Origin of the sequence: Centipeda flueggei ATCC 43531, from assembly GCF_000160695.1 — a bacterium.
Lineage (GTDB): Bacteria > Bacillota > Negativicutes > Selenomonadales > Selenomonadaceae > Centipeda > Centipeda flueggei.
Genome location: NZ_GG694006.1, coordinates 666,603 through 724,048 on the forward strand (window position 1 = coordinate 666,603; position 57,446 = coordinate 724,048).

58 protein-coding genes (2 of these 58 cut by a window edge) are annotated in these 57,446 nt (G+C 54.8%); 7 read left to right on the plus strand and 51 right to left on the minus strand.

The window, feature by feature from the left end; translation table 11 throughout:
* The 6 genes from lacZ to serA form a co-directional block, all read right to left on the minus strand.
* A protein-coding gene (gene lacZ / locus HMPREF0908_RS03120; protein WP_006689983.1) for a beta-galactosidase, LacZ type crosses the window boundary here: on the minus strand, positions 1-114 show its 5' end (the start). The gene continues 3,018 nt to the left of window position 1, outside the view; only the first 114 of its 3,132 coding nucleotides appear in the window; its start codon is at positions 112-114; its stop codon lies off the left edge, out of view.
* Between the two features lie 54 nt (positions 115-168).
* Positions 169-1,590: a glycoside-pentoside-hexuronide (GPH):cation symporter gene (locus HMPREF0908_RS03125; RefSeq protein WP_006689984.1), complete on the minus strand. Its 1,422-nt coding sequence runs from the start codon at positions 1,588-1,590 to the stop codon at positions 169-171.
* A gap of 12 nt (positions 1,591-1,602) precedes the next feature.
* Positions 1,603-2,208, minus strand: a complete 606-nt coding sequence (locus HMPREF0908_RS03130; protein WP_006689985.1) for a cytidylate kinase-like family protein — start codon at positions 2,206-2,208, stop codon at positions 1,603-1,605.
* A 227-nt stretch (positions 2,209-2,435) separates the two neighbouring features.
* Positions 2,436-3,143: a purine-nucleoside phosphorylase gene (gene deoD / locus HMPREF0908_RS03135; RefSeq protein ID WP_006689986.1), complete on the minus strand. Its 708-nt coding sequence runs from the start codon at positions 3,141-3,143 to the stop codon at positions 2,436-2,438.
* A gap of 386 nt (positions 3,144-3,529) precedes the next feature.
* Complete coding sequence (gene htpX / locus HMPREF0908_RS03140; protein WP_006689987.1) at positions 3,530-4,399, minus strand: zinc metalloprotease HtpX; 870 nt, start codon at positions 4,397-4,399, stop codon at positions 3,530-3,532.
* A 147-nt stretch (positions 4,400-4,546) separates the two neighbouring features.
* The gene (gene serA, locus HMPREF0908_RS03145) at positions 4,547-6,127 is read right to left on the minus strand and encodes a phosphoglycerate dehydrogenase (RefSeq protein WP_040572373.1); all 1,581 of its coding nucleotides are present in this window, start codon (positions 6,125-6,127) and stop codon (positions 4,547-4,549) included.
* Between the two features lie 261 nt (positions 6,128-6,388).
* Here serA and HMPREF0908_RS03150 point away from each other — a divergent pair, with 261 nt between their 5' ends.
* The 4 genes from HMPREF0908_RS03150 to HMPREF0908_RS03165 are packed head-to-tail and all read left to right on the plus strand — an operon-like array spanning position 6,389 to position 11,314.
* Complete coding sequence (locus HMPREF0908_RS03150) at positions 6,389-7,321, plus strand: ABC transporter permease (RefSeq protein ID WP_006689989.1); 933 nt, start codon at positions 6,389-6,391, stop codon at positions 7,319-7,321.
* Positions 7,315-8,154 (plus strand): ABC transporter permease, encoded by an 840-nt coding sequence (locus tag HMPREF0908_RS03155; RefSeq protein ID WP_006689990.1) that lies wholly within the window; start codon positions 7,315-7,317, stop codon positions 8,152-8,154. The genes HMPREF0908_RS03150 and HMPREF0908_RS03155 overlap by 7 nt, the downstream gene beginning before the upstream one ends.
* 22 nt (positions 8,155-8,176) lie before the next feature.
* Positions 8,177-9,694: an ABC transporter substrate-binding protein gene (locus HMPREF0908_RS03160; RefSeq protein ID WP_006689991.1), complete on the plus strand. Its 1,518-nt coding sequence runs from the start codon at positions 8,177-8,179 to the stop codon at positions 9,692-9,694.
* Positions 9,695-11,314: an ABC transporter ATP-binding protein gene (locus HMPREF0908_RS03165; protein ID WP_006689992.1), complete on the plus strand. Its 1,620-nt coding sequence runs from the start codon at positions 9,695-9,697 to the stop codon at positions 11,312-11,314.
* 66 nt (positions 11,315-11,380) lie between these two features.
* On the opposite strand, the gene HMPREF0908_RS03170 is transcribed toward HMPREF0908_RS03165, so the two are convergent.
* From HMPREF0908_RS03170 to HMPREF0908_RS03335, 34 genes are all read right to left on the minus strand, one after another.
* Entirely contained in the window at positions 11,381-12,142 is a 762-nt protein-coding gene (locus HMPREF0908_RS03170; protein WP_006689993.1) for a hypothetical protein, read from the minus strand.
* 168 nt (positions 12,143-12,310) lie between these two features.
* Positions 12,311-13,957, minus strand: a complete 1,647-nt coding sequence (gene hcp, locus HMPREF0908_RS03175; protein WP_006689994.1) for a hydroxylamine reductase — start codon at positions 13,955-13,957, stop codon at positions 12,311-12,313.
* A 106-nt stretch (positions 13,958-14,063) separates the two neighbouring features.
* Entirely contained in the window at positions 14,064-14,864 is an 801-nt protein-coding gene (locus HMPREF0908_RS03180; protein ID WP_050755861.1) for an NTP transferase domain-containing protein, read from the minus strand.
* A 15-nt stretch (positions 14,865-14,879) separates the two neighbouring features.
* Positions 14,880-15,815, minus strand: coding sequence for a DMT family transporter (locus HMPREF0908_RS03185; protein WP_040572374.1), 936 nt, complete (start codon positions 15,813-15,815; stop codon positions 14,880-14,882).
* Positions 15,815-16,711, minus strand: a complete 897-nt coding sequence (locus HMPREF0908_RS03190; protein ID WP_245522898.1) for a phosphotransferase — start codon at positions 16,709-16,711, stop codon at positions 15,815-15,817. Before HMPREF0908_RS03190 ends, HMPREF0908_RS03185 begins: the two co-directional genes overlap by 1 nt.
* A 188-nt stretch (positions 16,712-16,899) precedes the next feature.
* Positions 16,900-18,582, minus strand: a complete 1,683-nt coding sequence (locus tag HMPREF0908_RS03195; RefSeq protein ID WP_006689998.1) for a CDP-glycerol glycerophosphotransferase family protein — start codon at positions 18,580-18,582, stop codon at positions 16,900-16,902.
* Between the two features lie 16 nt (positions 18,583-18,598).
* A complete protein-coding gene (locus HMPREF0908_RS03200; RefSeq protein ID WP_006689999.1) occupies positions 18,599-19,555 on the minus strand; it encodes a radical SAM/SPASM domain-containing protein in 957 nt (318 codons plus the stop codon).
* Between the two features lie 24 nt (positions 19,556-19,579).
* Positions 19,580-20,599 (minus strand): pseudaminic acid synthase, encoded by a 1,020-nt coding sequence (gene pseI, locus HMPREF0908_RS03205; RefSeq protein WP_006690000.1) that lies wholly within the window; start codon positions 20,597-20,599, stop codon positions 19,580-19,582.
* 3 nt (positions 20,600-20,602) lie between these two features.
* Positions 20,603-21,088: a GNAT family N-acetyltransferase gene (locus tag HMPREF0908_RS03210; RefSeq protein ID WP_006690001.1), complete on the minus strand. Its 486-nt coding sequence runs from the start codon at positions 21,086-21,088 to the stop codon at positions 20,603-20,605.
* Positions 21,051-22,127 carry a UDP-2,4-diacetamido-2,4,6-trideoxy-beta-L-altropyranose hydrolase gene (pseG, locus tag HMPREF0908_RS03215; protein ID WP_006690002.1) on the minus strand — a complete coding sequence of 359 codons (1,077 nt, stop codon included), beginning with the start codon at positions 22,125-22,127 and terminating at the stop codon, positions 21,051-21,053. Before pseG ends, HMPREF0908_RS03210 begins: the two co-directional genes overlap by 38 nt.
* Positions 22,128-22,150: 23 nt before the next feature.
* On the minus strand, positions 22,151-23,443 hold the full coding sequence (locus HMPREF0908_RS03220; RefSeq protein WP_006690003.1) for an aspartate aminotransferase family protein: 1,293 nt from the start codon (positions 23,441-23,443) through the stop codon (positions 22,151-22,153).
* 50 nt (positions 23,444-23,493) lie between these two features.
* Positions 23,494-24,237 carry a cytidylyltransferase domain-containing protein gene (locus HMPREF0908_RS03225; protein WP_245522899.1) on the minus strand — a complete coding sequence of 248 codons (744 nt, stop codon included), beginning with the start codon at positions 24,235-24,237 and terminating at the stop codon, positions 23,494-23,496.
* A gap of 37 nt (positions 24,238-24,274) precedes the next feature.
* Positions 24,275-24,931 carry a class I SAM-dependent methyltransferase gene (locus tag HMPREF0908_RS03230; protein ID WP_006690005.1) on the minus strand — a complete coding sequence of 219 codons (657 nt, stop codon included), beginning with the start codon at positions 24,929-24,931 and terminating at the stop codon, positions 24,275-24,277.
* A 12-nt stretch (positions 24,932-24,943) separates the two neighbouring features.
* Positions 24,944-25,825 carry an aldo/keto reductase gene (locus tag HMPREF0908_RS03235; protein WP_006690006.1) on the minus strand — a complete coding sequence of 294 codons (882 nt, stop codon included), beginning with the start codon at positions 25,823-25,825 and terminating at the stop codon, positions 24,944-24,946.
* 18 nt (positions 25,826-25,843) lie between these two features.
* Positions 25,844-27,004: a UDP-4-amino-4,6-dideoxy-N-acetyl-beta-L-altrosamine transaminase gene (pseC, locus tag HMPREF0908_RS03240; RefSeq protein ID WP_006690007.1), complete on the minus strand. Its 1,161-nt coding sequence runs from the start codon at positions 27,002-27,004 to the stop codon at positions 25,844-25,846.
* The gene (gene pseB / locus HMPREF0908_RS03245) at positions 27,001-27,984 is read right to left on the minus strand and encodes a UDP-N-acetylglucosamine 4,6-dehydratase (inverting) (RefSeq protein WP_040572377.1); all 984 of its coding nucleotides are present in this window, start codon (positions 27,982-27,984) and stop codon (positions 27,001-27,003) included. The genes pseC and pseB overlap by 4 nt, the downstream gene beginning before the upstream one ends.
* A 50-nt stretch (positions 27,985-28,034) precedes the next feature.
* The gene (locus tag HMPREF0908_RS03250) at positions 28,035-28,610 is read right to left on the minus strand and encodes a GNAT family N-acetyltransferase (protein ID WP_040572378.1); all 576 of its coding nucleotides are present in this window, start codon (positions 28,608-28,610) and stop codon (positions 28,035-28,037) included.
* 1 nt (position 28,611) lies between these two features.
* Complete coding sequence (locus HMPREF0908_RS03255; RefSeq protein WP_245522900.1) at positions 28,612-29,583, minus strand: glycosyltransferase; 972 nt, start codon at positions 29,581-29,583, stop codon at positions 28,612-28,614.
* Positions 29,584-29,605: 22 nt separating this feature from the next.
* Complete coding sequence (locus HMPREF0908_RS03260) at positions 29,606-30,721, minus strand: DegT/DnrJ/EryC1/StrS family aminotransferase (protein WP_006690011.1); 1,116 nt, start codon at positions 30,719-30,721, stop codon at positions 29,606-29,608.
* On the minus strand, positions 30,718-31,122 hold the full coding sequence (locus HMPREF0908_RS03265; protein ID WP_006690012.1) for a sugar 3,4-ketoisomerase: 405 nt from the start codon (positions 31,120-31,122) through the stop codon (positions 30,718-30,720). The genes HMPREF0908_RS03260 and HMPREF0908_RS03265 overlap by 4 nt, the downstream gene beginning before the upstream one ends.
* Positions 31,123-31,193: 71 nt before the next feature.
* Entirely contained in the window at positions 31,194-33,152 is a 1,959-nt protein-coding gene (locus tag HMPREF0908_RS11375) for a glycosyltransferase (RefSeq protein WP_006690013.1), read from the minus strand.
* 39 nt (positions 33,153-33,191) lie between these two features.
* Positions 33,192-33,725, minus strand: a complete 534-nt coding sequence (locus HMPREF0908_RS03275; protein ID WP_006690014.1) for an ECF transporter S component — start codon at positions 33,723-33,725, stop codon at positions 33,192-33,194.
* Positions 33,726-33,846: 121 nt separating this feature from the next.
* Complete coding sequence (locus HMPREF0908_RS03280; protein WP_006690015.1) at positions 33,847-34,530, minus strand: cytochrome c biogenesis CcdA family protein; 684 nt, start codon at positions 34,528-34,530, stop codon at positions 33,847-33,849.
* Positions 34,531-34,557: 27 nt separating this feature from the next.
* On the minus strand, positions 34,558-35,097 hold the full coding sequence (locus HMPREF0908_RS03285; RefSeq protein ID WP_006690016.1) for a TlpA family protein disulfide reductase: 540 nt from the start codon (positions 35,095-35,097) through the stop codon (positions 34,558-34,560).
* Between the two features lie 13 nt (positions 35,098-35,110).
* Positions 35,111-35,854: an RsmE family RNA methyltransferase gene (locus HMPREF0908_RS03290; protein ID WP_006690017.1), complete on the minus strand. Its 744-nt coding sequence runs from the start codon at positions 35,852-35,854 to the stop codon at positions 35,111-35,113.
* Positions 35,851-36,804 carry a 50S ribosomal protein L11 methyltransferase gene (gene prmA, locus HMPREF0908_RS03295; protein WP_040572380.1) on the minus strand — a complete coding sequence of 318 codons (954 nt, stop codon included), beginning with the start codon at positions 36,802-36,804 and terminating at the stop codon, positions 35,851-35,853. The genes HMPREF0908_RS03290 and prmA overlap by 4 nt, the downstream gene beginning before the upstream one ends.
* A 165-nt stretch (positions 36,805-36,969) precedes the next feature.
* Positions 36,970-37,350: a desulfoferrodoxin family protein gene (locus HMPREF0908_RS03300; protein WP_006690019.1), complete on the minus strand. Its 381-nt coding sequence runs from the start codon at positions 37,348-37,350 to the stop codon at positions 36,970-36,972.
* Between the two features lie 149 nt (positions 37,351-37,499).
* Positions 37,500-39,086 (minus strand): ArnT family glycosyltransferase, encoded by a 1,587-nt coding sequence (locus HMPREF0908_RS03305; RefSeq protein WP_006690020.1) that lies wholly within the window; start codon positions 39,084-39,086, stop codon positions 37,500-37,502.
* Between the two features lie 62 nt (positions 39,087-39,148).
* Positions 39,149-40,108 (minus strand): sugar-binding transcriptional regulator, encoded by a 960-nt coding sequence (locus HMPREF0908_RS03310; RefSeq protein ID WP_040572508.1) that lies wholly within the window; start codon positions 40,106-40,108, stop codon positions 39,149-39,151.
* 144 nt (positions 40,109-40,252) lie between these two features.
* Complete coding sequence (locus HMPREF0908_RS03315; RefSeq protein WP_006690023.1) at positions 40,253-40,624, minus strand: PTS glucitol/sorbitol transporter subunit IIA; 372 nt, start codon at positions 40,622-40,624, stop codon at positions 40,253-40,255.
* Positions 40,625-40,674: 50 nt separating this feature from the next.
* On the minus strand, positions 40,675-41,202 hold the full coding sequence (srlA, locus tag HMPREF0908_RS03320) for a PTS glucitol/sorbitol transporter subunit IIC (RefSeq protein ID WP_006690024.1): 528 nt from the start codon (positions 41,200-41,202) through the stop codon (positions 40,675-40,677).
* A 19-nt stretch (positions 41,203-41,221) separates the two neighbouring features.
* Positions 41,222-42,211, minus strand: coding sequence for a PTS glucitol/sorbitol transporter subunit IIB (srlE, locus tag HMPREF0908_RS03325; protein WP_006690025.1), 990 nt, complete (start codon positions 42,209-42,211; stop codon positions 41,222-41,224).
* Entirely contained in the window at positions 42,196-42,612 is a 417-nt protein-coding gene (locus HMPREF0908_RS03330) for a transcriptional regulator GutM (RefSeq protein WP_006690026.1), read from the minus strand. Before HMPREF0908_RS03330 ends, srlE begins: the two co-directional genes overlap by 16 nt.
* 268 nt (positions 42,613-42,880) lie before the next feature.
* Positions 42,881-43,711, minus strand: a complete 831-nt coding sequence (locus tag HMPREF0908_RS03335) for a class II fructose-bisphosphate aldolase (RefSeq protein WP_040572381.1) — start codon at positions 43,709-43,711, stop codon at positions 42,881-42,883.
* Positions 43,712-44,002: 291 nt separating this feature from the next.
* Here HMPREF0908_RS03335 and HMPREF0908_RS03340 point away from each other — a divergent pair, with 291 nt between their 5' ends.
* The 3 genes from HMPREF0908_RS03340 to HMPREF0908_RS11410 all read left to right on the plus strand — a co-directional run bounded on the left by HMPREF0908_RS03340 (position 44,003) and on the right by HMPREF0908_RS11410 (position 45,616).
* Entirely contained in the window at positions 44,003-44,710 is a 708-nt protein-coding gene (locus HMPREF0908_RS03340; protein ID WP_006690028.1) for a triose-phosphate isomerase, read from the plus strand.
* The gene (locus HMPREF0908_RS03345) at positions 44,707-45,228 is read left to right on the plus strand and encodes a YjbQ family protein (RefSeq protein ID WP_006690029.1); all 522 of its coding nucleotides are present in this window, start codon (positions 44,707-44,709) and stop codon (positions 45,226-45,228) included. The genes HMPREF0908_RS03340 and HMPREF0908_RS03345 overlap by 4 nt, the downstream gene beginning before the upstream one ends.
* A 298-nt stretch (positions 45,229-45,526) precedes the next feature.
* A complete protein-coding gene (locus tag HMPREF0908_RS11410) occupies positions 45,527-45,616 on the plus strand; it encodes a hypothetical protein (RefSeq protein ID WP_071585458.1) in 90 nt (29 codons plus the stop codon).
* Between the two features lie 142 nt (positions 45,617-45,758).
* Here HMPREF0908_RS11410 and HMPREF0908_RS03350 read toward each other — a convergent pair whose 3' ends face one another.
* The 11 genes from HMPREF0908_RS03350 to HMPREF0908_RS03405 form a co-directional block, all read right to left on the minus strand.
* Positions 45,759-47,081 (minus strand): NAD(P)H-dependent oxidoreductase, encoded by a 1,323-nt coding sequence (locus HMPREF0908_RS03350; RefSeq protein WP_006690030.1) that lies wholly within the window; start codon positions 47,079-47,081, stop codon positions 45,759-45,761.
* 171 nt (positions 47,082-47,252) lie between these two features.
* Positions 47,253-47,720, minus strand: a complete 468-nt coding sequence (locus tag HMPREF0908_RS03355) for a cupin domain-containing protein (RefSeq protein WP_006690031.1) — start codon at positions 47,718-47,720, stop codon at positions 47,253-47,255.
* A 112-nt stretch (positions 47,721-47,832) separates the two neighbouring features.
* Positions 47,833-49,461 (minus strand): chaperonin GroEL, encoded by a 1,629-nt coding sequence (gene groL / locus HMPREF0908_RS03360; protein WP_006690032.1) that lies wholly within the window; start codon positions 49,459-49,461, stop codon positions 47,833-47,835.
* A 25-nt stretch (positions 49,462-49,486) separates the two neighbouring features.
* Positions 49,487-49,768 carry a co-chaperone GroES gene (groES, locus tag HMPREF0908_RS03365; RefSeq protein WP_006690033.1) on the minus strand — a complete coding sequence of 94 codons (282 nt, stop codon included), beginning with the start codon at positions 49,766-49,768 and terminating at the stop codon, positions 49,487-49,489.
* A 390-nt stretch (positions 49,769-50,158) separates the two neighbouring features.
* A complete protein-coding gene (gene ilvN, locus HMPREF0908_RS03375; RefSeq protein ID WP_006690035.1) occupies positions 50,159-50,692 on the minus strand; it encodes an acetolactate synthase small subunit in 534 nt (177 codons plus the stop codon).
* Position 50,693: 1 nt separating this feature from the next.
* Entirely contained in the window at positions 50,694-52,376 is a 1,683-nt protein-coding gene (gene ilvB, locus HMPREF0908_RS03380; protein WP_006690036.1) for a biosynthetic-type acetolactate synthase large subunit, read from the minus strand.
* Positions 52,377-52,446: 70 nt separating this feature from the next.
* Positions 52,447-53,094 (minus strand): ComF family protein, encoded by a 648-nt coding sequence (locus HMPREF0908_RS03385; protein ID WP_040572382.1) that lies wholly within the window; start codon positions 53,092-53,094, stop codon positions 52,447-52,449.
* Positions 53,095-53,685: 591 nt separating this feature from the next.
* Positions 53,686-54,738 (minus strand): L-threonylcarbamoyladenylate synthase, encoded by a 1,053-nt coding sequence (locus HMPREF0908_RS03390; RefSeq protein ID WP_006690038.1) that lies wholly within the window; start codon positions 54,736-54,738, stop codon positions 53,686-53,688.
* 14 nt (positions 54,739-54,752) lie between these two features.
* Positions 54,753-55,631 carry a peptide chain release factor N(5)-glutamine methyltransferase gene (gene prmC / locus HMPREF0908_RS03395; RefSeq protein WP_006690039.1) on the minus strand — a complete coding sequence of 293 codons (879 nt, stop codon included), beginning with the start codon at positions 55,629-55,631 and terminating at the stop codon, positions 54,753-54,755.
* The gene (gene prfA, locus HMPREF0908_RS03400; RefSeq protein ID WP_006690040.1) at positions 55,631-56,695 is read right to left on the minus strand and encodes a peptide chain release factor 1; all 1,065 of its coding nucleotides are present in this window, start codon (positions 56,693-56,695) and stop codon (positions 55,631-55,633) included. Before prfA ends, prmC begins: the two co-directional genes overlap by 1 nt.
* Positions 56,689-57,446, minus strand: partial view of a DUF1385 domain-containing protein gene (locus tag HMPREF0908_RS03405; RefSeq protein ID WP_006690041.1) — the 3' portion only. Its footprint extends 166 nt past the window's final position; only the last 758 of its 924 coding nucleotides appear in the window; its start codon lies beyond the right edge, outside the window; the stop codon is at positions 56,689-56,691. Before HMPREF0908_RS03405 ends, prfA begins: the two co-directional genes overlap by 7 nt.

A 57,446-nucleotide genomic window follows, 5' to 3' on the forward strand; every position in this document is an offset into this window, starting at 1 on the left:
TATGCCGCGCGCGAGCTCTGTCTCATCGCGGTAAAAACGATGATCGCTGTGGGCGGGCAGACGATTCTCCGCGAAATAACGCGGGTCACTCAGTTTGCTGAAATCAAAGCTCATCAGAAACCTCCATTTGGCAAAGAAAGCGGTCGCAAACGACCGCTTCCTATCCTGTCACTGATTCATCTCATGCCACTTGTCTTCGAGCTCCTCGACAATGCGTGCGTGCTCCGCCTCCGTCAGCGTCACCTTTGCGCGGTAGATGACCGCACCGATCAGGATGAGTGCAAAGGGCGCCGCAAACATCACGAGTTTGAAGTTGAAAAGGTTCTCCGGCGTAATCGTCGCCGCCGTCGCGCCGCTCGTCATGCCGACCCAGATCGCCGTGATGCCGATGAGACCGCCCGTGACGGCACCCGCGAGTTTATCCACCAACGGACGCACGCAGAGGACAAGTGCTTCGTCACGATGTCCGAGTTTCAGCTGGCCGTATTCCACCGTATCTGTGATTGTCATGAGCACGACGAGGAAGATCAGCGGCTGCGGGAGGGCGAAGAGGCCGGCCGCAAAGAGCGTCATGATGACGCTCGTCCCCGCAAGCGCATAGAGGATGATGCCGACCAGCATCACCGAAACCGAGCCGAAGAAAAGCCGCCGACGGCTGAACTTCATCGTGAGCGTCGGGAAGAGTGCCACGGCGAGCAGCCCGATGATGACATTGATCACGCCGAGGAACGAGAACTGCTTCGCGTCGCCGAGCACATAGATGAAATAGTAGAGGTTGAAATTGTTGACGAGGTTCTGCCCAAGGCCAAACACGAGGTAGGCTATCGCCACCCAAAGAAGCTGATCGTTCTTCAGCAGGATGGAGAACACATCCTTGAACGACGTCTCCGTCTTGTTCTCACGCAGGGCGGAGGTCTCCTCCTTTGTCCCGAGGCCGAGGATCACCGCGCCGAGCGTTGCAATGCCGCCGCCGATCACGGCAAAGGCGAACCAGCCCGTCCCATCGCCTGCACCGCCGTTTTCATTCAGCGAGAAGTAGAGGACGACGGGCATGACAATCGCCGTAATCATCTGCGCGCCGAAGACCGAGCCGATACGTGCATACGTCGCCGTGATCTCGCGCTCATGCGAGTCGAACGAGAGCGCGGGGATCATCGACCAGATCGCAACATCCTTTGCCGAGTAGAACACGTCCATAATGAGATAGATGAGAGCAAAGAGCACGAGGTAGAGCATCGGGTTCGACACCGTCAGGCCGCCCATATCCGTGAAGAGAATCGCGAGCGAGATCGCCGCAACGAATGCACCGACGAGCACCCACGGCTTGAACTTGCCCCAGCGCGTCTTGGTCTTATCAATCGTATTGCCGATAAAGGGATCAATGAACAGCTCGACGATACGCAGAACGAGGATGATCGTCGTCACAATACCGATCATATAGGCATCGTGCTCATGGTTGTCGGAGTGGAACAGATTGCTCGTGACGAAAATCATGAAGTACGTCGCCAGCATCATGTAGAACACATCGTGCCCGAACGTACCGCAGGCATAGGCGATGCGTGACCAGAACTTGCTCTTCGGAGATGCCATAAGAGTTCCTCCTTACCCCTTTACCGCATGCATATAGGCGATGATGCCGTCCGCGATCTGCGCAAGCGGTGCACGCCCCGTCTTGACCACGAGATCGTAGTTCGCGCCGTCGCCCCACTTGCGCCCCGTGTAGTAGTCGTAGTAGCGCGCGCGCTTCTCGTTCTCGCGGTTCAGCTCCTTCAGCGACTTCCCCTCGTAGACCGTCCGTCCGCGCTCCTCACGGAACTCATCATCTGCGCAGACGAAGATCGAAAAAACATCGTCGCGCTTGCGCAGTGCATAGTCCGCACAGCGGCCGAGGAAAATGCACGGGCCGTCATCTGCGAGCTTGCGCACGACATTCGACTCTGCCATGAACATCCCCTGACTCGACTCCCCCATCGCCATGCCAAAGGAATGAAACGGAATGAAGCGTGACGAGAGCGGTTTCACCGTATTCTCGAGCTCCAAGAGATCCCTCTCGTTCAGATCGTTGATCCCGAGCTTTGCCGCCGCCATGTGCACGATCTGACGATCGTAGAGATGCACGCCGAGTTTCTCCGCAAGAATCTCAGCGAGCTCACGGCCGCCGCAGCCATACTGACGGCCGACCGTGATGATGAACTTCTTCTCCTCCATGCAGTTCCCTCCTTTAAATGGATGCAGCATCGTTATGCGCGCGATGTCGCTCCTTCCAAAACCGCTATAGTAAACGTTTACATTTACGGTTTTTATTATACGATATGTTTTTCAAAAATGCAAACGTTTTCTTTTTGAAATCGCGAAAAAATGATTACGTTTCCACACAAAAATAACGCACGAGAATCGCGTTCCCGTGCGCTGTTTGTGTGTGCTGTCTTTGTCTATTACCCGACTGCTGTCTCAAGGGCAATCTTGATCATATCGTTGAACGTCGTCTGCCGTTCCCCCGCCGTGCACTTCTCGCCCGTCAGCAGATGATCGCTCACGGTAAAGAGTGCGAGTGCCTGCCGCCCGTACTTTGCCGCAAGGGTGTAAAGTGCCGCCGCCTCCATCTCCACAGCGAGCACACCATAGGCGCGGAGTTTGTTGTTGTCGATCTCCTCATCGTAGAAGCGGTCAACGGAGATCACATTGCCGACGCGCACGGGGAGATTCATGCGCTTTGCATTCTCCACGGCGGCAGAGAGAAGTTCGTAGTCCGCGAGCGGCGCATAGTTGATCGAACTGCCGAAGATGCTGCGGATCATGCCCGAGTCCGTCGTCGCGCCCTGTGCGATGAACACGTCGCGCAGCTTGACCTTCTCATGCATTCCGCCGCATGTGCCGACGCGGATGAGCTTCTGCACGCCGTAGCAGTCCATCAGCTCATTCACATAGATCGAGATCGACGGCATCCCCATTCCTGTCCCCTGCACGGAGACGGGTACGCCATGATATGTCCCCGTATACCCGAGGATATTACGGATGGACGTGTACTCCTTCGCCCCATCGAGAAAATGTTCCGCGATGTACTTCGCACGCAGCGGATCACCCGGCAGCAGGATGCGCTCCGCGACCTCTCCCTTTTCGGCAGCAATATGCAGTGAACTCATTATCGTTCTCCTTCCTTAGTCCTCATCATCTGCGGCAAGCTCTGCCTTCTCCTTGATCCTTGGATCAACACGCGCATGCAGATTCGCCGATTTTGCGAGCATATACCATCCTCCTCCTGCTAGGCTTTCATTATATGATGATGTCAGGGCAAACGCAATAAAGGAAGCACTGATAAATTCAGCACCGTCATCTTAGCGCATCTTTTTTGCCCGCTTTTTGTCGGCAAATCCTCCACATAGCTTTGGCTATGCGTCCGGTTTGCCTCCTCAATCGGACGAAAAAATCTACGCCAATCTGACGGACTTCATTTTATCAGCGATTCCTAAATGGAATGTAAAAAGTCTCGAACACCACAGGAATCGGTGTCCGAGACTCTTACATACACTCAGCGAATGTGCATCCGCTGTGCCTGCTCGCGCAGACGCGCGATGCGTTCCGCCGTCGCAGGATGCGTCGAGAACAGGCTCTTGAACGAGAAGTCATGTCCCGAGAACGGATTGATGATGCACATGTGTGCCGTCTCCGGCGTTGCCTCCGGGAGAGGCGCGCCGTGCACGGCATAGTACTCGATCTTTTCGAGTGCCGATGCGAGGTAGTTCGGGTTGCCGCAGATCTCTGCGCCGCCCTCATCCGCGCTGTACTCACGCGAGCGCGAGATCGCCATCTGGATGAGAGCTGCTGCGATCGGCGCAATAATCGCCGTTGCGATCATTCCGATGATGCCGCCGCGGTCGTCGTCGCTCGAGCGTCCGCCGCCGAAGATCGCCGCAAACTGGGCGATGTTCGCCGCGTATGAGATCACGGTCGCCATCGTCGCGGCGATGGTCGAGATGAGGATGTCGCGATGCTTGACGTGTGCCAGCTCATGCCCGAGCACGCCCGAGATCTCGTTGTAGTCGAGGACGCGCATCAACCCCGTCGTAACGGCGACAGCCGCATGGGACGGATTGCGCCCCGTCGCAAATGCGTTCGGCGCGTCCTCATTGATGATGCAGACGCGCGGCATCGGAAGCCCCGCGTTCCCCGCGAGCTTCTCGACCAGACCGTAGAGCTCCGGCGCATCCGTACGGTCGATCTCCCGTGCATTGTACATGCGCAGCACCATGCTGTCGGAGAACCAGTACGAGAAGAAGTTCATCCCTAACGCAATGATGAGCATGATGGTCATGCCTGTATGTCCGCCGAATACGCCGCCAAGAGCGACCATCAGCGCCATCAGGAGCGCCATGAGCATTGTTGTTTTCAGTGTGTTCATAGCTTCATTTCTCCTTTATCTGTCAAATCTTTGTCCTTTTGACTATATCATACAGTGCATTTATGGAAAAAGGCTGAAATCCTTGCAGGGAATCGCTGATAAAAGGATACGTCAACGCCGATCGTGCTGAATTTATCCGTGCTTCCCTTAAATTGCCTCGAAATTGACCAGCTTCGCATCAAAGATGCCCTCGACAGCGAGCACGCGCGCGAGCACATCATCGGAGATGTCGTGATCGATGGTGAGTACCATGATGTTCATGCCCTTGCGATCGGACTTTCCCACCTGCATAGAGGAGATGTTGATGCCTGCCGCGCCCATGATCGAGCCAATCGTGCCGATGACACCGGGGCGGTTGATGTGCGGGCAGATGAGAATGCGTGCGTGCGGGTCAACGTCGACACGGAAGCGGTTGATGCGAACGATGCGCCCCTCCTCGCCGAAGAGCGCGCCCTGCACCTCGGAAGTGCCGCCCGATGCCGTCACGCGCACGGTGATGAGCGTCGAGTAGTGCGACGTCTCCTTCTCGCGAATCTCAGATACCTTGATGCCGCGCGACTTCGCCACACTCGGTGCGTTGACGTAGTTGATCTCGCTCTCGAGGATGGGGTTGAGCATCCCCTTGAGAATGGCCGTCGTGAGGAAGCTCGTATTGACCTCAGTGATCTCGCCGTTGTAGACGACCTCGACCTGCGAGATGGGTCCCTCGGCGAGAGAGCACGCTGTACACCCGAGCTGTTCGGCGAGCGCGATGTAGGGGCGGATCACACGCATGACTTCCTTTGAGACAGGCGCCATGTTGACCGCCGCGAGCACCGGCTCACCGCGCAGTGCGGCACAGATGCCCTTTGCCACGTCCACTGAGACGCCGATCTGTGCCTCCACCGTGGACGCGCCGAGGTGCGGCGTGAGGACGATGCCGGGCACGCTGCGCAGAGGGCTGTCCTCCGCGAGCGGCTCACTCTCAAACACGTCGATCGCCGCCCCCGCGACAATTCCCTCGCGCACGGCCTCGGCGAGATCGTGCTCGTTGATGATGCCGCCGCGCGCGCAGTTCACGAGGCGGACGCCCTGCTTCATCCGCCGCATCTGCGCCATGGAGATCATGCCGCGCGTCTCCTTCGTGAGCGGCATGTGCACCGTGATGAAGTCCGCCTGCTCGATGATGTCATCGAGCGTCCCGACGGTCACGCCGAGTGCCTTTGCCCGCTCCTCGTTGATGTAGGGATCATAGGCGATCACATTCATGTCAAAGGCAAGGGCGCGCTTTGCGACGCCGCCGCCGATGCGCCCCATGCCGATGACACCGAGTGTCTTGCCGCGCAGCTCAACGCCGACGTATGCCTTGCGGTTCCACTGCCCCGCGTGCATGGTCGCATCCGCTGTCGGGATGTTGCGCGCCATGGCAAGCATCATCGCAACTGTATGCTCCGTCGCGGCAATCGTATTGCCGCCCGGCGAGTTGATGACGATGATGCCGCGCTCCGTCGCCGCCTTTACGTCAATGTTGTCCACACCGACGCCGGCGCGCCCGATGATCTTCAGTTTCCCCGCGCGTTCCAGGACGTCCGCCGTTACCTTCGACGCCGAGCGTACCATCAGCGCGTCATAGTCTCCGATCACATCCAGCAGTTCCTCATGCGAGATCTTATCGCGCACATCGACCTCATAGTCCGTCAAAAGACCGATTCCCTCAGGTGAAATCCCATCCGCAGCCAAAATCTTCATCCGTATGCCCTCCCCCATCCTATCATACACAGTAACGCCCCTATTATAGACAAAAGAAGAAAACAGGTCAAATCTTTCCGACAGACGACCGTACTCCTTCACATATACATAATACATATCGTATTATTCTGAGAGAAATTATCAAAGAGTATGGGATATTTTTATTTCTCGTTGACAATGTTCGACGCGTGACGATATACTAATTTTCATCTGGTAAGACAGGAAAACCTTCTATGATATTTCTTGTGGAAAGAGGCACACATGACATTATCCGCTCTCGTGCGCCGCTGCGCACAGTTTATTCCCGTATTCTTCGGCATCACCGTGCTCTCCTTCACGCTGATTCACCTCGCGCCGAGCGACCCCGTCAGCGTGCGCCTCTCGCTGGGGGGCATCGCCGTCGATCCCGTGACGGCGGCACAGATGCGCACGGAGATGGGGCTCGACCGTCCGCTGCCCATCCAGTACGGCGACTGGCTCATGCGTTTTCTTCACGGAGACATGGGGATATCCTACCGCAGTGGCCGCCCCGTTTCCGCTCTGCTCCTGCAGGCGCTCCCCTACACGCTCGCCATAGCGGCCAGTGCGATACTGCTCACCCTTCTCATCTCTCTGCCGCTTGGCATCGCCATGGCAGCATATCGAAACAGTGCTCTAGACTGCACCGTCCGTTTCCTCACCTTCATCGGAAATGCCGTACCGAGCTTTATCGTCGGCATCCTCCTCATGTTTCTGTTCTCCTATCAGCTTGGATGGATCCCTGTGCTCGCCGGCAATTCCCCCATCGGCATGGTGCTGCCGACGGCGGTGCTCGCACTCATCATGTCGGCGCGTTACATTCGGCAGATCCGCGCGGCGACCCTCGACGAGCTCGCCAAGGACTACATCATTGGTCTGCGCGCGCGCGGGATAACCGAATGCCGCATCCTATTTGGAAATGTCCTCAAAAATATCATGGGCGTCGTCGTCACACTGACCGCCATCTCCGTTGGCTCTCTGCTCGGCGGCGTGGTCATCATCGAGACACTCTTCAGCCGCCCCGGCGTCGGCAGTCTCCTCATGACGGCGATCAGCAGCCGTGACTACCCCGTCATCCAGGCGGCCGTCGTCTGGATGGTACTCGCCTACTTCGTCGTCAACCTGCTCGCCGATCTCTCCTATCGCCGTTTCAACCCGAGGGTCAGGGGATGTTGAGGAAGGCCATGCTTGCCGCGCATAAAGCCCCGCTTCTCCTGCGTCTCCTCGCGGTCGCATCGATACTCATCCTCGTCGTCAGTCTTTTTGCAGCACAGCTCGCACCATACGATCCATACGCCACCGATCCGCAGGTGATCCTGCAACCGCCGTCCGCCGCACATCCCTGCGGAACGGATGGCTATGGCCGAGATCTCCTCTCGCGCATCCTCTTCGGTGCAAAGACATCCATCTGCGCCGCCCTGCTCATCATCCTCATCGCAGCCACGGGCGGCAGTCTCATCGGGCTCCTCGCAGGATTCTTCCGCGGGCGCACGGATGCCCTGCTCATGCGCATCGTGGATATTGTGCAGGCATTTCCGAGCCTCATCCTCGCAATCGCCGTCGCGGGCATCCTCGGGGGCGGACTGATGAACGCCATCCTCGCCCTCATGCTGACAACATGGACGCAGTACGCACGCCTCGCGCGCAGCATGACGCTGGCAGCAGCAGAAGAGACATACGTACAGGCGGCATGGCTCTCGGGGTGCAGCAGGATGCGCATTCTATTCGTGCACATCCTGCCGAACATCGCGGGGACGCTCATCACCACTGCCGTCATGCACATCAGTACGATGATGATGGGGCTTGCCGCGCTCTCCTACCTCGGGATCGGCGTCAAAATTCCCGATGCCGAGTGGGGCGCCATGATCAGTGAGGGACAAAAATATCTGCGGCAGGCACCGTGGGCAGCACTTGCACCGAGCATCGTCATGATCTCCGTCATGATGGTATTCAATTTCTTCGGTGATGCCCTGCGCGACCATCTCGACCCAAAGATGCGAAAACTATGATTTTCCCACAGGAGGAAGAACAATGAACAAGATGCTCAACCGCCTATGCGCACTCGGACTCGCCGCGCTCTCCTTTGCCCTCCTCGGCTGCGGCACACAGAATGCGGCAAACGGGAAAAAAATCATCCATGTCGGCGGAACGCTCGACGTAACGGACAGTACGATGGATCCCGCAAAGGAGTGGGCAGGCTGGTTCGTTCTGCGCTGCGGTATCGGCGAGACACTGTTTCGTCTGGATGACGAGATGCGTCCGCAGCCATGGCTGGCAGAGCGTGCCGAAAACATCAGCCCAACCGACTGGCGCATCACGCTGAAAGATAACGTTGTCTTCTCCAATGGGGAAAAAATGACCGCCGAGAAAGTCGCTGCCTCTCTGCAGCGCACGGCGGAGATCAATCAGCGCGCCGCATGGCTGCGCGGGGCAGAGTACACAGCGGATGGAGACGTCCTCGCCATCCGGACAAAAGAACCGTATGCGACACTGGTGAACGACCTCTGTGACCCGTACGCCATCATCCTCGATGTCGCGGGCACGGAGGATTTTGACCAGGCGCCCGTCGCCACGGGGCCATTTACCCTCGCCTCCTACGAGCCGTACCTCTCCGCCGTCATGACACGCAATGAGCACTACTGGGATGGTGCGGTACGTGCAGACGGGGTGACCTACACAAAGATTCCCGACCCTGCCGCCCTCGCCATGGCCCTCGAGAGCGGAGAGATCGACGCCGCCCTCGACCTCAGTCCCGAGAACGCGGAGACGATTGCCGCATCGGACAAATTCACCCTCGTCCGCACGCCGCAGACACGCGTCTACCAGCTCTATATGAATTTCGACCGCCTCACCGACCCCGCCGTACGTACGGCAATCATGTGCGGCGTCGACAAGGACATCATCGGGACACAGTACCTCAAGGGCGGCATGACCGCCGCGAGCGGTGCCTTTCTCCCATCGACGCCCTACCGTGCCCCGGCACCGCTCTCCTATGACCTCCAAAAGGCACGTGCACTCCTCGCTGCGGCGGGCTATCAGGACAGCGATGGCGACGGCATCGTCGAGAAGAACGGCGTTCCGCTTGTCATCGGTCTCAGCATCTACCGCCGCCTCTCCTCGGAGGCTATCGCCACAGAGATGCAGGCTCAGCTCCGCCGTGTCGGGATAAAGATCGAGGTGCATCCGCACGAGAAGTCCACCTTCTTTAGCAGCGGCGACTTTGACCTCGGTATCTACTCCGTCGTCACCATGCCGACGGGCGACCCCTACGCCTTCCTGCGCGACGCGGTGGGCAGTACGGGCGTCGCCAACTACGGGCACTACCGCAGTGCCGCTGCAGATCAGGCACTGACGCAGCTCGCGGTCACCTTTGATCCCGCACAGCGCATCCAGCTCGTCAACCAGATCCAGCAGCAGGTGATCGACGACCGCGCGATGGACTTCATCGGATTCAACACCATGCAGGTCGGCATGGCAAAGGGTGTGAGCGGTCTCCTCTCTACGCCCTCGGACTACTATCAGGTCACCAAAGACCTGGACAAAGAATAAATGGCTGAAAAAAACGAATGCCATGTGACGCCTCCCCTCCTGCAGATCGACGGGCTATGCGCAGGGTATGGAGACAGTACCATCCTGCATGACATCACGCTGCAGGTCGCGCCGGGCGAGGTACTCGGCATCGTCGGCGCGAGCGGCAGCGGCAAGTCCACCCTGCTCAAGGCAATCATGGACCTACGCGAAACAGATCTCATCCGCCGCGCGGGCACGATCCGATTCGACGGACGTGACCTGAGTACTTGCACAGCGGAAGAATACCGTCGCTTGCGCGGCGCGGAAATGGGCATCGTGTTTCAGTACGCAAGCGCATCACTGAACCCGACACGCCGCATCGGGACGCAGTTTGCCGAGGCGATGCGGGCACATGGCACATACGCAGATGCGGAGATTACGGAGCGCGCGGCAGAGCTCCTGCGCCGCATGGGCTTCACTGACGCCGATCACATCCTCGACGCCTATCCCTTCACACTGTCGGGTGGGATGGCGCAGCGCGCCGCGATAGCGCTCGCACTTGCCCTGCGGCCGCGCCTCCTGCTCGCCGACGAGCCGACCTCGGCACTCGATGCGGCACTGCAGCAGCAAGTGCTCCAAATCCTGCGCACCCTGCGTGATGAAGACGGCACAGCGATGCTCCTCGTCACACACAATATTGGCGTACTGCGCCACATCGCCGACCGTGCCGCCGTCATAAAGGACGGGCGCATCATCGAACAGGGGGCGGCAGCAGAGCTGCTGATCCATCCGCAGTGTGCGGACACCAAGAATCTGCTTGCCTCTGTCCCCCGGATCAGCGTGCTCCCGCAGATCCCATCCCGCACACAGATCAGTTCTCCGAAAAGCACGTCCTGCACGAAGCCCACGCTCCTGCGCTTTGAAAACGTCTCCATGCACTTTGACGGAGACACTGCGCGGACGCAGGCGGTCGATGCCATGACCTTCTCTCTGTATGAACGCGAACGCCTCGGCATCGTCGGCGCAAGCGGCAGCGGAAAGTCCACTGCAGCCAAGCTCCTCACAGGACTGCTCACCCCGACAGAGGGACGCATCCTGCTCGCGGGGAAAAACGTCGTCGGCGCATCGGGCCGTGTGCGCAAAGAGCTCTGCCGCCGTATCCAGATGGTGTTTCAGGACGCACATGGCTCGTTCAACCCGCGCCGCAGCATCGGTGCAGCGATCGGCGAAACCATCTGTAACCTCTGCCCGTCCGATACCCAGTCCGTCGACCGCCGCGTCGCCGCCCTCCTCAAGGAAGTGGAACTCCCTCCCTCCTATGCTGCGCGATACCCGCACGAGATCAGCGGCGGCGAATGTCAGCGCGCCGCCATCGCACGCGCAATGGCAGTATCCCCCGCCCTTCTCATCTGTGACGAAGCGACCTCGGCGCTCGACATCTGCGTGCAGGAGAAAATCATTACACTCCTCCGCCGCCTGCAAAAAGAGCACGGCATGAGCCTCCTCTTCATCTCTCACGACCTCCCCCTCGTCAGCTCCATCACCGACCGCATCCTCATTCTGCGGCAGGGGCGCATCATCGAGCAGGGCAAAACGGCGGACATCCTGCGGGCACCGCACGAGAACGATACCAGGGAACTGCTGCACGCCGTACTGTAGCTAAAAACAAATGCACAAAAAAAGGACAGCAGATCGGAGTTTTCTCCTCCGTCAGCTGTCCCTTATTTATCTCCCCACCGCGTAAAAAATCACATGCGTGCCATCCTCGGAAATGCCGATGATATCCGCACGCGGGCGGTCAAAATCATTGCTGCTGTTCCACACATAAAAGGCATACTTCCCCGTCAGCTCCTCCCATTTCGCCGGATGCGGCACATAGTCAAAGAAAATGCGCTGCCAAAGGGGAAGCGCGGCAAAGCGCGGAAGCACCTTGCTCTCGTCCACCACGATCCGCGGCACACGGATCGTATCGTTGATATAGGGATGCCGCGTGCGCAGTTCTGAGTGCTCGCGCCCCTGCAGTTCATATTTGCGGATATTTTCCTTCGTATCGCCAAAGGAAAGATACGATTCATCCCATCCCCGCCCGAAACTGACACGGCTCCATACCTCAACATCATACGCCGTCAGCGGAATCTCGCGCGGAAAAAAATCGCGTCGGATCCCTGCATAGTTCTCCCGTCCGTTCGGCGAAAAATCGGAATAGAAAAAATATCCGATAAAGATCGACGCCGTCATCGCACCAACCACACACACTGAAAAGACAATCCCCAACAAGATCTGTCCCCATCCGCCGAGCCTTCGCCCGAGGAAATAAGCCAAGAGCGTGAGGAGCGCCATCAGAGCGGCGACATAGACAGAGCCAAAATCTTGGATAAATCCGCAGCAAAGAATTCCAATCAGAAGGAAGGCGATGGGCGGACGAAACCCGCGCAGATCCGCCCATACCATCTGCGCGATACGAATAAAGCTACTGGGTCTATACATAATCGCCCCCTCACATTTTCTAATCTCTCTATCATGCTTATCATACCATAAACACCACAATAATAAAAGCGCCTGCCACGTACGACAGACGCCTTTTTTTAAAAGCTGAGGCAGCACTGATAAATTCAGCACCAATTCGGAGAACGGTTTGATCAGCGATTCCCTAACTTATACCGCCGCACCCTCGATACCGAACGCTCTCATGTCATCCGCCACATTCGTAATGCCGCCGATGCCGAACGTCTCCACAAGCACCTTTGCCACATTCGGCGAAAGGAACGCGGGCAGCGTCGGACCGAGGTGGATGTTCTTCACACCGAGGTGGAGCAGGGCAAGCAGAACGATAACCGCCTTCTGTTCATACCACGCGATGTTGTACACTACGGGCAGCTTGTTCACATCGTCAAGACCGAACACTTCCTTCAGTTTCAGTGCGATGAGGGCAAGCGAGTAGGAATCGTTGCACTGCCCCGCATCGAGCACACGCGGAATGCCGCCGATGTCGCCGAGATTCTTCTTGATGTACTTGTACTTCGCGCAGCCCGCCGTCAGGATCACCGTATCCTTCGGCAGTGCCTCAGCGAAGTCCGCATAGTACTCACGCGACTTCATACGGCCGTCGCAGCCCGCCATCACGACGAACTTTTTGATTGCGCCGCTCTTGACGGCCTCGACTACCTTGTCCGCCACAGCAAAGACCTGCTCATGGGCAAACCCGCCAACGATCTCGCCCGTCTCCAGCTCCGTCGGAGGTGCGCACTTCTTCGCACACTCGATTACAGGCGCGAAATCCTTCTCGCCGTTCACGAGAGGAATATGCGTGCAGCCCTCCACGCCGACCGCCGCCGTCGTGAAGAGACGGTTCTTGTAGCTGTCCTTCGGCGGCACAACGCAGTTCGTCGTCATGAGGATCGGCCCGTTGAACTTCTCGAACTCCTCCTTCTGCTGCCACCAGGCATTGCCATAGTTGCCGACGAGATTGTCGTACTTCTTGAACTTTGGATAGTAGTGCGCGGGAATCATCTCGCCATGCGTGTAGACATCGACGCCTGTCCCCTTCGTCTGCTCAAGGAGACGCTCGAGATCCTTGAGATCATGACCTGAGATGAGAATGCCGGGGCGGTTTCTGACGCCAAGCTTCACCTTCGAAATCTCGGGGTTGCCGTAGCTCTCCGTATTCGCCGTGTCAAGGAGCGCCATGCCCGCAACGCCCCACTTGCCCGTCTCAAGGACAAGCGCTGTCAGCGCATCGCCGTCCAGCGAATCGTCGAGGAGTTTTGCGAGGGCGCTCTGCAGGAACGCATCCACTTCCTCATTCTCATAACCGAGTGCGTTTGCATGCTCCATGTACGCCGAAAGTCCCTTCAGGCCGTACATCGTCAGCTCACGCAGACTGCGCACATCCTCATTCTCCGTTGCGAGCACGCCGACCGTCTTGGCCTTCGCCGCAAAATCCGCACGCGCGCCCGTCCACTGCGCCGCCGCTGGGAGACTCGACGCATCGCCAAGCTCACGCAGGAGCTGTGCCTTCAGCGCCAGGCTCTCCTCGATCACATCCATGATCGCCTCGCGGTCAAAATTGGCATTCGTGATCGTCACGAACAGATTCATCGTAATGCGGTGATTCGTCTCCACTGAGACTTTCTTGCCCGCCGCACGCAGCGCTGTCGTCACCGCACCAAGCCCCTTCGTGACATAGACGAGGAGATCCTGCATCTCCGCGACATCCGGCTTCTTGCCGCAGACGCCCTGCACTGTGCAGCCCTTGCCGCCAGCCGTCTCCTGACACTGAAAACAAAACATCTTAGCATCCATAGATAACTCTCCTTTGCGAAAATCCACATTTCTTGTGTTCGATTATAGCAAAGGGGATCATCCATCGACGTAACATATGTTACTAGATAATAATCAATAGTTGTTCTCAGTTTATATAATCCTGCACGGGAAAGTCCGCATCAAACGCCTGAATATCCGCCAATGTATCAAACTCGTAGATGATGCCGTCCGGGAACTCACGCCGCTCAAGCGCGAGTTCATCAAGATGGCGCATATAGAACTGCTCCCAGAGGAGGCTGCGCACGGATACATCCTGTTCATAGCCCGTACGCAGGAGTGCACTGAACTGTGCGCTGAAATTTCGCGTAAAATAGGCCTGTCCCAGCATATACCATCCATGCGCGCCGCCAATCTGCACGTCGGTAATGCGGCCATCGCCGTTCACCGTGAGATAGTATTCATCATTCGGCGTATCGCCATATACCGCCGCATAGTAGGCGCGATAAACATACGGCGCAAAAACGTTCTCCATAAAATAGTTATCCGCCGAACAAATATATGTATTATCGAGCACGTCGAGTACCCGGTAAAGCGATGACGTGTTGTTGCAGCAGTGATAGTCCTCATTTTCAACCAGATGAATATGGGGATCCGATGCGAGGTAGGAAAATTGCTCCTTCAGGTAGCCAACAACAAGGTAAATATCCGCAATACCCGCCGCGCGGAGCTGCGCGATCTGCCGCTCGACCAGCACCTCACCGCGAACGCGCAGGAGCCCCTTTGGCGTACGGTCCGTGATTGGTGCAAGGCGGCTGCCATACCCCGCCGCCATCAGCACCGCATTCGTCACGCGATAGGGCGCAAGGCGCGCTGCTGCCTGTGCGCGCTGGACGGCATCATCTGCATCAAGCGATGCGATTGCCGCATCAAAGGCATCTTTGGTCATATCATCTCCCATGCCTCAATCCGCTGCATGCTCAGGATGCGGATGCAGTGATACAAGAAGGACTCCCAGAAAGACGAGGCTGCAGCCCAGCACCATCTGTCCCGAGATCTCCGCCCCGGCAATGCCCCATTGCAGCAATACGCCCCATATAATATAGGTTGCATTCGTCGCCATACCGCGCGCACAGCCAATGGCACGATTGACCGCATACCAGAGGAAGTAGGACGCGCCTGCAGCAGTTCCTGCGGCAGCGAGAGTCATAAACGGCAGCGGAGCTGCGAAAAGTATATGCAGAGGGGCATCGCCCGCGAAAAAGAACAGCGTAATCGCCAGCAGGATCGTCCCTGAGATGCACTCGCGCAGAGTAATGGCGATATCCGGCCCGATGTCTGCCATGCCGCGTACAGCCAGCACAATTTCGCCGCCCCAGCAAAGAGCGGCGAGAAGTGCACACGCCATCCCCGGGAGCAGCAGCAGTGCATCCTCCGGCGCCACAGCCCCTGTGATAATTCCCCCTGCAACAGCAAGAACGATGCCGACGCCCATGCGCAGAGTGACCTGCTGACGCAGGAGCAGGCGCGCTAAGATACAGCCAATGACGGGATACAGCGCGGAAAGCGCCAGCGCGTAGGCCGGCCCCGCCCACAGGATGCCAAGGCAATATGAGAGCTGTCCGACAGGTCCGCCAAGCAGTGCGGCAGCACAAAGAAAAGCACCGGAACGGCTGATGACCATACGCATCAAATGCAAAGTGCCGCGAAAACCGTTCATAAGGAGCAGAAAAACTGCCGCGCTCGCATCATTGACTGCCGTACAGGCAAGAGGAAAAGCGATGCCGACGGCAAATCCCGCTCCTGCTGCCGTCGCACCAACATGATACAGATAGTTGTTGCATCCCCAGAGAAGCCCGCTCACAACGCCGAGCATCACCCACATCGGATACCGTACCATCACAGCATCTCCCATTGTTCTCGTGCTTTTTCGGCGTATTCCTTCGCAAATCGGAACTGATTTTCCTCGTACGGCCCGAATGTCGCGCCGAGCGAGCTTTTATAGACACTCCAATCGTACCAGAGAAGTCCTCCCACCGCCATATAGGTATGGACACGTGCACGCAGCAGAGCATCAAAGCCCTCTGGAAAGTATGCCGCGATGAGCTGCTCTGTCTCATCCTCATGATAGTCGGCATAGATGGCGAACATGGCGATGTCAATCAGCGGATCGGACAGACCTGCATACTCCCAATCGATCAGATAAGGCCGCTCCCTTCCCTCCACAAAGAGAAAGTTATCCGAAACTGCATCAATGTGACAGAGTATCTCCGCCCCCGCCAAAAATGAAGCAACAAAAGGGCGAAGAGAAAAGACCTGCTCGCGCACCGTGCGGTACACACTGCGTCTGCATTCCTGCTCCGGCATCAGCGTCTCATAAAAGAGGAGCTCGGCAAATGGGTCAAATACTTTTACCCCGCTGAACCTGCGCTCATGAAAAGAACGCAGTGCCTCCATGCAGGAAGTGACTTCCTGCTCATTATGAGGGTCACAGACATGGGAGTGCTCATAGTAACGCGAAATCTTATACCCCGGCTGCGTACTTAGTGCCACGATGTGCTCCGTGATGCCCGTGTCAGACAGGAGCTCATAGACTGCCTTCTCGTTTTCGCGGTCGATCAGGCGCTCCGTCCCCTCTCCATTGCAGCGAAAAATATACTTTTTCCCATCCGCGGTAAAGAGGAACGAATCATTTGTCATGCCTTCCTTCAGCGGCAGAAGAATCCCTTTTGCGGCACTCTGCCCAAAATGCAGGCGAATCGTCCGCCGGATCAACTGCTCCTGTGACTCATTCATCGAATCCATTCCTCTTTCTTGCGCATTAGCGAAACACTGATAAATTCGGCACCGCCATCTTAGTACATCCTTTTCGCCCGCTTATCGTCAGCAAATTCTCCACATAACCCTCACTATGTGTCCGGTTGGCTGCCTCAATCGGAAAAATCTACGCCAATCTGGCATATCTCATTGTATCAGCGACTCCTTTACTGGTTTTGCAATGCGTCCTTCAGCATTTCCTTGATGGTTTCGCCGGCATTGACTTGCGTATGATAAAAGTATTTGTCGAGCACTGACACACGCTCTTTGCACATAGGATCTTCCCCCGCAGTGACCATCTCAATAAAGCGGACAATGTGCTCAAAGGTATCGCCCGAATAGTAGTGTGCCAGCACATCGGCATCGTCCTCCGGATATTCCCGATAGTCTGGTGCACCTTTTGTCCCTAGATACAGAACAGGACGCCCCATCAGCAGATATTCCACCAAGATGGATGAAATATCTGAAATCAGCGCATCTGATTTGCAAAATGAGCCTGTCAGATCTCCACATAGGTCTAATGATACATTAGGGATATCTTCGCAATGACGATAAAAGGCCTGAACCTCTTCCTCGCTCATAAATCCCATTTTCGTCACTGCACCATAAAAGAGAGGATGCGGTCGTACGATGAGCCCAAGCTGTGGATGCTCCGCGAAATACTGCAGAATTCTTTCCCCATATTCCCTAAAGGTTGCCGTAGCTTGATCCCAGAAGCCGTAGTCGATCCCCCACAGAAATGTCTTTTTAAAGCGTGCATCCGGCTTGAGCCGCTCCTTTTGCTCGGATATATAGTCCGCCAAGGGCGCACCGGCAAGCGATACATGAGCATTCCCTGACTGGCAGTACATTCCGTACTTGCGGATCTCACGCGATGAGCGCACATAAACACGCCATGCATGCCGATGTATCGGCAAATCATAGAGATACACCTTGTTCTTCTCATCAACAAAAAATGGAATGGAGTATGGGAGATAGACGATCCGGATTCCGTATCTCCTAACATTTTCAACAGAAAACTTTGGGTGATGCCAATCATAGGGATTCGTATAAATGAGCACGTCTGGTCTGCGCTCCGCAAAACGATAAGCAGCCTCTGGTACAAACGGAAGATTACGATCATTCAAGAACTGAAGAAAAGCGGGGTATTCCTTCGCACTGTCCCACGATCGCTCCTGCATATCAATCGCAACGAGTCGGCAGTCAAACAATTCATCCTTCGACAACGCCTCGTACAGACTTTTGACCTTGCACCAAACAGTAGGAAACTCGAGTAAAATATCCACACGCAGGCGCCGATGATTCACTCCAACAGGTGCCTGTACATTTTCAGGAGCTCCAACAGCAGAATGTTCTTTTTTCCGGTCATCACTGAACACGCTGTAGTCCGCGGGCAGCTGCAAGCTTCCCTTCAGTGCATTTTCAAGCAGTATATATTCCACACGGACGGGAACTTTAAGTGACGCGAGTGCACTCAAAAAACGATACGCCGTGGGAGCATCTCCCTTGCTGTGCAGAGACTCTGCCACTTGATACAGGAAATCGGCCACATAGCCCAGAAAATACATACTGACAGCATCAGAAGTTCCGTATCCTGAAAGAGTATCAGCGATCTTCAGTAAGTCCTCCAACCGCACATTTTTCTGTGTTGCATTGTGCAGGATCCGAAGAATACCACTCTGTATCATCGTACACAGATAGATATCCGTATCTTTTGTATGACACAGACGATAGGCTGCAAGCAGTGCATCGACATCCACATTCTCATGCTCTGATTTCTCTATCAGCCCAACTGTAAGGATAAGCGCATCAGCCGTTTTACCAGACTCAATCAATTCCGCAAGACTCATACTTGTCTCACCTTTCCTATTGGGTTACCTTCTTGCAATTTCGGCAGACCTTATTGAAATTCTTTGTTTTGATCTCTTCTCGTAATTTACGAATCTTTTCCCCCTCCCACATCTCTTTTAACGAAGTATCTCGAATATTCCCCAAGGGGAAATAAGTTCCATACGAGGTACAGCAGGGCAGCACGACACCGTCATATCGAATTGCCAATCTGCGAAACGGCTCTACACACTCTGGCGTGTATTCCGTCACATCAGCCAAATGTTCAATATGTGATGCATCCATCAAAACCTGAAAATCAATAATGTCCGCTTTTCCTTTCCACTTTTCCAAAAAGGCTTCACGTTCATTAACGTTGTCCTCCATCATAACCATGGAAACACGAAGAGAAGGAAATATAGCTTCTCCGCGCAGTGCAATGAAGCGGTCAATATGATTCTCTACCTGATCGAGATCTCCTTTTCGCACATCGTAATAGGTCTCCTTTGTCGCTGCATCCAATGAGACGCTCAGTCGTTTCACGCCCGCATCAATGATCTTCTTTGCTGTTTTCTCATTTAATGCAGAACCATTTGTGATAATTGTAAAATCGAGTACGTCTGCTTCTTTCAAGACATCTAAAATATCTCCAATTTGAGGGTGTATCAGGCACTCTGAAAACGCCCCGACCCACAGGGAAGCGACTTTCATTTCATTGATGTTTGTGACAAGGCGGCGAACACTTTCGACAGGAATATTCACCTTGTCCTTCTCAGGGACAAAGGCCTTGTCACACATTTTGCACTTGTAATTACACCATGAGGTCAGCTCTAACATAATTTCGAGCGGTTTCTCCAGGACATCGTCCATGATGTTCGGCGCATCCCACAGTTCACGGTATCGACGATAGTCACTGCCCTGCGCTTCTGTAATTGCGGCAATTCTTTCCTGACTATAGTATCGCTTTACAGACCCTCTGTCCTCAAAGATATACATGATATAACGCCCCTAAAATTCCTTTTACTCAATCAGATCCCACTGCACAGCAGTTCCACGGGTAATGCTGCAGTTTGCCTTCTTCCCCAAAATGATATCATAATACTTGGGCGAAAGCCCCATCCCTGGACGGATACGGCGCAGGTTTTTCTCCGTAAAGACATCGCCAGCCTTCATATCCTCGACGACATACAGACTGCGGCGGAACTGGAGTGACTTCTGCTCCTGCTCTGCCCTTTCATAGGACACCGTCCCCAACGCGAGTGCTGCTGTACGGCACTCCCGCACAAGCTGTGCCATCTCCGCAGGCTCCAGAGAAAATGCCGCATCGACACCTCCCTCAGCACGCGAGAGGGTGAAGTGCTTCTCAATCACCGCTGCACCAAGTGCAACACTCGCCACTGCCGCACCGATGCCGAGCGTATGATCGGAGAGCCCGACGGTACAGCCGAACAGCTCCCGCATATGCGGAATGGTCCGCAGATTCGTCCCCTCCGGTGAGGCAGGATAGCTGCTTGTGCACTTGAGCAGGGTCAGATCCGTACAGCCATTTTCCCGTACCGTTTGAACGAGATCCGAGAGCTCTGCGACCGTTGTCATCCCTGTCGATGCGATGATCGGCTTTCCCGTGCGGGCGACCTTGCGGATGAGCGGCAGATCCACATTCTCAAACGAAGCGATCTTGTAACAGGGAACGCCAAGATCTTCCAAAAAATCCACGGACGTATCATCAAACGGGGTACTGAAGCCCATTATGCCGCGTTCTTTGCATCGCTCAAAGATCGCCTTGTGCCATTCCCATGGCGTATGCGCCTTCTCATAGAGATGGTAGAGTGTTTCGCCCTTCCACAGGCTGTCCTTATCAGAGATAAAGAACTCCCCCGTGTCTATGTCAATCGTCATCGTATCTGCTGTGTAGGTCTGAATCTTCACTGCATCGACGCCTGCATCCGCTGCAGCATCAACGATGGCAAGTGCACGCTCCAATGACTGGTTATGATTGCCTGACATCTCCGCAATGATGAAGGGGATCTTCTCTATCATATTCTACTCCCTCGGTCTTCCCGCTATGCCTATTCTTTTTTCATATCGCAGAAGATCATTCTCGCTGTACTCCGTATATTTCAAGGCTATAAAGGCTCTTCGCGAGGCGATATTTTCCTTTTTTACATAACCCACAAGATGCAGATGCTCATTTTCTTCTCCCAGCTTGTCCTCCATCATCTGGAGTATCAGCCGCCCATATCCTCGCGCGCGAAATCTCACATCTATACTATAGCTGATCAGCGCTGTCTCTTGGTCAATACTTAGACGAATTTGCCCTGTTGGCATATTATTGACCATCAGAATGTAAAAGTGTTTTGCCTTCTCCGTGCCAAGTACGCTCTTCAGCCATCGGACATGATCCTCATAGACAATTTTTTCTCCATGAAGAGAGTTCGCACGAGTCTCTCTGTCGTTACGCCATTGAAAGAGGAGCATTGCATCGGCGTATTCAGCAGGGCGCAAATATATTAGTTCCTTCTTCGGCATGATGCTCCACGTCCAATCTGCAAGTGTTCTGTATCTGGGTGAGAGCTTCCGGCTTCGTCATGACATAGAGTGCATGATACAGTGCCATCTCCGTCACTTCATCCCATCGCCCCAGATAGTAAATCAGCCCTGCATCTGCACAGTCGCGGCATATCTCAAGCTGATTCTCGGCAATGGCGGTGACGATTGCCGGCAGACCGAGAAAGCATCGCTCCCACGTGGTTGTTCCGCCGGCTCCGAGGCAGAGGTCAGCGTTCGCCATAAACTCCGCCATGTTGCTGACGGCGCAGTAGGTGTGCAGAAAGTCATGCGGTGCACACAGCTCCTCGATCTGTGTGCGATGTGCATTGCTCCCGCCGATGATGACATCGACCTCAACGGCGGGCAGGGAGAGGTGCAGGAGCGCTCGAACAGCCTTTTCAGTCTCATGCGTGATATCACTGCCGCCATAGAATACAAGGATGCGGCGGAGATGGCCGTCCCGCCGGCGCAATTTTTTCTTTGCCGCATAAAACTCCTCACGCAGAAGTGCATAAGAGGGGCCAAGGAGGAGTTTGCAGGAGGGAGGTACAAGCCCGTCATAACGATGCTGCATTGCGCGATAGAAATTCTGATCGAGCAGTATATCGCAGTCATGCTTCCGATTGGCAAGGTCGTCGATCACAAAGATCTCACCGACGAGCGGGCGCACGATCCGCTCCCACACCTCATCGAGTGCATAGCTGTCAACGACGAGACGCATGATCGGTGCAAGTGTACGAAGCACCTCTCCCGTCTCCCGCGCATCCGTTTCCTGTGCAACGGCAAGCCATGCCGCATAACCAGTAAGCGACGGATCATCTGCATAGTGCGGAAGGACGTGCAGCGGAAAGCCTTGCTCACGCACCAGATGATTCAAATTGCCGATGAGATCACGGCAGATAAAATGTACCTCTGTCCCCTCGCGCCGCATCCGCCCCGCCAGTGTCAGACAGCGCATCAGATGCCCGCTGCCGATTTGCTCTGACGCGTCTGCACGTATGACTGCTATTTTTTGCATCTGCCCATGTCCCGCATCAGAGATCAGCCCAGGACGATCTTCAGCGGTTTCCCTTCCATGTAGGTCTCGGGGTGTCCGCTCCTCAGCGCCTCGCGATAGACCTTCATCGCATCCTCAAACACATTGAGCGTAAAGTCCAGATCCGCCTGCGTGTGGGTATAGCAGGGGAAAATATGCCAGCCAAGCAGCACACCGCGCTTGACGCTCTCCTGCATAAAGATGGAGTTATAGAGCCAGTCTTTCTTCCCCTCGTAGTCTGTATACTCAAGGTTCAGTCGGCAGGGATAGCCCGCGAGATCGATCGGCACATCGAGATCCTTCGCCATCGCACGGAATTTATCCTGGAGGTACTTGCCTTTCGCCCAGATTTCCTTCGTTGCCTCACCGGATTCGAGTTCCTTCATGACGGCAATGCCGGCCGCCAGCGAGAGGCACTCTCCGCCAAAGGTCGTCGAGATGAATACGTTTCTATCCACCTCTTCCATGATGTCCTTGCGCCCCGCCACGATTGAGAGCGGCATGCCGTTCGCCGCTGCCTTGCCAAAGGTCGAAAGGTCGGGCGTGACGCCGAAATATGCCTGTGCGCCCCCGATAGAGAAGCGGAATCCATTGACGACCTCATCAAAGATCAGCAGTGCGCCATTTCGGTGACACAGTTCCTTCAAATTTTCGAGGAAGCCGTCCTTTGGCGGCTCGATCTCGACTGCCTCTGTGATGACCGCCGCCACCTCGCCCGGATACGCGGCAAAGTACTCCTCCACCTTCGCCAGATCATTATAGTCAAATTTATGAATAAATTTTCGTGCCTCCGGCAGGATCCCGCCCTGGCGCACACTCTCAGCGGCAGTTGTCCACTCATGCCAGCCATGATACTCACCGCGGATAATATGCTTTCTGCCCGTATAGCTGCGGGCGATGCGCACCGCCGCCTCCGTTGCAGACGACCCTGTCTTCAGGAAGCGCACTTTTCCGGCACTCGGAATATGCTTGACACAGAGCTTTGCATACTCTACTTCCTCCGGTGCAACGAGAGAGTATCCCATTCCACGGCGCAGCTGGGCAATCACGGCATCATCCACAGCCTTGTACTGATAGCCAAGCAGGATGGGGCCGAGTCCCATATCGTAGTCAATGTATTCATTGCCGTCGACATCCCAGACGTGCCCGTCTTTTCCGTGGTCGATATAGATCGGCGAGACCCCCTGGATGTGCGTCTCAGGCCCTTTGCTGTACAACTGGCATCCTGAAAGGATATTCTCCTGCGCCTCTTTCCACAGTTCCTCTGACCTCTTCAGGCTTCTCTCATTGATCTTCATGATGGTTTTCCTCCTCTGTCCATTCCGATGCCGCTGTATTTCTGCGCTGATTACAGCACTCTCTCATCAGCGATGGACTTTTTCAGCCCCTCGTTGCGCATAATTCCCTGATTGATATGGGCGAGTGTTTCATCTTCACGAAACAGTGTGAGAATGTCTTCCATAGTAAAGTCGGGATGCTGCGGATAAAGCCGCTCGTAAATCTTCTCGATCAATGCGAAGTCCTGCGGCTCATCCACCGTCCAGCGCATCGCTCCATAATCCTCGGCGCAGTCCACCGTACCGACGCGAAACAGTTCCGGATGACGGCGGATATACAGCGTTACATGCTCACGCTCAGACGGAAGATCTGCCTTCTGATAGGCTTTCTCCAATGCCGCATAGGTCATAACCTCCGTATCGAGGCCATCGGGAAAGCGTTCCGTCGTGCTCGTGTAGTCATTGCGTCCTGCAGCATGCTGTGCAGTCACCCGATCGACAATGTGCGGATCGATGACGGGACAGTCCCCCGTCAGGCGCACGACATGGGTCGGCATATACCTCTGTGCGCAGTGATAATACCGCCCCAGGACATCATCCAGACTGCCGCGATAGACATCATAGCCTGCCGCCTCAACCGTCTGTGCGAGCTCATCATCCATCGGATCCGAACTTGTGGCGAGCACGAGCCGCGTAATCTCGCGGCACTCCTTCAGCCGGTCCAGTTCGCGCAGAATCATTGCTCGTCCCAGGAGCGGCCGCAGGACTTTTCCGGGCAGGCGGCTGGACGATGTCCGCGCCTGCAAAATTGCCAAGACCAATGTATGTCTCCTCTGAATCACGGCAACGAAATCATTGCGTTAAGACATAATACTCTTCGTTTTCCATCTTGCGCAGTGCAGCGCACATCCCTCGAGCCTCTGAAGGTGCGTACCCATACGTCTGTTTGTCATGGTCAAAGGTAAATACCGCAGTCTCTCGATATAGGCCTGTCGCTTTGAAAAAAGCCGTATAATCCTGTTTATATGTATAGACTTCCTCATCCGGCAAATGGTGATACTTCCTTTTTTGCTGATAGTCGGGGTCAAAATCGCCAATAACAAGTGTACCTCCCCTGCGAACAAGCGCATCAATCCTGCTCATGGATTGAACCAGAAGGCTTCGATCTACCCAATGCAGCACAAAATTGCATATAACAAGATCAAACGATGTATCATACGGAATCTCATGTAATGCCTTTTGCTTCAGATGAATCTCTGGAAAGGCATCACATCCCGCCTCAATGGCTTCGTTCGAAATATCATAGCCATAACATACAGCATGGAACTTTTGCCGCAGGTACTCCAGCCGATATCCATTGCTGCATCCAACCTCCACAATACGCCGCGGATGAACTCCTATACTTTCGATCATACGGCAAACGAAATCATCCTTTGGAACCAATTTCACTTTATTTCTCTCGTACCATTGATCTCCTTCGCCACTTTGAAAAATTTCATCTTGTGTCATAGAAATTCCTTTCTACCAAAGGTTCGGTTGAACCACGCGTGCCGGCACATTGAAAGACACGCCCCGAAGATGCCTATAGCACTGTACAGCTGTTGTCTCCTTTTGCGACATCGTAACATTTTCTAGAAGTTGGTTGGGCGTATCCACCCCAAAAACGACATAGTCAATATAAGGGTGCGAAAGTGTATAAAGTAATGCCGCCTCTGCCGGTGAACACCCACAATCCCTCGCCAGCTCATGAAAACATGCAATTGCTCTTCCGCTGCCCCCAACATGCCTCTCTGCCTCCTGCGGCTGCATAAGGAGAAGCCCCTGTAAAAATACACTCCGGGCAAAGATAATTTTTCCGTGCTCCTTTGCCAATGTAAAAAAAGAGCACCCATCCAGCCGCTGATCTAACACATTGTATGGCACTTGGATCACGTCAATGCGATCATCATGTGCTGCCCGCATGGCATCTTGCGGTTCATAGATGCTGACCCCGATTTTTTTCGTCAGACCACTATCTTTCGCGACACACATTCCATCCATAATGCCGCTCTTATCTAAATCATCTGCACGGTGGAGCATATAGCAAAATAGCTGCTCCGCATCCAAACGATGAAGAGATGTACGAAGCCCCGCAAGCACTGCTTCAGTGCAGTCTGCCGTTCCAGGAGCCAATTTTGATGCAAGATGTGCCCCCTTGCGGGCAAGGCCATAACGCCCTAAGACATCTTCGGAGGTCCCATAAGCACTTGCCGTATCAAACATCCGAACCCCCGCAGACAAAGCCGTATCCAAAACGGCAAAAGCCTCCGCGTCCGTCGGCTGCCGTCCAAGCGCATTGTTGACGCCATATTGCATACCGAACTGCACCGTACCGAGACAGAACTTATCCGTCAGTTTCCGCACAGATATCCTCCCATATTCTCATTGCTGCAAAACGTTCCGTAAAGATTCCACAATATAGTTCTGCTGTTCATCTGTCAGTTCATAAAAGAGCGGGAGTGTAAATGCTTCTTCATAGTATTTCTCACTTTGTAGAAAATCGCCCCGATAAAATCCTAGTTTTTCATAATACGGTTGACGATGTACTGGAATATAATGGAGATTAAGTGCGATCCCCCGCTTCTTCATCGCTTCGAAGACCTGTTGTTTTGTCTTCCCAATTTGTTCATGATTTATCCTTATAATATAGATATGCCATGAAGGATGTGCTTCTGTCATCACATACGGCGTTACAACAGGAAGCCCCTGCAGTAGAGTATCATACCGCGCTGCGAGTGCTCTGCGCCGCGCGACAAATTCGTCCAGGCGATCCATCTGACTGCATCCAAGTGCCGCCTGCATGTCCGTCATGCGATAGTTAAATCCGAGTGCAATCTGCTGATAGTACCAAGGGCCATCACTTTCGTGTGTCATATATCTCGGATCACGCGTAATCCCATGGCTGCGATAGAGGCGCAGTTTTTCATAGAGAGCGGCATCATTCGTCAGGACCATGCCGCCTTCCCCCGTCGTAACAATCTTGACGGGATGAAAGCTGAACACCGTCATATCAGAAAAAGCGCAGCTCCCGACCTTCGTATCGAGATACTCCGCCCCCACTGCATGGGAGGCATCCTCCGTGACGGCAAAGCCATATTCATCGGCGAGAGCACGAATACGGCGCATATCGCAGGACTGTCCAGCAAGATGAACCGGAATGACCATCTTGGGAAGCTTTCCCTCCGTCTTCGCCATGCGGAGTTTTTCCTCCAAGAGGTCTGCACTCATGTTGTAGGTTTTCGCATCAATATCGACAAAGTCAACATCACCGCCGCAGTATAGTGCACAGTTCGCCGAGGCAACAAAGGTGATAGGGCTCGTCCATAGGACATCGCCCTTTCCCAGCCCTGCAGCAAGACACGCGATATGGAGTGCGGCCGTCGCATTGCAGACAGCGACGGCATACTTCGCGCCGCAGTAATCCGCCACGCGGCGTTCAAACCGCTCAATCTCAGGCCCCTGTGTCAGAAAATCCGAGCGCAGTACCGCCTCGACCGCCTGAATATCTGCCTCATTGATGTCCTGCCGTCCATAGTATATCATGGGTTCATCTCCCGAAGTTCATCGACCGTCAAAAAGTGTGAATTTGTTCCAGAATCATAGGAAAATCCATCTGAAACGAGATGTCCTTCTTCTCCAAGCATATTTTTTGTATAGTCGCCGCCAAAGTTTGGCGTGGACGGCCGAATAACAAAATGATCCGAAAATTCGATGGTATCATAGTACAGATCTGCAGGACACATAACTTCATGAAGCTTTTCTCCTGGGCGAATGCCAATCACTCGTATTGGAATATGGGGGGCAATGGCCTTCGCCAAATCTGTAATCCGCATCGATGGGATCTTTGGTATAAAGATTTCCCCGCCATGCATACGCTCAAAACTCTTCAATACAAATCTAACACCATCCTCCAACCGCAGCCAGAATCGTGTCATGCGCGTATCTGTAATAGGTATAGACTCTGCCCCTTCCTCAACCAGACTTTTAAAAAAAGGAACAACAGAACCGCGCGAGCCAACGACATTCCCATAGCGCACGACAGCAAATCGCGTTCCACGATCCCCCACAAGACTATTTGCCGCTGTAAAGAGCTTGTCCGATGCCAATTTCGTTGCACCATACAGATTGATGGGGTTCGCCGCTTTATCCGTAGAAAGGGCTATCACCTTTCTTACGCCCGCAGCAATCGCTGCATTGATGACGTTCTGTGCTCCATGAATATTCGTCTTAATGCACTCCATCGGATTATATTCTGCTGCCGGAACCTGCTTGAGAGCCGCCGCATGTACGACGTAATCAACCTGGTACATCGCCTGTTTCAGCCGTGCTTCATCTCGCACATCTCCGATAAAATAGCGCATACAGGGATCATCAAATACCTGCTGCATCTCGAATTGCTTGAGTTCATCACGGGAAAAAACGATCATTTTTTTAGGCGTGTATTTCTTGAGTACGGTTTCTATGAATTTCTTCCCAAACGATCCTGTTCCACCTGTAACAAGTATACTTTTGTTGTTGAACAAATGAATCATCTCCAATAAAAATCAATGAAAACCATGTTTTTCGTGATCTCTTAAGGCCGAAGCCTATCTTGTACCGTAGGCTTTACCACACGCCAGTCTTCTCGCCGCCGCAGATATTCGACCTGCTCCATCCCGTTCACGATGCGTTCCTCCGGAAACTGCATTTCCCCCTCATTCTGGTGGAATCCGTATTTCTCATGATAACGGAGTGATGCGGCATTTTCGCGCACAATGTGTGCATAACATATGTCCACACCTAATGTATCGTATACATAGTCAGCAAAAAGAAGTGTCGCCTCGGCAAAATGCGCACTTCCCCGATAGCGGCGGTCACCGACGAGCAGACGTCCCGTGATGCAGCGATGCCGCTCCGCATCATAGGCCGTCCATCCCATGGTCGCAAATGGTGTATCATGCTCTTTGTCAACAACAACGAGCAGCCCCTGCGTGGCGTCATTCACATAGGATTCATACCACGCTCTCTGCTTGTCCATGTCGAGACGAAACGGGTGATTGAGATACCGATGGTTCACGGGATCATTGCGCCATGCAATGATATGCGGAAAGTACTCCGCCGTGACTTCGTTCAAACAGACCATATGTCCGTTCAGATGAATTGCTCGCATTTCACTTCTCATTCGTCAATCTGCCGAACACTACGTCCGTGTGCACCAATTTGACCAATTCTGCAGGATCAACATTTTTCCAATATGAGCCGTTGTCCAAAAGATGCTGTGCCTCTGCATAGTAGGCCTCACGCCGCTGCTCATATGACGGGCCTGCATCATGCCCATCTTTTTGCGCGCCAAAAACCATATCCAAAATCTCACAGTGCCGCTCGATGATAATCTCCAACGTCACTTTACTGTCATGCAGCAGGCGCTTCTTCCACACCTCCGATACGCTGTCAGATATTCCGCTGCCATAATGATACCAAATCAGATTCCGATTCCAAAACCCGAGAGGAATATCATCGGCGATCATGATCGGATAGACAGCGTCCTCCGTATAAACAATACGCCCGCATATCATCTCCGTATAGGCGATGAGAAGATCTCGTTCTCCCATAAAGGCAGCACCGACACCATAGTCCTGATAGACCAGATACGCCTCCTTGACGGCAGAAATATCTTTTTCCAAATAAGGGCGCAGCTGAAATGGCTGCATGCGGTTGACCAGCTGGTATACACCATTTGTCACCACGTAATAGCACGCCCGACCAAATGCAATTTTATACTTCTCGCTCTGCATGAAATTCATCATCTCCGCCAATACGGTATCGGCGTATAGATAATCGCCGGGCGAGATCAGCTTGACATACCGACCACCGGCAGCTTTATATGCGTTCAGCGCATTCCGAACGGTGCCCGTATTCGCTGCACTGCGCACGATGCAGTAATCCTCGACATCATGCTCCGCCATCCACGCCTCGATCTCTTTCTGACGGAAATCCGGCGTACCATCATCCGCAATGACGATCTCACAGGTACAGCCCTTCTGGCGAATCACGGATGTGAGCGTTATAAAGAGCCTCTCATAATCCGGATGATAGGTAAGGACACAGACCGAAACATCATACAGCTGTGTTGAGGAGGGCATGATCATGGATATCCTTTCTACATCACACGCACTGTGCTGTGAATGTGTGATAAGCATTCACGGTATCGATCACATAGGCGATCTCGTCTGTCCGCATGCCGTTAAAGATCGGCAGGCTCAGCACCTCATCGGCATACTGCTCCGCGCGCGGAAAACTGCCGCGCGTGTGCCCGAGATATGCATAGCACTCCGCGAGATGCGGGGGAATGGGATAGTGGATCACCGTCTCAATGCCATGTGCGTGAAGATACGCCTTGAAGTGATCGCGTGTCGCCGTGTGAACAACGAACTGATGATAGACATGCTCCGCGCCCTCACGTACCTGTGGGAGATGAATATGCTCATTCTTGATCCCTGCATGATATTGGGCTGCAATTTCCCTGCGCTCCTCGGTCAATGCGGAAAGATGCGTCAGCTTCGTGCGCAGGAGTGCCGCCTGTATCTCATCCAGACGGGAGTTGACGCCGCAGAGCTCATTATGATATTTTTCCTTGCTGCCGTAGTTTCGCAGCATACGGATTTTCTCGGCAAGCACTGCATCGTCTGTCACGACAGCACCCGCATCGCCGAATGCACCGAGGTTCTTCGTCGGGTAGAAGCTGAAACAACCGACATGACCGAAGCGCCCCGTCATCGTATCGCCAAAGTGTGCCCCATGCGACTGGGCACAGTCCTCGATGACGAAGAGATGATGCCGCTCTGCGATCTCCATCACTGCCGGCATAGCAGCAGCCTGTCCATAGAGATGCACGACCATAATCGCTCGCGTGCGCGGGGTAATTGCCGCCTCAATGCAGTCGGGGTCGATGCAGTAGTGCACATCAGGCTCAACAAAGACAGGCGTTGCCCCATTCTCCGTGACGGCGAGCACCGTCGCGATATAGGTATTTGCCGGGACAATGACCTCGTCCCCTGCACCGATCCCAAGAGCGCGCACAGAGAGCGTCAGCGCATCGAGTCCTGAGTTCAGTCCGACAGCATACTCTGCTCCCGTATAGGCGGCGAACTCCGTCTCGAATGCTGAGAGCTCCGGTCCCATGATGTACCACCCAGAGCGAAGGGCACGCAGAGCCGCCGCATCATATTCTGCTGCATGAAGGTCATACTGCCGATGCAGAACTGCAAGATCAATCTTCATCCCTTCGCCTCCACCATCCGCAAAAATTCATCGTAATCCCGTATATAGTCCGACTCATCATAGACCTCCGAGGCGAGCACCATGAGTACGGCATCCGGAGAAAAATCGTACATCTCGCGCCACATGGAGTGAGAGATATAAAGTCCTTCGTATGGTTTTTCCAGCGGCACGATCTTTTTTTCTCGTCCGTTGTCGAGGCGGATCCTGCACGAGCCATGAATACAGATCAAAATCTGTTCCAGTTTCTTATGCGCATGATGTCCGCGCACGACCCCTGCAACCGTATCATACATATAGTAGACGCGTTTGATGCGGAACGGGATATCCGTAAACTCCTCCAGAGCAACGAGCATGCCGCGTTCATCTCCGTGTGGCTGAAACATATATTTTACGATCTGCATCGTACTCTCCTCGACCAATGTGAATTACTTTCATGTATATATTCGAATGCTCCGCCGTTTTGCTAAAGGAATCATCCCCGCACAACAGGCGCATGAACGAGACGCTCCAATTCACCTTCATCGACATCCTGCAGATAGGATCCATGTTCCGCGATATACGCTTCAAAGGCATCGGTGCGATATTTTTTTTGCAGATCGCGCATTGTCTTGCCATTGGCTCCGCTTAGGATTTTCTCCTTTTCTTCGCGTATCCCCGCGTGCAGCTGTTCAATGATAAAGAGGCACACATCCATGTCCTTCCCGAGGCGTTTTCGCCATGCATCTCCCCCCTTCGTAGAGATCCCCGTGCCCACCTCGTACCAGATAAAATTGTGATTCCAAAAGCCGATGGGAATACCATCGGCGAGCATCCGAAGATAGATGGTATCCTCTCCATAGATGATATGCCCGACAATTTCATTCGTATAGGCCGTAATCATCCTGCGCTCCCCCATCAGGAGTGCACCAAGAATGAAATCTCCGTAAATCACACAGGCTTTTTTTACAGCATCATAGTCCTTTGCTTCATAAATTCCAAGGTTCAGCGGACTCATTGTATCAAGCAGCTGATAGGAACTCCCGTCATGATGATAGTAACACGCCCGTCCGAATGCCACAGCATAGTGCTCCTGCTCCATAAAGCGGAGCATTTTCCCAAGGACATCATTGCAATACAGATAATCCCCCGGTGAGATTGCCTTGATATATCTCCCACGTGCAGCAGAGAGCATCTGCATCATATTCCTTACCGTGCCGTGGTTCTCTGCACTATGCAGAATGGTGCAGTCACGGCAGCCCTGCTGCCGCAGCCACAGTTCAATCTCTTCCTGAGGAAAATTCGGCGTTCCGTCATCACCGATGATGATCTCAAAGGAACAGTGTACTTGCTGAACGATTGACGTGAGCGTTGCGAAAAGCTTCTCGTAATCCGGCTGATAGCTGAGAACACAGACGGAAATGTCAATCTCCTTTTCACGGGGAAAGATCTGTTCCTTATCGTCGCATCCATACGATACGCGCACGTTCTCATGGGAAGCATAATCCACACAGACGGATGAGATCCCATCCTTTGTCGTAATCAGATCATCGACATAAGAAAAGATCCGACCAAGATGTTCCTCATTCCATGTGTGCGTCAAAATGAGAGGTGCATTTTCCCCCATTGTGTTCATCAACGGCTGAATTTTGGCAGTCACTGCTTCCGCATTTTCCCCTGAAAGGCCAAGGAGGAGTGCCGTCTTATCATTCGCGGTATACGCCGATAGATAGGCGCGAATCACTTTTCGCCAGATTCCCTCCGGGGAATCAACGTCCGGTACAAAATAATAAACGCGATAGCCCTGCTCCTTGAATTCACGGAGCGTCTCCACGGTTTCATCGGATATTTCATGCACGGCCGGTTGGAATTTCATAAGAAATGCATCGACATTGTCCGCCAGAATATGTATGTTCTTCCGAATATCCTCCTCCGGCCAATTCCACCATTTGATGCGCTGAAGCTGACGGATCGTATCCACGTCAAAACGATAGCCTGCAACATGCGCCGGATTCCCTTCAACAACGGCATAGGGCGGCACATCCTCCATCAAAACTGCCCCTGCACGAACAATGGCTCCGTTTCCTACGGTAATACCGCCCCTGAAGATCACATTTGATTCGATACGCACATCATTTCCAATGATGATCTGCCTGCGCTCGGGCACATCTTCCGCCGGGGACGGTGACCAAAAAGAAAAAGGATATGCCGCTGCAGATGCTCTGCTGGCTCTATCCTCCATATCAAAGGTGATATTTCGTCCAAGAGAAGCATACCGTCCAATCAGTATATGTGCGTCATCATTCGTCGATGCAATTGTTCCGCTCAAAAGCTGTGATCGCGACCCTGCCGTCAGTACGACCTGTCCATCGTCCCGCTGAATAGCGCAGGCAGGCGTCGGCAGCTGAGGCATCGGAAGTGAAAGTGTTTCAAGCAAGACATTATCCTCTCTCATAACAGCATAGACACAGCAATTGTTCTTCCCTCCGTGCGTTTACCACCGCGGAACATGTTCCCGCAGGGCAGGCACAATGAGCAACGCGAGTATACTATTGGCAATGCCCTCGGCGAGAAGCCCGGGCGTCGATGCGAGCGCCGCCGCCATACCGTCATAGAGCACCGCTCCCGCGAGGGTATAGCCTGCCGCCATCCAAAGGCTTGCGAGAAGAAATGCCGCCGCGCACTGTCTGCGTCCTGCCGGGACAGCATTGCTGCGGCCCATGCGGCAGACAATTTCCGCCATGATGAGCTTGATGAGGATGGTCGGTCCTGCCCACAGCGCAAAGCCGCCGAAAATATCCGCCATCGCCGAGCCAAGGCACGCGGCAAAAAGGACGCTGCGGCGCGGTGCAAGCACGGCGAGCAGGAAGATCACGGCATCACCGAGATGCGCATAACCGAGCGGAATAGGTATATGCGGCACATAGGTCGCCACAAAGACGAGCGCCGTCATCAGTCCTGTAAACACAATCTCCCGTATGGAAAATTCTGCGGCATTCTTTCCATATGTTTTCATATTTACCTCCATGGATACACTGTCTATGCTATACCATACCACACACTGTCTTAAAGTTCAATGAGAAAACGGTCTCCCTCCATGTTGAAGGAAGACCGTTGATTGGAAAAGCATAGATAAAATCAGTGCTTCCCTAAGATAAGATCCGGACGAGATAGCTCAGCCCATCTGCCCACAGCAGAATGCCGAGAACAATGAGCGCAATGCCGGCCGTTTGCTGAATGCGCGGCAGATACTGATAAAAGCCGCGCAGCTTCATAATATGCCGCCGCCAGATCACAGCGAGCAGGAAAAACGGTACAGCAAAGCCCATGCTGTAGACGAGGAGCAAAAGGGCTCCCGCACCGACTGTCGCCGCACTGCCCGCATAGAGCAGAATCGTCGCAAGGACGGGTCCCGTGCACGGTGTCCATCCGAGCGTGAAGCCGCAGCCAAGAAGAAATGCACCGCCGACGCCGTCAAAGCCGCGCCGCTGAAAGGGGCGATACTCACGCAGGAGAAGCGGGATCCGGATCCATCCCGTCATGAAAAATCCCATCAGGATAATGAGTGCCGCCGCTCCCTGGCGCAGGATTTCCTGATAGGAGAAGAGCCATGAGCCGAGCAGTGATGCTGTCGCGCCGAGGAGAACAAAGATAACGGTAAATCCTGCCAGAAACGCCGCCGTATTGACATAGAGGCGCTGTGCCTCCCGCCCATCCTGCCTGCTGTTCTTCGCAAGGATCAATGAGAACGTCGGCAGGAGCGGCAAAACACAGGGGGAGAGAAAAGAGAGGACGCCCGCGATGAATGCCCCGCTGAGAAGAGTCAGTTCCATGCGCCGTGCCCTCCAACGACGAGGCTATCAGTATTTATTGATGACATCTTCCAGCTCCGCCTTCGTCACGCCGCCCGTCTTGCGGTAGATCACCGTTCCCTCTGCATTCACGACAACCGTCGTCGGGATGGCACGCACGCCGTAGAGTGCCGCCGCCTTCCCCTTTGCATCCAGTACAACGGGCAGTTCTGCCTGCCGCTCCGTCAAAAACTTCTGAACTGCGGGGGCCTCCTCCTGCAAGTTGACGGCATAGAAATCCACCGTCTCCCGATGCGCCGCATAGAACGCCGCGAGATCCGGAATCTCTGCCTGACAGGGAGGGCACCACGTCGCCCAGAAATTGATGATGTAGGGCTTGCCCTTCGCCTCGACAGCGACGTCCTCGCCCGTGAGATTCTTCACGGCAAATTTCGGTGCCGCCTCCCCCACGAGCCCGTGTCCTGCATTCTGCGCCTCCTGCGTCTGCGCGCCCGCAGCACGCCCTTCATCGGCCGCACTGCTGCTTCCGCAGCCCGTAAACACACTGAGTGCGACGAATGCCGCCAAACATATTGTATACTTCTTCATTGTTGTTCCTCTATTACGTATCAAGATTTCCAAGTTCATACTGCGTCACGGCGAGTGCTGTGAGCGATGCCGTCTCTGCCCGCAGAATGCGGTGTCCCAGTGAGACGGACTGCCCGCCTGCCGCCGTGACCGCCGCCGCCTCAGCAGGGGAAAAGCCCCCCTCCGCACCGACGATGAGCGTCACGCGCCGCGCCTCTGTGCCGCGCAGTACGGCACGCATTGACTGCCGCTCCTCCTGCTCATAGCAAAAGGCGGTCACTGTATCAGCGGCACCGATGTACGCCGGGTCCTGCAGCAGCTCCGCGAGTGAGACGATCGGCGCAACGGTCATCAACGACCTGCGGCCGCACTGCTTTGCCGCCTCATCAGCGATTTTCTGCCAGCGCGCCGCCTTTGCCGCCGCCTTCTTCGCGTCATAGCGCACGACGATGTGCTCTGTCACGATGGGGCACATGCATACGGCGCCCAATTCTGCCGCCTTTTGGACGATGAAGTCCATCTTCTCTCCCTTGAGAAGCGCCTGCACGAGAATAACCTCTCTGCCTGCTGTCTCCGCAGGCAGTACGCGCTGCATACGAAAGTGCACAGCATCACGAGTGAGTGCTGTGACCACCATCTCTGCCGCCTGTCCTTCTGCATCAACGACCGTGATCACATCACCGATTTGAGTGCGCATCACATGAGCGAGATGATGGGCGTCACCCCCCGTAATGACGATCTCCTCCGTTAATGTGCTGGAATAAAATACCTGTCTCATGCCTCTTCGAGATCCGCTGTACGGCGGATAATCATCGCCGCCCATTCCTTTTCACAGGTCATATCGAGCACGGTAAAGCCGTGCTCCTTCGCCGCCCTCTCTACATCGTCAATGCGGTCATCAATGATGCCCGAGGCGAGCAGGGCACCGCCTGGTGCCAGATACTGATCCAACTGGTCAAACAGACGGATGATGATATCCGCAATGATGTTCGCCGTGATCAGCTCTGCCGGCGGCATCCCCTGACATGCTGCGAGAAGATCGCTCTGCAGAGCGACAACGTTCGTGACATGATTTTGTTTGATGTTTTCCTCGGCAACGGAGACCGCAACGGGATCGTAGTCCATGGCGATCACCTCGCCCGCACCGAGTTTCGACGCCGCAATTGCCAGAATCCCTGACCCGCAGCCCACATCGCAGACGCGCATCCTGGAGCAGACAAGACGTTCAAGCCAGCGCAGACACATCGCCGTTGTCGCATGTGCCCCTGTCCCGAACGCCGCGCCAGGGTCGAGATCGATGACGATCTCATCGCCCGACGGCGTATACTCCTCCCATGTGGGGCGCACGACGATGCGCCGCCCAATCTTCTCTGTGTGGATATACACCTTCCACGTCTCCGCCCAGTCCTCATCCGCGACAAAGGCATGGGAAACTGTCCCCGCCCCGATCGGAGCATCGGCGCGGCGCAGCCCCTCAATGCGCTCCGTAAGGGTAAGGAGGCTGCTCTCGAGCCGCTCATCCTCAGGCAGATAGGCGCGCACCGTCACCGTCTCGGTATCCTCGACACGCGGCAGGTCGGTATAGTCCCACAAACCGGCGTCGATGTATTCATTGACGAGCGACGGATCATCGATCTCTGTCCCTGCAGCGCCCAGCTCCATCAGAATATTTCCGATCAGATCTGTCCCCTCATGCGTCGTCACAACGCTCACCTGCGCCCAGCGCATGACATCGCCTCCCATTGTTGCTCTGTCTTATCGTCCACGCGACAGCTACATTATACACGAACAACGAATGAAATGCGACTGATTTTTCCGGCTAAGCAGCCATCAAAAAAGGGGACTGTGCCCGAGATCACGCCCGTGCAGCATTCCCCTTTCCGGCGCAGCAGCTTATACCTCTGCCTGCCAAAGCCCATGCAGGTTGCAGTAGGCGAGCACCTTGACCGGCGCATCACCGTCCGCAAGGCGGAACGTAACGGTCGGTGCATCCACCGCCGTAAGGTCGATACGCTGCGCACCATGCTGCGTAACGAGCATGACCCAGTTGATGAGATGCTCCTCCGTCATCGGATGCGCCACCGAGCCGACGCTGACCGTCACCTCATGCTTTGCCGCATCGTAGGTCGGCACGGGAACATGCTTCTCCTGCGCCGCATCGACCGTGTTCGGCTTCAGTTCCTTCAGCGGATTGCCGCAGCAAGAAAGATCAAGTGCCTCGTCGTCGTAGACCTCAACAAGATGGGATTTTCCCGCGAGATAAAAAATTGACATAAATATCCTCCTAATAATTAATAATACACAGCAAAGTAATACGTGTGGAGTATCAGATGTCATAGATATGATCTATTTCATCTCTTACAAATAACAATTCTCCACAAAATAAAATTATCCTTCTTTATTCCAAAAAAATTTTTCAAAAATCATGTCCCATCGTCGCGGAAGAGGCAGAGCCCATCCTTTTCCTCCACGAGCTGCCAGCGCTCCGCGCCGAGTTCCTTGACCTTGCGTTGATACATAAAGTCACGTATGATGATGTACTTCGGGCGTGGATCGTCTCGTATCGCAGTGAGCTCCTCCGGCTGATTGACATCCGCCTCAAGTCCTGGGATATCCGTATAGAGCATCACCCCGGGACGCAGCTGCTTATCGATGTAGAGGACTCGCCCCTCTTCCTCTGCCGCAGCATGATACTGTGCCGCGTAGTCGCGCGCAACCTGCTTGACACTAAAGATCCCTTCGACGGCCGGCATCATAATGCCGAAGCCGATGACCATCGTCACCACCGCTGTAGCGACGTGCAGCCATGCCGCAAGGAGGAGGCGATGGGAGGCGGTGATGTGATAGATGATCGCCGCGCCGAGGAGGAGAGTCAGCGTTCCCAGCCAGAGCCCGCCCTCTGCAAGCTGCGGGAGGCTGTCTCCTGCGAGCAGCCAGCCAATCCCCGACACGAGAAAAAGCACGGCACTGCCGCCCGCCCATGCAAAATGTGTCTGCCGCCAGTCATCGAGCATCTGCGCGAGATTCCATCCGATGATCGTCGCAAGCGGCGGGACAAGAATGAGCATGTAGGAAACCTGCTTGGTCTGGGCGAACGAGAAGAAGATCAAGACAAAAATCCACCACACCTGGAAAAATGTCAGCAGCTCCGCTTCCTCACCGAAGCTGCGGCGATACGCATTCTTAACCGACTGGATGAGCAGACCCGTCCATGGAAAGAATCCGAGCAGGACAACAGGAATGTAGAAGTACCAGTGATCACGCACGGGATGCAGCGGATGCGCAAAGCGGCTGATGTTATGAAAGCCGATGAAATCATGAATAAACGGCATCCCGTGCACCGTATACATGTAGATATACCACGGCATACCGACAAGTGCGGCAAGCAGGACACCGCGCACGACGTGCATACGGAAAAGCCGCTCGAGCTGCCGCGTAAGAAGCAGATAAAAGAAAACAATAGCCCCCGGAAAAACGATACCAATGGGCCCCTTTGTCATAACCGCAAGTCCACAGCAGAAATACATCAGCCAATACTGCCGATGAATGAACGAGAAGAGCGCTGCCGTCATGAAGAAAAGCAGCGTCGTATCCGTCACGGATGCCTTGCCCATGTACATGAGAAAAACACTCGTCCCCGTAATCATGCCCGACCAAAACCCCGTGCGTGCACCGAAGAGCCGTGCCGACGCCAATGCGGTCAGCAGAACGGAACCAATCGCCATAAATGATGCGGGCAGACGCGCCGCGAGCTCGCTGAATCCGCCGAACATCTTGAGGGAAACCACAATCAGCCAATAAAAGATCGGCGGCTTATCATACCAAAACTCGTTGTAGATGCGTGGTGAGAGATAGTCGCCGAAGCGGATCATCTCCTTCGCCGTCTCCGCATAGACGGGCTCATCGGGATCGAGCAGCGCCAGTCCGCCGATACCGTAAAGGATCTGAAAGGAGACCACGGCGAGCAGAACAAGGTACACCGGCCACGCAAGATTTTTCTCGTCGTTCATGCAGATATATGCCCTCCATTACCTTCAATCTATCCTCTGCATTGTACCATAGAAATGAAGTTTTACAACAGATGCTCCGCACAGTCAATATCCGTGATAAGGACGTTGATAAAGCCGCCGCGAATTGCCCCGCGGACGGCATCCTTCTTCTGACTGCCCCCGGCCACACCAACGCGGCGCGGAATTTTTTTTAGAAGGTCCAGGGGGATGCCTGCCACACGCTCGTTAAAATCACGAAACGGTGTCGTATCGCCGTCTGCGTCAAAATAGCGCAGAGCAATATCCCCCACGGCGCCGCGCGCGGCAAATGCGGCAAGGATGGAACGGTCGACGTAGCCCGTGCGCAGGATGGTCGAGTGCTCCGTCGATGGAATTCCGATCCCCATGAGTACCAGATCAAGCCGTGGATAGAGACGCGTCACGTTACGGATGGTCTTTTCTTCCAGAAACCCCTCGAGCACTTCACGCCGCGAGAATACTGCCGGTGCGAAGAACTGCACACAGTTGCCGGCAAAGCGGTCGGCAAACTCCTGCGCAAGATAGTTTGAATGGATGTCAAGACGGCTCTCAGCGACACCGCCCACAAGCGGAACAAACGTCGCCCGAATGGGACTGCGAATGAAGTAGTCCGACCGCACGACATTCTGAATCGCGAGCCCCATCGTGATGCCGACCAGATAGCCGTCCATCAACACCCGCGAAAGGTACTCGAGCGTCGCGCTGCCGATCTCAGAGCTGATTGGGTACTGCCCGTCCGAGAGCGGACTGGATGGGACGACGACAACTTCCTGCAGATGATACTTTTTTTCTAGCATACGTTCGAGCTGTCCATAGGCAATATTGTCGGGGTTCTGAATCTCGATGCGGACAATGCCGCGCTCCCTGCCAATGGTGAGCATGCGCGAAACTGTCGGACGCGAAATGCCGAGCAGTTCACAGATCTCCTTCTGCCCCAGCCCATCCTGATAGTACAGGCTGCAGCATTTGAAGATGAGACGCACATCATCAACGATCTTTTTCATCACGAACCCCTTTCCGCCTGTGCAGCACCGCTCCATTGGCGATGCATTCTCACGTTTGCATCCTCTTTTGCATTTTCTATGAAAATGCAAAAGAGGAGCTGCCGCTGCTGCGGCAGCTCCTCTTGGAAGTGCACTCAGAAACACTCAGTGAATCTCAATCGTTGCGCCCATCTTGATATCTTCCTTCACGAGCGGAGCGTCGCCCTTCAGCATAATACAGCCGGGGCGCTCCGGTGTCTCGCCCCCCTTGAAGGAGAACGTGCAGTGTCCGAGCTCCCGCAGGGTGTGAAGTGCTTCGTCTCCAATTGCCGTGATGGTAAATGCCTTATCCCCTATGATCAACGTATCGCCAACGGCGGGATCCTCATTGTAGTTTGCAGGCGTGTGCAGCACGGAAAAATCTGCCAGCTCCGCGGGTGCATTGTTATTAAAAAGAATGATAAAGTTGGCATTCGGATCATCCAAAAAGAGGAGCGACTCCTCGCCAAAACTCGTGATTTCACAATAGAACTTCATGCTGCATACCCCTCTCATTTACCATGCCGCCCTCCGCGAGGCGAATCCCTTTACGTCCGTTTTTCCTCGCGGCGCTTCATATAGAGATAGATCTTCTCCGTGACAATGCCGCGGAGCAGGATAACGACGACACCAACGATAAAGTAACGGACAGCCAGATCACCAAGCGGCAAACCGAGTGTCGTAATGCCCGCTGCAATGCCCATGTAAACGAAGAGCTCGCCGCCGTTGGCATGGGGAAAGAGCCCCGTCACCGGATGCACGAAGCTGACTGCCGCATCATAGTAGGCGGGTTTATACTTCTGCTCGACGAAATTGCCGAACGTGTAGCACATCGGATTTCCGAGAAAGAGCACCGCAAGAACCGGAAGAACGGTATAGCGCGTGATGATGTTCTGCGTCGCACGCTGTGCAACGCCGTTGACACGCTCTTCGCCGATGAGCTTGATGAGGGAGTTGACCGCCGTCATCATGATGACGAGAAGCGGAATGATGCCCGTCACCCATGAAGTAAACGTCGCTGCCCCCGCACGGAAGAGATCCATAAAGCCGTTTGCCGCTGTTGCTATCAGTTCCATAATACTATATCCCTCCCGATTAGTAAAGACCGATGCTCGCCGCATAGGCGATCAGCACGGCGAGCGGCCCTGTAATAACGCGCGAGTAAAGGACGGCAGGCACACCAAGCTCGATGGTCTCCGGATCCGCCTCCCCGAGGCTGAGTCCGACAGGAACAAAGTCCGCACCAACCTGTGCATTGATCGCAAAGAGAGCAGGCAGAGCGTACTGCGGAGGAATGTTGCCCATCCCGATCTGTGCACCGAGCAGAGTCCCGACGACCTGTGCAATAACCGCGCCTGGCCCAAGAACAGGGGATATAAACGGAATCGCACAGATGAGCGAGATGATAAGCATCCCGGGCAGGGAACTCGCGAGCGGTGAGATATTGTTCGCAATGAAGTTGCCGAGTCCCGAAACACTGATGATGCCGAGGATCATAGAAACGAATGCCATGAATGGCAGAATGCTCTTGATCGTGATGTCAATCGTCTCACGCCCGGCGGCATAGAATTTATTGACAATGCCGCCAATGGCGATGCCGAGTCGCGTGACAAAGTTCTTTTCCCGCTCTGTCTGCATCGCAGCGATCTCTGCCTTTGCCTGTGCTTTGGTCTTCGGCGCATGCTCTGCCGCCGTTTCCTGTGCCTCTATCTCCGCGTCGTCCACATCGAGGATGCACGATAAATCGACGGCAGAAACATAGAGCTCCTTCGTGATAAACTGCGCCAGAGGTCCCGTCTTGCCGACGGGCAGGACATTCGCCGTCAAGATCCTCTTTTTCGGATAGACGCCGCATCGTGCCGTGCCGCCGCAGTCCACAACGGCGAGCAGGATCTCCTCATCCGGCACCCCCGTCGTAAACCCGTCAACTGCCGTGCAGCCCGTTACTTCAGCAATCTTTGCCGCAAGCGGATGGATACCGCCGCCCGTCACACTCACAACCTTGCAGCGTGTCTCCGTCGGGACGAGGATGAGAGGTCCGCCCCAGCCGCCCTTGCCAGCAACAATCTTCACCGATTTGTACATGCGTTTTCCTCCTCTGATTGTTGTCCATTCAGCCGTGCAATCAGCGCATCAAGTGCCTGAAGATGCCCCTTGTAGTGTGCACGCCGCCGTTCCGGCAGTGCTCCGTACTCCGCGCGCAGATCGTAGATCGTGCGCCCCGTGATCCCCTCCATCGGACGAAATCGGCTAAGGATGGTCATGCCCTGCATCATGCGCCCGTCCAGTATCTCCCCATCCGAGCGGCAGGCAATGACAACGATACTCGAAGGTCCAAGCCTGCGCCGACGTGAGCCGATGCCGACATTGCCGAGCTTATGCATCTCATGCACGGCACGCTTATACTCCTTCACCTGCAAATGCGTGCCGATCACCTGAATGACAAAGAGCAGGAAAAGGATACCGATAAGTGTCTCCGTCTGCAAGGAATTACACCCTTTCTTCCTTCCTTTTTTATCATTTGTAAGGAAGCACTGATAAATTCCATGCCATCATCTCGCCGCATCCCGCTCTATCAGTGTTTCCATAATTATAGCATTGGGTGATTTGTTTTACAATAATAGCTTGATTGAATTTTTGTAAATATGATATACTGCCTTTTTGATTCTTTGCATTTGTTCCTCTTTCACAAAAAGCCGCCGTACTTCAAAGATATACAGCAGGCTTGCTGAGCTCCTCCATGAATTTCTTCATTCATTTCGAAATAAGATCAATATAATGGGTCAGCACTTTTCGCATCCCTTCATCCACGGCCTTCTGCGTCTCGATCAGAGAGTCCGTCTGCAGGATGCGGAGCTCTTCCATCGCGCCCGTAAGGAAGTCTGTGTAAATGTTCAATTTCGTAATTCCATCATACACGGCACGGCGCAGGTTCTCATCGCCTGTACCGGAGCCTCCGTGCAGAACAAGCGGCACAGCGACAGCAGCAGAAAGTTCCCGCAGTCGCGTAAAGTTCAGCTCCGGCATACGGTTGCTCTTATAGACGCCATGCGACGTTCCGATCGATACGGCGAGTGAATCGACGCCCGTCGCGGCAGCAAATGTCTGCGCCTCCTTCACGGTCGTATACACACTGTCAGAAAAGGCTCCCTCGACGCCCTCAGACGCACCGCCGACATGCCCGATCTCCGCTTCGACGCTCACCCCCTTTGCATGTGCATAGGCGACGACCTCCTTCGTGCGGCGGATATTCTCCTCCATTGTCTCCATCGAGGCATCGAGCATGACGGATGTAAATCCAAGATCGATAGCACGCCGTAGGAAATCAAAATCCTGCCCGTGATCGAGATGCAGGACAATCGGCGTATCCACTTTCTCCGCCCAGAACTTCCCCACGAGAGCTGCCTCCTCGAGGGAGATCAGTCCCTCATGTCCCTGGGCAAAGGAGAGCATAATCGGCCTTTTTTTTGCATCTGCCGTTTGAACGAATGTACGGCACATGTTGAGCGTGAGAAAGTCCGGCGCAACAATGCCGTAATGCCCCGCTTTTGCCGCATCCAATACAGATTTTCCATCGACCAGCATGGGGATCCCTCCATTTCTAAGAACACCATCTAGGTACTGCTGCTCAATGATATTCTCATCATCCATTATGATAGAAAAGAAGTCTAAATTTGTCAAATCGTTAATTTATTCGCAGATGTATGCGGTGCTTGTGAGGGCAGGGGGAAAAGACACATAGCGCGCACACTTTTTTCCTTTGCCAATAGGGTGCAATTACTTATTCGTTTGTCAACAGAAATCCGCTTGAAGCAGCGTTTCCCCTATGGTAACATTATTTTATGCAGCAGAAATTATGATTTATAGGAGATCCTCATGCAGACTCATCCCGCTCCGTTTCTCGTCGTCAATCCAAAGTCCTACCTCTATGGCGCATCGTCTCTTGCCCTCGCAAAAACTGCTGATGCTGCGGCGAAACGAACCGGGCTGACGATCTACTTTACCTGCCCATTCTCCGACATCCGATTGATCCGTGAGAACACTGATGCCATCGTCGTCACGGCACAGGCAATGGACAGCCTTCAGCCTGGACGCGGCATGGGGCATTTGCTCCCCGAGGCGCTCTATGACGCAGGGGCACGCGCAGCTTTTCTCAACCATGCAGAGCATCCCATGACCATTGCCGAGCTGTCAAAGACGATCACACGGGCACACGAGATCGGCATCACGACCATCGCCTGTGCGGATTCCCTCGCCGAGGGGCGTGCCATCGCCGCATTTGCTCCCGATATTCTTCTCTGTGAGCCGACCGATCTCATCGGTACAGGGAGGACCGCAGACGACAGCTATACGACCTCCATCGTCGCGGAGATCCGCGCCATCAACCCCGCTATTGGCATTATGATTGCGTCAGGCATCACCACAGCAGACGACGTCTACCGTGTCGTGCATCTCGGTGCAGACGGCAGCGGTGCAACAAGCGGCATTCTAAACGCCCCTGACCCCGCCGTGCGCATTGCGGAGATGGCAGATGCTGTCCTGCGCGGTGTATCGGAGCGCCGTGGATCAGGAGAAATGATATGAGTGTTTTTAAGAAAAAGCTGTCCCTCACGTCACACGGAGGAACGCCGACCTTTATCAATATCACGGAGGAGCTGCGTGCAGCAATCTGTGAGAGCGGCATCCGCGAGGGGATCGCAACGGTGATCTCGCCGCATACGACCTGCGCCGTATTCTTCGAAGAGTTCGTTCACGATGTAGATGCGGACGGTAATGAATTCCTGCAAAACGATCTGGACAACGCCCTCCAAAAGATCATCCCGAACCAGACCGGAGGGAACCAATACCGGTACCCCGGCGAGGAGCACTATCGCGCCGTTGAGAGCTGGCCGGATGCCGAGGCATACCTGCCGGGCGGTGACCGCACCGCTCTCTGGAACTGCGACGCCCATCTCAAGGCGACTCTCATCGGCTCATCGGAGACATTCGAGGTGACGGACGGCAAACTTGGTGTTGGCATGACCGGCTACTGTTACTTTGTCGACTTCGACCGCACCCGACCGCGCACACGCAAATGTGCGATTGTCGTAATGGGAGAGTAAAGAAGATTCCATCCGCGCTGCAAGAACATCACCTGCAGCACGAATTTTTCCGCCGAAGGGCGGGCAAAAAGATGCGTCAAGAGGCCGCACGCTGAATGGATCAGAATTCCCCTAACCACAAAAAGAATCCCCAAGGAAGCTTCCTTCCTGGACTGCCCCCCAGCATAGAGGACAAGCAAGAAAATCCCTCCTGTTGCAGAATAAAAACTACAGCAGGAGGGATTTGTCATAACTGGGAAGTATATGAAAACAGAGATGTTGTGGAATGAAATCTTTCGTCTGAAAGAACGCGGAGTGTCTGAATCGCAGGACGCTCGCCTCGAGGAAGGAATTACAGGAGGCTGCGGCACAGTATGTCCAGTTTTACAACGGCGAACGTATCCAGTGAAAACGCGGTCTTACTCCATATGAGATACAGAGTAAGACCGCACAGGGCATAAAATCCTACAACAGGATGTTTATCTTCTTGTCTGCTCATCGGGGAACTGCCCCGTGTATTGCGGAGCATTGTGTCTCGAAACGCAGTTCTCTTACTTCAGCGCATACCCGTTGCTGTACATCTTGTCCTGCTCTTTACGCACCTGATAAAGCTGCGTGGAGGTATCGAGATCGACCATATCGAGCGTGAGGAGCGTCCCCTTCTTGACATCACATTTCATGCGCGTGTTCTTGTTGACGAGAGCATAAACAACATAACCGTTCTTATATGTCTCCTCGGCCGTTGCAATCGATCCGTAGGTCGTATAGCCACCGATGCCGTCGATGGTCTCACCGGCCTTGAGATCGCGCTTTGCAACGGCGATACATTCGCTGACAGGGCCGTCAAGCGGAATGATGGTCGGCTCGCCGTCAATGACAATCTTTGCGACAGTGAGCGGTGTCTCGAGATTACAGAGATGGTAGGGACGATAGAGCGTCCAGAGGGGGCCCGGTCCCATGCTGTGATAGCCCATCTGATAGGCGATCTCCTCGTTCTCCGTGGTAACGGTGACGAAGACACCGGGCGCGATGCCGTTAACGTACTCCACAACGCCATGCTTATTGAGAATGCCGCCATCCTTCTTCAGCTTGAAGATCTGGTTGAGGTCTGCGCAGCGATCCTTCGGGGATGCTGAGGGCCCATGCCCGCCGATTACATCGGGGATGAGACCAGTCGCGTTCGACATCGCAGTCATCTCGACCATCGTCTTTGTGCCATCCTTGAACGAAGTGAGCATGCGCGGGCTCATCTTGCGGCGCGTCGCTTCTTCAAGAACGGTATCGGGGTTGCAGTCATAGTCGAGTTTGTTGTTCTTGCCCTTGCCCATGACCTTGACCTCCATGCCCATCGCACGGGCAAAGGAGTAAAGTTCCATGACAGCACCAGGCTCATCGCCTGCCGAGCCTGTGTAGATGACGCCATTCTTATCGCCGAGCTTCTTGAGATAGCTGCCGATGACGACATCTGTCTCCACGTCCATCATGACAACATGTTTCTTATTGTTCATCGCGTCGATCGCGATCTTAACGCCGACCTCCGGCACACCTGTCACGTCGATCGCGACCTCGACGAGGTTCGCCTGTGAAATAAAATCCGAGTTCTCCGTCGCGACGTATTTTCCCTGCTCCATATAGCGGTTCGCCTCTTCGAGGGTTTTTGCTACAGCGATGTCCTCATCGCTGATACCCGCATAGTGAAAGGCGTTGATGACGTTTTCGAATTTGATATCCGAGACAATTGCGGGCATGATCCCCTTCATGAGCGCCATCTGTGTGACCATGCCGCGCCCCATCTGACCTGCACCGACGATGCCGGCACGAATAATCTTGCCCTCTTCCTCGCGCTTTGCGAGCTTCTTGTCCATATTCAGCATGCGAAACTCCTTTCGCCCACCTGTCGGTGGAATAATACATCTCTGCTCTGAACTTAGTATAGCACCGCATTTCCATTCATACAATATCATCTTAGCTGAATTTGTGTAAACATTACAGCAAAAAAGAGGTATGTTTCCATCTGTAAAGAAACATACCTCTGCGCAGTTGACTTACTTCTGCAATCCGTCGTTCTGCGCAATCACATCGAGGAAGATGAGCGGCTCATCCTTCTCGTTGCGAAGTGCATGGGATTGTCCGGCACGCGCAATGGTAATATCGCCCGCATGGACAACGGTATCGTTGCCGTCGCCATCTGTGAAGATCCCCTCGCCCGAGATAATGATGTACGCATCCTCATTCACGCCGTGCTTATGCAGACCGATCGACGATCCCTTTTCAAGGCGCATCCAGCCGATCTCCTTGATCGCCTGTTCCGGCTTTGCCATGTCGCGCGTGAATGAGAACAATCCGTGAAGTGTTCCCTTACCGCCTGCAACATCCTGCTTGTCGAGGACGATGAGTTCATCCTTCTGGAAGCACTGCTGCACAGTGCGGTCCTGTGCCTCCTCTGCAAATGCCGTTGCACTGAGCATCAGACAGCTGAGTGCCATTGCCGCTGCGATTTTCTTCATCTTCATCACAATCCCACCCTTAAACAGAAAAGAACGATGCGGAAAGCAAAAAGGATAAACTCCCTTATGAAGATTCACAAGGGAGTTCACTCTTTATTGGTTCAGTCTGGCAGATGCCTTACATCATGCCGCCCATGCCGCCCATTCCGGGAGCACCGGCAGGAGCCGGGGCCTCAGGCTCGGGCTTATCCGTGACGAGCGTCTCGGTGGTGAGCACCATTGCCGCAATGGACGCCGCATTCTGCAGGGCAGAGCGCGTGACCTTCGCCGGGTCGACAATGCCTGCGCCGATCATGTCGACGTAGGTGTTCTCGAGTGCATTGAAACCAACGCCGTCGCCCGCCTTCTTTACGCTGTCGACAACGACTGAGCCCTCAAGACCTGCGTTTTCAGCGATCTGACGTACTGGTTCCTCGATCGCACGGCGTACGATCTCAACACCAACCTTGACGTCACCCTCAGCATTCAGCTTGTCGAGCGCCGGGAGGATATCGATGAACGTTGTGCCGCCGCCGGCAACGATGCCTTCCTCGACTGCCGCACGCGTTGCATTGAGTGCATCCTCAACGCGATACTTCTTGTCCTTCATCTCGACTTCTGTCGCTGCGCCGATCTCGACCACAGCAACACCGCCCGCGAGTTTCGCAAGGCGCTCCTGCAGCTTCTCACGATCGAAGTCGGACGTAGTCTCTGCGATCTGCTTCTTCAGCTGAGCTACGCGTGCGGAGATCTGTGCCTTGTCGCCCGCCCCGTCAACAATCGTCGTCTCCTCCTTCGAGGAACGAACTTGGCGTGCACGGCCGAGATCTTCGAGCGTCACGCTGTCCAGCTTGCGGCCGACCTCTTCACTGATGACCGTGCCGCCCGTGAGGATAGCGATGTCCTCAAGCATTGCCTTGCGGCGGTCACCAAAGCCCGGAGCCTTCACGGCAAGAGCCTTGAACGTGCCGCGCAGCTTGTTGACAACAATGGTTGCAAGAGCCTCGCCGTCGAGATCCTCAGCGATAATGACGATCTGTTTGCCCTGCTTTACGACCTGCTCCAGAACGGGCAGGATGTCAGCGACTGCGGAGATCTTACGGTCCGTGATGAGCACATAGGGATCATCCATGACGGCTTCCATCTTGTCGGTATCTGTCACCATGTACGGGGAGATATAGCCGCGGTCGAACTGCATGCCTTCAACAACGGAGAGATTCGTGTCCATCGTCTTGGACTCTTCAACTGTGATAACGCCGTCCTTGCCGACCTTCTCCATCGCCTCAGCAATGAGCTCGCCAACCTCGGAATCAGCGGAGGAAATCGAAGCAACCTGTGCAATCTTTGCCTTCGTTTCGACCTTTTGTGCCTTGTTCTTAATTTCCTCGACCAACGTCTTGACCGCCATATCGATGCCCTTCTTGACGATCATCGGGTTGGCGCCCGCAACGACGTTGCGCATGCCTTCCCGAATCATCGCCTGAGCAAGAAGCGTTGCCGTTGTCGTACCATCGCCGGCGATATCGTTCGTCTTCGTCGCGACTTCCTTCACGAGCTGCGCGCCCATGTTCTCGAACGGATCCTCGAGCTCGATGTCACGCGCGATCGTCACACCGTCATTCGTGATCGTCGGTGCGCCGTACTTCTTATCGAGAACGACGTTGCGCCCCTTCGGACCAAGCGTTACCTTTACAGCATTTGCCAGTGCATCGACACCGCGACCAAGTGCGCGGCGCGCCTCTTCGTCAAACAGAATCTGCTTTGCCATTTATATTGCCTCCAAATATCATCTATTAAAGGATTGCCAGGATATCGCTCTCACGAACGATGAGGTAATCCTTATCATCAACCTTAATCTCAGAGCCAGAATACTTCGAGAAGACAACGTTGTCGCCCGCCTTGACTTCAAGGCCTGCACGCTGACCATTGTCGAGGAGCTTGCCCGCACCGACGGCAACGACCTTGCCCTTTTGCGGCTTCTCTTTCGCTGTGTCGGGGAGCACAATGCCGCTCGCCGTCGTAACATCGCTCTCTGCGACTTCAATGACAACACGTTCGCCCAATGGCTTAATCATGGTATCTTTCCTCCTGCTTCATCCAAAATCTTTTGTGTTAGCACTCTCATTCACCGAGTGCTAACTCACGATGTTTATAGTAAATGTTTTAAGTCAAAAAGTCAATAGTTTTTTTTGAAAAAAGTCAAAAAAACAATTTCGTAAAAATAACCGTGCGGCTTCAATCAAATGAAAACACACAGCAGTTTGGCGCCAACAGCCCTGCCGTCCTTGTTGCAAACACTTTGCTGTGCAGGTGGCCGGGCACCTGTCTGCCGAATGTCTGCAGATTCCTAAACGGGCTTTGCTTGAACAACGCAATGGGCAGAGGCAGAACGTATTCTCTCTCCGCTTGTCCCATTAAGTTTTGCTCTAAGGAATTGTCAACGAGAACCAGACGAGAAAGCTGCATCAAGATAGGGGTTGAACGGGTCCGTACGTTCCTTGCATCTTCTTTACTGGAACTGGCCCGCGCGAGAGTGCAATCGCCCCCGTACGCGCAATTTCGATGATGCCGTAGTCCGAAAGCAGCTCGGAAAGTGCGTCAATCTTCTTCGCGTCACCCGTCAGCTCCACGACGACATTCTCTGCACCGACATCGACGATGCGTGCACGGAAGATATTCACCACATCAATGATCTCTGCGCGGTTCTCCTTCGTTGCGTGCACCTTGATGAGCACAAGTTCGCGCGTGATGGATTCGAACTGTGTGAGGTTGACGATCTTCACCACATCGATGAGCTTGGAGAGCTGTGTCACAACCTGACGCAATTCGTTCTCCGAGGCAACGGATACGACGATATTGATGCGGGTGACGGAAGTCTCCTCCGTATAGCCCGCGGAAATGCTCTCGATGTTGAAGGCACGGCGGCTGATGAGTCCCGCGATATGCGTCAGAACGCCCGGCTTGTTGTCGACAAGGACGGCAAGTAAGTATTTATCCATCTTATCTTCCTCCCAGCACCATCTGGTCGAGACGTTTTCCGCCAGGTACCATCGGCACAACATCCGCCTCCTCGGGGACGATGACATCGATGAGACGCGCGCCCTTTTCACGCAGCACATGGGGAAGAACGCGTTCCAGTTCCTCACTCGTCTCAATGCGGCACCCGTCTACCCCCATCGCCGCAGCAAGCCGGACAAAGTCCGTCTTGCCCTTCAGCTCCGAAGCGGAGTAGTGGTGACTGTAAAAGAGCCGCTGCCACTGCCCGACCATGCCGAGGATGGAGTTGTGTACGATGACGACCTTCACATCGATGTCGTTGTCCGCCATCGTCGCAAACTCCTGACAGTTCATCATGATGCTGCCGTCGCCAGTAATCAGCACAACCTCCTTGTCAGGGCGGGCAAGCTTCGCCCCGATTGCCGCAGGAAGCCCATACCCCATCGTGCCAAGTCCGCCTGATGTGAGGAAGCGGCGCGGCTCCGTACAGCCAAAGAACTGTGCCGCCCACATCTGATGCTGTCCCACATCCGTGACGCAGATGGCATCCGCGCCGACGATCTCGCGCACGCGGTGCAGCAGCGCTTCCGGGCGGATCTCCGCGCTCTCCTTCCATCCGAGCGGATGCTTTTTCTCCATTGTGAGCACCGTCTCACGCCAAGGGGTCACGCGTGACCGCAGGTCCGCCGCGGAAGAGCGCACAGCCTCCAAGAATGCGGGCAGGCTCTCACGCAGATCACCGAGAACGGGGATATCCGTGCGGACATTTTTATTGAACTCTGCCGGATCTATGTCAAAGTGTACGATGCGTGCTTTCGGCGCGAACTCCGCCGCCGTACCCGTCACACGATCACTGAAGCGCGTCCCGACAGCGAGCAGAAGATCGCACTCCTGGATTGCCATATTGGAGGCGTAGGTGCCGTGCATCCCCGCCATGCCCGTATACCCCTCTGTCCCGGCAGAGACGCCGCCGAGCCCCATCAAGGTGGATACAACAGGCATTCCCGTCAACGTAAGCAGTTCACGCACATACGCCGCCGTATCCGACAAGATAACGCCGCCGCCGACAAAGAGCAGCGGGCGCTCTGCTGTACGGAGTGCATCTGCAGCACGGCCAACAGCATCCGTATCCAGAAGAACACTGCCGCTGTATCCGCGCAGTGCAGCAGCAGCAGGAGCAGCAAAATCGATGGATGCATCAAATACATCCTTTGCCACATCGATGACAACAACACCGGGACGCCCCGTCCGTGCGATATAAAAGGCTTCCTTTATCACGCGCGGAAGATCGTTCACATCCTTGACGAGATAGTTATGCTTCGTAATTGGTGTTGTGACGCCGACGATATCCGCCTCCTGAAAGGAATCCTTACCAATATACGGATTGGCAACCTGTCCTGTGATGCAGACCATCGGAACAGAGTCCATATTCGCTGTGGCAATCCCCGTCACGAGATTCGTCGCGCCTGGACCCGAAGTCGCAAAAACGACGCCAACCTTGCCCGATGCACGTGCGTAGCCATCCGCCGCATGTGCTGCGCCCTGCTCATGACGCGCGAGGATGTGCGGAAACTGCATTTTATATACTTCATCGTACAGCGTGAGGACGGCACCGCCGGGATAGCCAAAGACAACCTCAACGCCTTCCTGCCGAAGGCTCACCAAAAGAGCCCGTGCTCCATTCATCACCAATCGAATTCCTCCTTTATATAGCGTGCATTATAGAGCATTCCCGCCCATTTGACAAGGAACGTGCTCACCGATGCTCCCCGGCCAGTGCTATCGCATAGACCCGCCTTGCCCCGCCATGGTGCAGAACGCGTGCACACTCCGTGAGTGTCGCCCCCGTCGTCATAATGTCGTCAACAAGCAGGATGTCTTTCCCCTGCACATCGGCATCTGCCGCGAGAGCAAATGCACCGCGCAGCTCCTGCCGCCGCTCCATGCGTGTCATCTCATAGAGCGGAGCGGTCTCACGCGTACGGACAAGGACAGATACAAAAGGGATTCCATGCGCGGCGAACCACGCAGAAAAAAGCTCCTCAGTCTGATTAAAGCCGCGCTCTTTCTTCCGTTCCTGTGCGAGTGGAACGGGCACGGCAAGAAGCGGCGACGGAAGATCGGACAGCACGCCCTCTCCCTCCGTGAGAATCGTACGCAGCACGGTGAGCGCCGATCTTTTTTTGCGGTATTTCAGTGCACGCAGAAGATCACGAACGCCCTCACGGTAATGTGCCAGCACCCAAGTGCCCGCGAGCTGTTCCGCCGCCATGCCCCCACCGATGATGCGGCGCACGCCGATAAGACGCTGCGCACAGGAAGTGCAGAAACCACACCGCTCCACATAGGCATGGCAGGACGGACAGTGCGGCGGAAATAAAAAATCCAGAAAAACGGAAAACAACGCATCTCCTCCATTACGACACAAGTACCGCATTTGTATCTGCGAGCTGTGCCATGATTCAGACGCTTTTGGATAAAAAATCTATTGCATTCCCACTCTGTTTATGATATGATAAATGCAGAAAGAGATATATCTCCTAACGACATAAATGGAAGAAAGGAGAATGTCTATTGACACAAATCCTTCGGTGCGGCGGCATTATCTCCTGACCGGGATGCATCTTTGAAGACGGAACGGAGCCTGCGTTTGTAGGTGCTCCATTGGCATCGTGTCATGAGTGCCGACCAAACCTGTCGTCCCTGAGAACAAAACGGACGACTTCGCGTTACTGTACGATTCGTTCTTTCGAAAACCACGCGCGCAACTTGGATGATACAGAGATCTCCAAAACGGTTTCAGCTGAACGTACAATATGCGGCTGTACAGATACATGCGGTTTCTCTGTACGGCAAAGGTGAACACAACTAAATAAGGATGTAGAAACATATTTATGGTATCTGCTGAGTAAAACCGGCAGCTTGCTCGAAACAGAGCGGCTGTCGGTTTTCTGTCGCCTGATCTATGCATGGGTATGTATATGAGCATTCTGCCCTATACATAGACGATATCCCCACCGCTTGCCTTGCGCAGTCGATTCATGATCGCAAGTCCGAGGCCAACTGCCCCTGTTCCCTCAGCAAGAAGAGAAGTGGCCGCCGTATCATCGAAATGACGGAGTGCATCGTAGAGGCAGGAAGCGAAAGCACTGTGATTGCCTCGCGCGCCGCAATGATAGGTGTACACTGCAGGGATGAGTCCCTTGAGTGCCGTAATGGTCTCATTGCTTGCGATCAGTGCGGGCCGCTCCCCTGCTGCCGTGCGGCGCAGGATCTCCTCCCGCAGTGCTCCTGTGACATCGGATCCCGTTCCTGCAAAGACTGTGAGCGGCACGCGCGGCGCATAGTGCGTATACTTCATACCAGGGGCACGCGGCGCGGCGTTCTCCGAGGAGAGTGCCGTATCCATCCGCACCTCGATGTGCGGAAACTCCGCCGCAATCATTTCGTACGTCACCGCACCGGGGCGCAGAATCGTAACACGCCCTTCCTCCGTGCAGTCAACGATGGTGGACTCTACGCCAAAACTGCAGCTTCCGCCGTCGAGGATAAGCGGGATACGCCCAGCCATGTCCGCATAAACCATCGCCGCCGCCGTCGGGCTCGGCCGCCCCGATGTGTTCGCGGAGGGCGCGGCGATCGGTACACCGGCCGCACGGATGAATCGCCGTGCGATATCATGGGCGGGACAACGCACCCCCACCGTCGACAGTCCGCCCGTGACCAGCGGCGGAACATGCACGGCTTTCGGTACAACCACGGTGATGGGTCCCGGGGCAAATGCAGTGAGCAAATGCGCCGCCGTGGACGGCACCGCCTCTGCCGTCTCATTCAGCATGGAGAGATCGGCAATATGGAGAATGAGCGGATTATCGGAGGGCCGCCCCTTTGCCTCATAGATTCGGGCACACGCCGCCGCATCGAGTCCATTCGCGCCCAATCCATAGACGGTCTCTGTGGGGAACGCGACAAGCTGTCCATCGCGAATCAGCGCTGCGGCGCGCGCAATGTCTTTCTCCAATACAGGAGAACAAACTTCCGTCTCCATTTTTCTCCTTCCTCTTACCCCGCCTCACCGATCACCACACGCTCAATCCCCGCCAAATCGCGCCGCATCGCTGTCCGCACGATGCGTGGATGCGCTGCCATAAGCGATGCAACATCTGCCGCCTCATGAATGCCCACCTCGACGGCAATGATGCCGCCCTCCTTCAAGAGATCAGGTGCATCCGCCATGAGCTGCCGATAAACGCTGAGCCCATCCGCTCCGCCGTCAAGGGCAAGATGCGGCTCATGGCTGCGCACCTCCTCCATCAATGTATCCACCTCCGCCGTTGGAATATACGGCGGATTCGAAAGGATCATATCATAACTCCGCCCAAGGAGCGGTACAGCGAGGTCACCAATCAGTATCTCGATGCGGCTCATCAGGCCGAGTGCCATTGCGTTCTCCGCAGTGACGGCAGCCGCCTCAGGCGAAATGTCCACGGCATCCGCACGCGTCCCCTCTGTATAGTTCAGAACAGAGAGTGCAATCGCGCCCGTTCCCGTGCCGATATCAGCAAAACGCAGCTCCTCCATCCCTGCCGACGCACGCGCACGCAGGGTATCCACGGCGAACTGCGCCAGAATCTCCGTATCGGGACGTGGGATGAGCGTATCGCGCGTAACGCGGAAGGGCAGCCCCATGAACTCCCGTCTGCCCAGTATGTAGGCAATCGGCACGTGCCTCCCGCGCTCCTTCACATAGCCGCGAAACGCCGCCAGTTCCGCCGGCTCGAGCGGCTCGTCAAAATGCACGTAGAGATACATGCGATCCCGATGAAGAGCTTCGGCAAGCAAAACCTCTGCATCAAGGCGCGGTGTATCAATGCCGCCCATACGAAAAAAATCCGTCGTCCACGCAAGCAGATCCTGTATTGTCCATACACGCTCCGCCATCAGTGTACCTGTTTTAGGCGCTGTGCCTGATCTGCCGTAATCAGCCCTGCCAGCAGCTCATCCAGCTCGCCGTCCATCACCGCATCAATTTTATAGAGCGTCAGCCCGATGCGGTGGTCGGTCACGCGCCCCTGCGGGAAATTGTAGGTACGGATGCGTTCGCTGCGGTCGCCCGAGCCCACCTGACTGCGGCGGTCTGCGGCAACGGCATCCGCCTGCTCCTGCTGTGCGCGGTCATAGAGACGCGCCCGCAGCACCTTCATTGCCTTCTCACGATTTTTCAGCTGGGATTTCTCGTCCTGGCACTGGACGACGATGCCTGTTGGGATATGCGTGATACGGATCGCCGTCTCCGTACGGTTGACGTACTGCCCGCCCGCCCCCGACGCACAGTAGGTGTCAATGCGCAGATCATTCGGATCAATCGTCACCTCGACCTCCTCTGCCTCAGGCAGGACAGCGACCGTCACCGCCGAGGTGTGGATGCGTCCGCCGGACTCCGTGACGGGAATGCGCTGGACGCGATGCGTTCCGCTTTCATATTTGAGCTTGCTGTATGCAGCAGTACCGCTGACGAGAAAAGTGATCTCCTTGAATCCGCCGATCTCCGTTGGATTGCTGCTGAGCACCTCCGTCCGCCAGCCTTGCCGCTCGGCATAACGCACATACATGCGAAAGAGGCTTGCCGCAAAAAGAGCTGCTTCTTCACCGCCCACACCGCCGCGAATTTCAACGATGACATTTTTTTCGTCGTTCGGGTCACGCGGCAGGAGGAGAATCGGCAGCTCGGCAGCGAGGCGGTCGCGCTCCGCCTCCGCCGCCGCGATTTCCTCCGTGAGCATCGCCTTCATCTCGGCATCTGCCTCGGAGAGCATCTCCTTATCCTCATCAATGATGGCAAGCGCCCGTCGATAGGCTTGGTACGCCTCGACAATCGGCGTGAGTGCTGCGTGCTCGCGCGTATAACGCTGCCACGCTTCCATATCCGCCATCACGGACGGATCGCTCAGCAGGGTCTCGAGCTCACGGTATTTATCTGCCACTGCGGCAAGTTTGCTTAACACGTTGTCTCCTCACTTTGATTCCGGTAATTTCCGCTGCCCGCCGGAATATCCTCCTCCGGCAGTACCGCCTTCAACGACTCGATTGCCACCTCGATCATCTCATCAGCAGGCGGTCGTGTCGTCAGATACTGCAGCCAGAGTCCCGGCGTGATGAGCGTATGCACGATGCGGCTCTCACTGCGCCCCGCAAAGCGGATGATCTCGTAGGAGACCCCCGCAACAACAGGCAGGATCGCGAGACGGCTCAGAATACGCAGCCAGAGATCGGGCCACCCGAAGAAGACGTGAAAAACGATGGCAACCACCATGACGATGAGCAGAAAGTTTGTTCCGCAGCGCGGATGCAGACGCGGAAATTTCTGCACGTTCTCCACGGTCAGTGCCTCTCCTGCCTCGTAGCAATGGATCGTCTTGTGCTCCGCACCGTGGTATTGGAACACGCGGCGAATGCCGCCCATAAAGGAAATCCCCCAGATATAGAGGAGGAACACCAGAAGGCGGATACCTCCCTCAATGAGGTTGAATACGATGGGATCATCCGTGTACGCCGCCGCAAGATGCGCCGCGCCGGTCGGAATCACGATGAAAAGGAGGCTCGCAAGGACGAGGGCAAAGAGGATCGTCATCGCGATTTCCTTCTTCGTCATCTGCTCGTTCTCCTCTCCAGCCGCCTGTGCTGAAAAGGAGAGCGCACGCATTCCGATGATGAGCGACTCCACCATGATGACCGAACCGCGCACGAGCGGCAGGT

What these genes read in the sequence shown, in the direction of transcription:
- HMPREF0908_RS03125 (WP_006689984.1), bottom strand. Translation starts at nt 1,590, where the DNA reads ATGGCATCTCCGAAGAGCAAGTTCTGGTCACGCATCGCCTATGCCTGC.
- HMPREF0908_RS03130 (WP_006689985.1), bottom strand. Translation starts at nt 2,208, where the DNA reads ATGGAGGAGAAGAAGTTCATCATCACGGTCGGCCGTCAGTATGGCTGC.
- deoD (WP_006689986.1), bottom strand. Translation starts at nt 3,143, where the DNA reads ATGAGTTCACTGCATATTGCTGCCGAAAAGGGAGAGGTCGCGGAGCGC.
- htpX (WP_006689987.1), bottom strand. Translation starts at nt 4,399, where the DNA reads ATGAACACACTGAAAACAACAATGCTCATGGCGCTCCTGATGGCGCTG.
- serA (WP_040572373.1), bottom strand. Translation starts at nt 6,127, where the DNA reads ATGAAGATTTTGGCTGCGGATGGGATTTCACCTGAGGGAATCGGTCTT.
- HMPREF0908_RS03150 (WP_006689989.1), top strand. Translation starts at nt 6,389, where the DNA reads ATGACATTATCCGCTCTCGTGCGCCGCTGCGCACAGTTTATTCCCGTA.
- HMPREF0908_RS03155 (WP_006689990.1), top strand. Translation starts at nt 7,315, where the DNA reads ATGTTGAGGAAGGCCATGCTTGCCGCGCATAAAGCCCCGCTTCTCCTG.
- HMPREF0908_RS03160 (WP_006689991.1), top strand. Translation starts at nt 8,177, where the DNA reads ATGAACAAGATGCTCAACCGCCTATGCGCACTCGGACTCGCCGCGCTC.
- HMPREF0908_RS03165 (WP_006689992.1), top strand. Translation starts at nt 9,695, where the DNA reads ATGGCTGAAAAAAACGAATGCCATGTGACGCCTCCCCTCCTGCAGATC.
- HMPREF0908_RS03170 (WP_006689993.1), bottom strand. Translation starts at nt 12,142, where the DNA reads ATGTATAGACCCAGTAGCTTTATTCGTATCGCGCAGATGGTATGGGCG.
- hcp (WP_006689994.1), bottom strand. Translation starts at nt 13,957, where the DNA reads ATGGATGCTAAGATGTTTTGTTTTCAGTGTCAGGAGACGGCTGGCGGC.
- HMPREF0908_RS03180 (WP_050755861.1), bottom strand. Translation starts at nt 14,864, where the DNA reads ATGACCAAAGATGCCTTTGATGCGGCAATCGCATCGCTTGATGCAGAT.
- HMPREF0908_RS03185 (WP_040572374.1), bottom strand. Translation starts at nt 15,815, where the DNA reads ATGGTACGGTATCCGATGTGGGTGATGCTCGGCGTTGTGAGCGGGCTT.
- HMPREF0908_RS03190 (WP_245522898.1), bottom strand. Translation starts at nt 16,711, where the DNA reads ATGAATGAGTCACAGGAGCAGTTGATCCGGCGGACGATTCGCCTGCAT.
- HMPREF0908_RS03195 (WP_006689998.1), bottom strand. Translation starts at nt 18,582, where the DNA reads ATGAGTCTTGCGGAATTGATTGAGTCTGGTAAAACGGCTGATGCGCTT.
- HMPREF0908_RS03200 (WP_006689999.1), bottom strand. Translation starts at nt 19,555, where the DNA reads ATGTATATCTTTGAGGACAGAGGGTCTGTAAAGCGATACTATAGTCAG.
- pseI (WP_006690000.1), bottom strand. Translation starts at nt 20,599, where the DNA reads ATGATAGAGAAGATCCCCTTCATCATTGCGGAGATGTCAGGCAATCAT.
- HMPREF0908_RS03210 (WP_006690001.1), bottom strand. Translation starts at nt 21,088, where the DNA reads ATGCCGAAGAAGGAACTAATATATTTGCGCCCTGCTGAATACGCCGAT.
- pseG (WP_006690002.1), bottom strand. Translation starts at nt 22,127, where the DNA reads ATGCAAAAAATAGCAGTCATACGTGCAGACGCGTCAGAGCAAATCGGC.
- HMPREF0908_RS03220 (WP_006690003.1), bottom strand. Translation starts at nt 23,443, where the DNA reads ATGAAGATCAATGAGAGAAGCCTGAAGAGGTCAGAGGAACTGTGGAAA.
- HMPREF0908_RS03230 (WP_006690005.1), bottom strand. Translation starts at nt 24,931, where the DNA reads ATGACACAAGATGAAATTTTTCAAAGTGGCGAAGGAGATCAATGGTAC.
- pseC (WP_006690007.1), bottom strand. Translation starts at nt 27,004, where the DNA reads ATGATATACTATGGACGGCAGGACATCAATGAGGCAGATATTCAGGCG.
- HMPREF0908_RS03250 (WP_040572378.1), bottom strand. Translation starts at nt 28,610, where the DNA reads ATGCGAGCAATTCATCTGAACGGACATATGGTCTGTTTGAACGAAGTC.
- HMPREF0908_RS03255 (WP_245522900.1), bottom strand. Translation starts at nt 29,583, where the DNA reads ATGCCCTCCTCAACACAGCTGTATGATGTTTCGGTCTGTGTCCTTACC.
- HMPREF0908_RS03260 (WP_006690011.1), bottom strand. Translation starts at nt 30,721, where the DNA reads ATGAAGATTGATCTTGCAGTTCTGCATCGGCAGTATGACCTTCATGCA.
- HMPREF0908_RS03265 (WP_006690012.1), bottom strand. Translation starts at nt 31,122, where the DNA reads ATGCAGATCGTAAAATATATGTTTCAGCCACACGGAGATGAACGCGGC.
- HMPREF0908_RS11375 (WP_006690013.1), bottom strand. Translation starts at nt 33,152, where the DNA reads ATGAGAGAGGATAATGTCTTGCTTGAAACACTTTCACTTCCGATGCCT.
- HMPREF0908_RS03275 (WP_006690014.1), bottom strand. Translation starts at nt 33,725, where the DNA reads ATGGAGGTAAATATGAAAACATATGGAAAGAATGCCGCAGAATTTTCC.
- HMPREF0908_RS03280 (WP_006690015.1), bottom strand. Translation starts at nt 34,530, where the DNA reads ATGGAACTGACTCTTCTCAGCGGGGCATTCATCGCGGGCGTCCTCTCT.
- HMPREF0908_RS03285 (WP_006690016.1), bottom strand. Translation starts at nt 35,097, where the DNA reads ATGAAGAAGTATACAATATGTTTGGCGGCATTCGTCGCACTCAGTGTG.
- HMPREF0908_RS03290 (WP_006690017.1), bottom strand. Translation starts at nt 35,854, where the DNA reads ATGAGACAGGTATTTTATTCCAGCACATTAACGGAGGAGATCGTCATT.
- prmA (WP_040572380.1), bottom strand. Translation starts at nt 36,804, where the DNA reads ATGCGCTGGGCGCAGGTGAGCGTTGTGACGACGCATGAGGGGACAGAT.
- HMPREF0908_RS03300 (WP_006690019.1), bottom strand. Translation starts at nt 37,350, where the DNA reads ATGTCAATTTTTTATCTCGCGGGAAAATCCCATCTTGTTGAGGTCTAC.
- HMPREF0908_RS03305 (WP_006690020.1), bottom strand. Translation starts at nt 39,086, where the DNA reads ATGAACGACGAGAAAAATCTTGCGTGGCCGGTGTACCTTGTTCTGCTC.
- HMPREF0908_RS03310 (WP_040572508.1), bottom strand. Translation starts at nt 40,108, where the DNA reads ATGAAAAAGATCGTTGATGATGTGCGTCTCATCTTCAAATGCTGCAGC.
- HMPREF0908_RS03315 (WP_006690023.1), bottom strand. Translation starts at nt 40,624, where the DNA reads ATGAAGTTCTATTGTGAAATCACGAGTTTTGGCGAGGAGTCGCTCCTC.
- srlA (WP_006690024.1), bottom strand. Translation starts at nt 41,202, where the DNA reads ATGGAACTGATAGCAACAGCGGCAAACGGCTTTATGGATCTCTTCCGT.
- srlE (WP_006690025.1), bottom strand. Translation starts at nt 42,211, where the DNA reads ATGTACAAATCGGTGAAGATTGTTGCTGGCAAGGGCGGCTGGGGCGGA.
- HMPREF0908_RS03335 (WP_040572381.1), bottom strand. Translation starts at nt 43,711, where the DNA reads ATGCTGGTCGATGGAAAATCTGTATTGGATGCGGCAAAAGCGGGGCAT.
- HMPREF0908_RS03340 (WP_006690028.1), top strand. Translation starts at nt 44,003, where the DNA reads ATGCAGACTCATCCCGCTCCGTTTCTCGTCGTCAATCCAAAGTCCTAC.
- HMPREF0908_RS03345 (WP_006690029.1), top strand. Translation starts at nt 44,707, where the DNA reads ATGAGTGTTTTTAAGAAAAAGCTGTCCCTCACGTCACACGGAGGAACG.
- HMPREF0908_RS03350 (WP_006690030.1), bottom strand. Translation starts at nt 47,081, where the DNA reads ATGCTGAATATGGACAAGAAGCTCGCAAAGCGCGAGGAAGAGGGCAAG.
- HMPREF0908_RS03355 (WP_006690031.1), bottom strand. Translation starts at nt 47,720, where the DNA reads ATGAAGATGAAGAAAATCGCAGCGGCAATGGCACTCAGCTGTCTGATG.
- groL (WP_006690032.1), bottom strand. Translation starts at nt 49,461, where the DNA reads ATGGCAAAGCAGATTCTGTTTGACGAAGAGGCGCGCCGCGCACTTGGT.
- groES (WP_006690033.1), bottom strand. Translation starts at nt 49,768, where the DNA reads ATGATTAAGCCATTGGGCGAACGTGTTGTCATTGAAGTCGCAGAGAGC.
- ilvN (WP_006690035.1), bottom strand. Translation starts at nt 50,692, where the DNA reads ATGGATAAATACTTACTTGCCGTCCTTGTCGACAACAAGCCGGGCGTT.
- ilvB (WP_006690036.1), bottom strand. Translation starts at nt 52,376, where the DNA reads ATGAATGGAGCACGGGCTCTTTTGGTGAGCCTTCGGCAGGAAGGCGTT.
- HMPREF0908_RS03390 (WP_006690038.1), bottom strand. Translation starts at nt 54,738, where the DNA reads ATGGAGACGGAAGTTTGTTCTCCTGTATTGGAGAAAGACATTGCGCGC.
- prmC (WP_006690039.1), bottom strand. Translation starts at nt 55,631, where the DNA reads ATGGCGGAGCGTGTATGGACAATACAGGATCTGCTTGCGTGGACGACG.